Source organism: Ruegeria sp. AD5, from assembly GCF_056542345.1.
Window position 1 is genome coordinate 56,044 of the sequence record NZ_JBQFZR010000001.1, and the last position, 56,529, is coordinate 112,572.

General features: G+C 57.0%; 54 protein-coding genes and 1 tRNA gene (2 of these 55 cut by a window edge). 32 read left to right on the forward strand and 23 right to left on the reverse strand.

The annotated features are described in order from the left end of the window. The 5 genes in view from ACR0JG_RS00270 to selD are tightly spaced (at most 7 nt apart) and all read left to right on the forward strand, a layout consistent with a single transcriptional unit that may run on beyond the window. A protein-coding gene (locus tag ACR0JG_RS00270) for a monovalent cation/H+ antiporter subunit D (protein WP_480567163.1) crosses the window boundary here: on the forward strand, nt 1-176 show its final stretch. It extends 1,363 nt beyond the left edge of the window; only the last 176 of its 1,539 coding nucleotides appear in the window; its start codon lies off the left edge, out of view; its stop codon occupies nt 174-176. After that, nucleotides 176-673, forward strand: a complete 498-nt coding sequence (locus tag ACR0JG_RS00275; RefSeq protein ID WP_170392908.1) for a Na+/H+ antiporter subunit E — start codon at nt 176-178, stop codon at nt 671-673. Before ACR0JG_RS00270 ends, ACR0JG_RS00275 begins: the two co-directional genes overlap by 1 nt. Continuing rightward, nucleotides 670-939 (forward strand): K+/H+ antiporter subunit F, encoded by a 270-nt coding sequence (locus ACR0JG_RS00280; protein ID WP_170391889.1) that lies wholly within the window; start codon nt 670-672, stop codon nt 937-939. The genes ACR0JG_RS00275 and ACR0JG_RS00280 overlap by 4 nt, the downstream gene beginning before the upstream one ends. A gap of 7 nt (nt 940-946) precedes the next feature. Beyond that, nucleotides 947-1,333, forward strand: coding sequence for a Na+/H+ antiporter subunit G (locus ACR0JG_RS00285; protein ID WP_170401276.1), 387 nt, complete (start codon nt 947-949; stop codon nt 1,331-1,333). Nucleotides 1,334-1,338: 5 nt separating this feature from the next. Next, nucleotides 1,339-3,498, forward strand: coding sequence for a selenide, water dikinase SelD (selD, locus tag ACR0JG_RS00290; RefSeq protein ID WP_480567164.1), 2,160 nt, complete (start codon nt 1,339-1,341; stop codon nt 3,496-3,498). Here the strand turns inward: selD and mnmH are convergent. Beyond that, nucleotides 3,489-4,541 carry a tRNA 2-selenouridine(34) synthase MnmH gene (mnmH, locus tag ACR0JG_RS00295; protein WP_480567165.1) on the reverse strand — a complete coding sequence of 351 codons (1,053 nt, stop codon included), beginning with the start codon at nt 4,539-4,541 and terminating at the stop codon, nt 3,489-3,491. The two genes, selD and mnmH, sit on opposite strands and share 10 nt — an antisense overlap. Nucleotides 4,542-4,692: 151 nt before the next feature. Between mnmH and ACR0JG_RS00300 the strand changes: the two genes are divergently transcribed. Beyond that, a complete protein-coding gene (locus ACR0JG_RS00300; protein ID WP_480567166.1) occupies nt 4,693-6,345 on the forward strand; it encodes a tetratricopeptide repeat-containing sulfotransferase family protein in 1,653 nt (550 codons plus the stop codon). A gap of 52 nt (nt 6,346-6,397) precedes the next feature. Here ACR0JG_RS00300 and ACR0JG_RS00305 read toward each other — a convergent pair whose 3' ends face one another. Then, a complete protein-coding gene (locus ACR0JG_RS00305) occupies nt 6,398-7,975 on the reverse strand; it encodes a bifunctional metallophosphatase/5'-nucleotidase (RefSeq protein ID WP_480567167.1) in 1,578 nt (525 codons plus the stop codon). Between the two features lie 108 nt (nt 7,976-8,083). Here ACR0JG_RS00305 and ACR0JG_RS00310 point away from each other — a divergent pair, with 108 nt between their 5' ends. The 4 genes from ACR0JG_RS00310 to arsC are packed head-to-tail and all read left to right on the forward strand — an operon-like array spanning nt 8,084 to nt 10,243. After that, complete coding sequence (locus ACR0JG_RS00310; RefSeq protein WP_170401286.1) at nt 8,084-8,422, forward strand: DUF952 domain-containing protein; 339 nt, start codon at nt 8,084-8,086, stop codon at nt 8,420-8,422. Next, entirely contained in the window at nt 8,419-8,850 is a 432-nt protein-coding gene (locus ACR0JG_RS00315; protein ID WP_170420906.1) for a DUF1330 domain-containing protein, read from the forward strand. The genes ACR0JG_RS00310 and ACR0JG_RS00315 overlap by 4 nt, the downstream gene beginning before the upstream one ends. Then, nucleotides 8,847-9,905 carry a quinone-dependent dihydroorotate dehydrogenase gene (locus tag ACR0JG_RS00320; RefSeq protein ID WP_480567168.1) on the forward strand — a complete coding sequence of 353 codons (1,059 nt, stop codon included), beginning with the start codon at nt 8,847-8,849 and terminating at the stop codon, nt 9,903-9,905. Before ACR0JG_RS00315 ends, ACR0JG_RS00320 begins: the two co-directional genes overlap by 4 nt. Further along, nucleotides 9,902-10,243: an arsenate reductase (glutaredoxin) gene (arsC, locus tag ACR0JG_RS00325; RefSeq protein ID WP_170609363.1), complete on the forward strand. Its 342-nt coding sequence runs from the start codon at nt 9,902-9,904 to the stop codon at nt 10,241-10,243. Before ACR0JG_RS00320 ends, arsC begins: the two co-directional genes overlap by 4 nt. On the opposite strand, the gene ACR0JG_RS00330 is transcribed toward arsC, so the two are convergent. The 3 genes from ACR0JG_RS00330 to ACR0JG_RS00340 are packed head-to-tail and all read right to left on the reverse strand — an operon-like array spanning nt 10,240 to nt 12,498. Next, complete coding sequence (locus ACR0JG_RS00330; RefSeq protein ID WP_170391909.1) at nt 10,240-11,556, reverse strand: MATE family efflux transporter; 1,317 nt, start codon at nt 11,554-11,556, stop codon at nt 10,240-10,242. The genes arsC and ACR0JG_RS00330 overlap by 4 nt on opposite strands. Before the next feature lie 2 nt (nt 11,557-11,558). Next, nucleotides 11,559-12,077: a PaaI family thioesterase gene (locus tag ACR0JG_RS00335; RefSeq protein WP_170391910.1), complete on the reverse strand. Its 519-nt coding sequence runs from the start codon at nt 12,075-12,077 to the stop codon at nt 11,559-11,561. Between the two features lies 1 nt (nt 12,078). Further along, the gene (locus tag ACR0JG_RS00340; RefSeq protein WP_010438901.1) at nt 12,079-12,498 is read right to left on the reverse strand and encodes a PaaI family thioesterase; all 420 of its coding nucleotides are present in this window, start codon (nt 12,496-12,498) and stop codon (nt 12,079-12,081) included. 117 nt (nt 12,499-12,615) lie between these two features. Between ACR0JG_RS00340 and ACR0JG_RS00345 the strand changes: the two genes are divergently transcribed. The 8 genes from ACR0JG_RS00345 to ACR0JG_RS00380 all read left to right on the forward strand — a co-directional run bounded on the left by ACR0JG_RS00345 (nt 12,616) and on the right by ACR0JG_RS00380 (nt 20,220). Continuing rightward, nucleotides 12,616-12,984, forward strand: a complete 369-nt coding sequence (locus ACR0JG_RS00345; protein WP_170391912.1) for a MerR family transcriptional regulator — start codon at nt 12,616-12,618, stop codon at nt 12,982-12,984. Between the two features lie 172 nt (nt 12,985-13,156). Beyond that, the gene (locus ACR0JG_RS00350) at nt 13,157-13,558 is read left to right on the forward strand and encodes a MerR family transcriptional regulator (RefSeq protein ID WP_039536426.1); all 402 of its coding nucleotides are present in this window, start codon (nt 13,157-13,159) and stop codon (nt 13,556-13,558) included. A gap of 38 nt (nt 13,559-13,596) precedes the next feature. Next, on the forward strand, nt 13,597-15,378 hold the full coding sequence (locus tag ACR0JG_RS00355) for an acyl-CoA dehydrogenase C-terminal domain-containing protein (protein WP_480567169.1): 1,782 nt from the start codon (nt 13,597-13,599) through the stop codon (nt 15,376-15,378). A gap of 53 nt (nt 15,379-15,431) precedes the next feature. After that, a complete protein-coding gene (locus ACR0JG_RS00360) occupies nt 15,432-15,644 on the forward strand; it encodes a hypothetical protein (RefSeq protein ID WP_170391916.1) in 213 nt (70 codons plus the stop codon). Between the two features lie 31 nt (nt 15,645-15,675). Beyond that, entirely contained in the window at nt 15,676-16,314 is a 639-nt protein-coding gene (locus ACR0JG_RS00365) for a glutathione S-transferase family protein (protein WP_480567171.1), read from the forward strand. A 12-nt stretch (nt 16,315-16,326) separates the two neighbouring features. After that, complete coding sequence (locus tag ACR0JG_RS00370) at nt 16,327-17,538, forward strand: acetyl-CoA C-acetyltransferase (RefSeq protein WP_170420896.1); 1,212 nt, start codon at nt 16,327-16,329, stop codon at nt 17,536-17,538. Continuing rightward, a complete protein-coding gene (locus ACR0JG_RS00375) occupies nt 17,538-18,026 on the forward strand; it encodes a cupin domain-containing protein (protein WP_480567172.1) in 489 nt (162 codons plus the stop codon). Before ACR0JG_RS00370 ends, ACR0JG_RS00375 begins: the two co-directional genes overlap by 1 nt. Beyond that, nucleotides 18,019-20,220: a 3-hydroxyacyl-CoA dehydrogenase NAD-binding domain-containing protein gene (locus tag ACR0JG_RS00380; protein ID WP_480562359.1), complete on the forward strand. Its 2,202-nt coding sequence runs from the start codon at nt 18,019-18,021 to the stop codon at nt 20,218-20,220. The genes ACR0JG_RS00375 and ACR0JG_RS00380 overlap by 8 nt, the downstream gene beginning before the upstream one ends. Before the next feature lie 53 nt (nt 20,221-20,273). On the opposite strand, the gene ACR0JG_RS00385 is transcribed toward ACR0JG_RS00380, so the two are convergent. Continuing rightward, nucleotides 20,274-21,050, reverse strand: coding sequence for a Hint domain-containing protein (locus ACR0JG_RS00385; protein ID WP_480439192.1), 777 nt, complete (start codon nt 21,048-21,050; stop codon nt 20,274-20,276). A gap of 209 nt (nt 21,051-21,259) precedes the next feature. Then, entirely contained in the window at nt 21,260-22,198 is a 939-nt protein-coding gene (locus ACR0JG_RS00390; protein WP_170391926.1) for a DMT family transporter, read from the reverse strand. A 147-nt stretch (nt 22,199-22,345) separates the two neighbouring features. Between ACR0JG_RS00390 and ACR0JG_RS00395 the strand changes: the two genes are divergently transcribed. Continuing rightward, a complete protein-coding gene (locus tag ACR0JG_RS00395) occupies nt 22,346-23,359 on the forward strand; it encodes a hypothetical protein (protein WP_170420887.1) in 1,014 nt (337 codons plus the stop codon). Between the two features lie 3 nt (nt 23,360-23,362). On the opposite strand, the gene upp is transcribed toward ACR0JG_RS00395, so the two are convergent. The 7 genes from upp to ACR0JG_RS00430 form a co-directional block, all read right to left on the reverse strand. Beyond that, the gene (upp, locus tag ACR0JG_RS00400; protein ID WP_170391930.1) at nt 23,363-23,995 is read right to left on the reverse strand and encodes a uracil phosphoribosyltransferase; all 633 of its coding nucleotides are present in this window, start codon (nt 23,993-23,995) and stop codon (nt 23,363-23,365) included. Beyond that, on the reverse strand, nt 23,992-24,978 hold the full coding sequence (locus ACR0JG_RS00405; RefSeq protein WP_480567173.1) for an adenosine deaminase: 987 nt from the start codon (nt 24,976-24,978) through the stop codon (nt 23,992-23,994). Before ACR0JG_RS00405 ends, upp begins: the two co-directional genes overlap by 4 nt. Continuing rightward, nucleotides 24,975-26,186 (reverse strand): phosphopentomutase, encoded by a 1,212-nt coding sequence (locus ACR0JG_RS00410; RefSeq protein WP_480567174.1) that lies wholly within the window; start codon nt 26,184-26,186, stop codon nt 24,975-24,977. The genes ACR0JG_RS00405 and ACR0JG_RS00410 overlap by 4 nt, the downstream gene beginning before the upstream one ends. Then, the gene (locus tag ACR0JG_RS00415) at nt 26,183-27,490 is read right to left on the reverse strand and encodes a thymidine phosphorylase (RefSeq protein ID WP_480568979.1); all 1,308 of its coding nucleotides are present in this window, start codon (nt 27,488-27,490) and stop codon (nt 26,183-26,185) included. Before ACR0JG_RS00415 ends, ACR0JG_RS00410 begins: the two co-directional genes overlap by 4 nt. Nucleotides 27,491-27,494: 4 nt before the next feature. After that, entirely contained in the window at nt 27,495-27,887 is a 393-nt protein-coding gene (locus ACR0JG_RS00420) for a cytidine deaminase (protein ID WP_170391936.1), read from the reverse strand. A gap of 104 nt (nt 27,888-27,991) precedes the next feature. Next, a complete protein-coding gene (locus tag ACR0JG_RS00425; protein ID WP_480567175.1) occupies nt 27,992-29,095 on the reverse strand; it encodes a cupin domain-containing protein in 1,104 nt (367 codons plus the stop codon). Continuing rightward, nucleotides 29,058-29,762 (reverse strand): hypothetical protein, encoded by a 705-nt coding sequence (locus ACR0JG_RS00430; protein ID WP_480567176.1) that lies wholly within the window; start codon nt 29,760-29,762, stop codon nt 29,058-29,060. The genes ACR0JG_RS00425 and ACR0JG_RS00430 overlap by 38 nt, the downstream gene beginning before the upstream one ends. 196 nt (nt 29,763-29,958) lie before the next feature. On the opposite strand from ACR0JG_RS00430, the gene ACR0JG_RS00435 reads away from it, so the two are divergent. The 3 genes from ACR0JG_RS00435 to ACR0JG_RS00445 all read left to right on the forward strand — a co-directional run bounded on the left by ACR0JG_RS00435 (nt 29,959) and on the right by ACR0JG_RS00445 (nt 36,029). Then, nucleotides 29,959-32,232, forward strand: coding sequence for an NADP-dependent malic enzyme (locus ACR0JG_RS00435; protein ID WP_480567177.1), 2,274 nt, complete (start codon nt 29,959-29,961; stop codon nt 32,230-32,232). Nucleotides 32,233-32,519: 287 nt separating this feature from the next. Further along, complete coding sequence (gene prpE / locus ACR0JG_RS00440; RefSeq protein WP_170512222.1) at nt 32,520-34,409, forward strand: propionate-CoA ligase PrpE; 1,890 nt, start codon at nt 32,520-32,522, stop codon at nt 34,407-34,409. 180 nt (nt 34,410-34,589) lie between these two features. Then, nucleotides 34,590-36,029, forward strand: coding sequence for an amidase family protein (locus ACR0JG_RS00445; protein ID WP_480567178.1), 1,440 nt, complete (start codon nt 34,590-34,592; stop codon nt 36,027-36,029). A gap of 271 nt (nt 36,030-36,300) precedes the next feature. Here the strand turns inward: ACR0JG_RS00445 and ACR0JG_RS00450 are convergent, their stop codons facing one another. Then, nucleotides 36,301-37,062 (reverse strand): NAD kinase, encoded by a 762-nt coding sequence (locus ACR0JG_RS00450; protein ID WP_480567179.1) that lies wholly within the window; start codon nt 37,060-37,062, stop codon nt 36,301-36,303. A 168-nt stretch (nt 37,063-37,230) separates the two neighbouring features. Here ACR0JG_RS00450 and glyA point away from each other — a divergent pair, with 168 nt between their 5' ends. After that, nucleotides 37,231-38,526, forward strand: a complete 1,296-nt coding sequence (gene glyA / locus ACR0JG_RS00455) for a serine hydroxymethyltransferase (RefSeq protein WP_170648058.1) — start codon at nt 37,231-37,233, stop codon at nt 38,524-38,526. A gap of 69 nt (nt 38,527-38,595) precedes the next feature. On the opposite strand, the gene ACR0JG_RS00460 is transcribed toward glyA, so the two are convergent. After that, nucleotides 38,596-38,970: a hypothetical protein gene (locus ACR0JG_RS00460; protein ID WP_170391953.1), complete on the reverse strand. Its 375-nt coding sequence runs from the start codon at nt 38,968-38,970 to the stop codon at nt 38,596-38,598. 89 nt (nt 38,971-39,059) lie between these two features. Between ACR0JG_RS00460 and ACR0JG_RS00465 the strand changes: the two genes are divergently transcribed. After that, nucleotides 39,060-39,818, forward strand: coding sequence for an alpha/beta fold hydrolase (locus ACR0JG_RS00465; RefSeq protein WP_480567180.1), 759 nt, complete (start codon nt 39,060-39,062; stop codon nt 39,816-39,818). On the opposite strand, the gene ACR0JG_RS00470 is transcribed toward ACR0JG_RS00465, so the two are convergent. The 6 genes from ACR0JG_RS00470 to ACR0JG_RS00495 form a co-directional block, all read right to left on the reverse strand. Beyond that, on the reverse strand, nt 39,819-40,004 hold the full coding sequence (locus tag ACR0JG_RS00470) for a hypothetical protein (RefSeq protein WP_170391965.1): 186 nt from the start codon (nt 40,002-40,004) through the stop codon (nt 39,819-39,821). It abuts the gene before it with no gap. 83 nt (nt 40,005-40,087) lie between these two features. Beyond that, a complete protein-coding gene (locus ACR0JG_RS00475; RefSeq protein WP_170420870.1) occupies nt 40,088-40,480 on the reverse strand; it encodes a rhodanese-like domain-containing protein in 393 nt (130 codons plus the stop codon). Nucleotides 40,481-40,552: 72 nt separating this feature from the next. Then, the gene (locus ACR0JG_RS00480; protein WP_170391969.1) at nt 40,553-41,893 is read right to left on the reverse strand and encodes an HlyD family type I secretion periplasmic adaptor subunit; all 1,341 of its coding nucleotides are present in this window, start codon (nt 41,891-41,893) and stop codon (nt 40,553-40,555) included. 3 nt (nt 41,894-41,896) lie between these two features. Further along, on the reverse strand, nt 41,897-44,203 hold the full coding sequence (locus tag ACR0JG_RS00485; RefSeq protein WP_480567181.1) for a type I secretion system permease/ATPase: 2,307 nt from the start codon (nt 44,201-44,203) through the stop codon (nt 41,897-41,899). A 36-nt stretch (nt 44,204-44,239) separates the two neighbouring features. Next, entirely contained in the window at nt 44,240-46,186 is a 1,947-nt protein-coding gene (locus ACR0JG_RS00490; protein ID WP_480567183.1) for a type I secretion protein, read from the reverse strand. A 128-nt stretch (nt 46,187-46,314) separates the two neighbouring features. Then, entirely contained in the window at nt 46,315-48,753 is a 2,439-nt protein-coding gene (locus tag ACR0JG_RS00495) for a hypothetical protein (protein ID WP_480567184.1), read from the reverse strand. A gap of 613 nt (nt 48,754-49,366) precedes the next feature. Here ACR0JG_RS00495 and ACR0JG_RS00500 point away from each other — a divergent pair. Beyond that, the gene (locus ACR0JG_RS00500) at nt 49,367-50,128 is read left to right on the forward strand and encodes a helix-turn-helix transcriptional regulator (protein WP_480567185.1); all 762 of its coding nucleotides are present in this window, start codon (nt 49,367-49,369) and stop codon (nt 50,126-50,128) included. After that, nucleotides 50,121-50,618, forward strand: a complete 498-nt coding sequence (locus ACR0JG_RS00505; RefSeq protein ID WP_170391988.1) for a hypothetical protein — start codon at nt 50,121-50,123, stop codon at nt 50,616-50,618. The genes ACR0JG_RS00500 and ACR0JG_RS00505 overlap by 8 nt, the downstream gene beginning before the upstream one ends. An 8-nt stretch (nt 50,619-50,626) precedes the next feature. Here ACR0JG_RS00505 and ACR0JG_RS00510 read toward each other — a convergent pair. After that, a tRNA-Leu gene (locus tag ACR0JG_RS00510) sits at nt 50,627-50,712 on the reverse strand. A 203-nt stretch (nt 50,713-50,915) separates the two neighbouring features. Here ACR0JG_RS00510 and ACR0JG_RS00515 point away from each other — a divergent pair. The 6 genes from ACR0JG_RS00515 to ACR0JG_RS00540 form a co-directional block, all read left to right on the forward strand. Beyond that, nucleotides 50,916-51,959 (forward strand): pyridoxal-phosphate dependent enzyme, encoded by a 1,044-nt coding sequence (locus ACR0JG_RS00515; RefSeq protein ID WP_480567186.1) that lies wholly within the window; start codon nt 50,916-50,918, stop codon nt 51,957-51,959. After that, nucleotides 51,956-53,101, forward strand: coding sequence for a M24 family metallopeptidase (locus tag ACR0JG_RS00520; protein WP_480567187.1), 1,146 nt, complete (start codon nt 51,956-51,958; stop codon nt 53,099-53,101). Before ACR0JG_RS00515 ends, ACR0JG_RS00520 begins: the two co-directional genes overlap by 4 nt. Beyond that, a complete protein-coding gene (locus ACR0JG_RS00525) occupies nt 53,098-53,811 on the forward strand; it encodes a maleate cis-trans isomerase family protein (RefSeq protein ID WP_480567188.1) in 714 nt (237 codons plus the stop codon). The genes ACR0JG_RS00520 and ACR0JG_RS00525 overlap by 4 nt, the downstream gene beginning before the upstream one ends. 132 nt (nt 53,812-53,943) lie before the next feature. Then, a complete protein-coding gene (locus ACR0JG_RS00530; RefSeq protein WP_170391997.1) occupies nt 53,944-55,044 on the forward strand; it encodes an ABC transporter ATP-binding protein in 1,101 nt (366 codons plus the stop codon). Between the two features lie 101 nt (nt 55,045-55,145). Beyond that, nucleotides 55,146-56,237, forward strand: a complete 1,092-nt coding sequence (locus ACR0JG_RS00535) for an extracellular solute-binding protein (protein ID WP_170391999.1) — start codon at nt 55,146-55,148, stop codon at nt 56,235-56,237. Nucleotides 56,238-56,307: 70 nt separating this feature from the next. Continuing rightward, on the forward strand, nt 56,308-56,529 hold the 5' portion of the coding sequence (locus tag ACR0JG_RS00540; RefSeq protein WP_480567189.1) for an ABC transporter permease. It continues 1,053 nt past the right edge of the window; only the first 222 of its 1,275 coding nucleotides appear in the window; it begins with the start codon at nt 56,308-56,310; the stop codon falls past the right edge of the window.

Here is a 56,529-nt window from a genome sequence, read left to right on the forward strand (position 1 = left end):
CAACCGCGCCCGAGCCCTATCCGGGCCTCGCCTTTACTTCGGTGTTCGGGGCGGTTCTGGGACTTGTGCTGCTGACACTGTTTGCAGGTCCGGCGCTGCAATATGCCAGCAACACGGCCGTGCAACTGTTCGCGCCGGAAGATTACATTTCGGCCGTGCTGGGAGGGGAAGAATGATGAAGCTTCTGCACCGTATATTTCCGCATCCCCATCTGACCGCACTACTTACACTGGTGTGGGTGTTTCTGGCAAACACCGGGTCTTTGAACTCGGTGGTCTTTGGCCTGCTACTGGGCATCATCATTCCGTTTATCACTCAGCCCTATTGGCCGGATCGCCCGAAACTGCGCAATTGGCCGATGGTGGCGGAATACATGTTGGTTGTCTTATGGGATATCGTGATGGCCAATATCGCGGTGGCCCGGATCATCCTGTTCAAACGCGACGCAGACCGCCAGCCAAGCTTTGTCAGCGTCCCGCTGGAACTGCGCACGCCCGAGGCCATCACAGTTCTGGCCGGAACCATCACCATGACCCCCGGCACCGTCAGCTGCGATTTGTCCGCACAAGGGCACTACCTGCTGGTTCATTGTCTGGATGCACCGAACCCCGAAGAGGTGCGCGACCAGATCAAACAACGCTATGAGCGCCGCCTGAAGGAGATTTTCGAATGATCACCTATGCGATCTACTTTGCTTTTGCCTGCTTCGGCGCTGCGATCATGATGTGCTTGTGGCGTATCATTACTGCCGACGGTGTCGGTACCCGTGTTCTGGCCCTAGATACAATGGTGATCAACACCATCGCTCTGCTTATCCTTTACGGCTTGAGTATCGAGACCGAAATCTTCTTTGAATCCGCCATGATCATCGCCATGCTCGGCTTTGTCTCAACCGTGGCTTATGCGCGCTTTATGCTGCGTGGCAATATCATCGAATGAGCGTGGCATGACCTTTATCTTCGAACTGCTCATCGCATTCTTCCTGATCGTATCGGGCATTTTCGGCTTTGTCGGATCATTCGGCATGATCAAGCTGAAAGACCCCATGTCCCGCCTGCACGCACCCACCAAGGCAACTACGCTGGGCGTGGGCGGCGTCCTACTGGCCTCGATCGCGCATTCGGTTTTGCTTGAGGGCAAACTGTCGATGCACGAGTTGTTGATCACGCTCTTTCTGTTCCTGACGGCCCCGATCACGGCCCTGTTCATTGCCAAATGGCACATTCATCGCCATGAAAAACCCAGTGATCTACCAGACGCAGGCGAGGATGAGCTTTGGGCCACCCACGCGGTCGAACAGGTCGAGGACGTCCCGGACCACAGTACGAACTGAGACCTATGCACAAACCTCTGCTGCCCCTAACCCGCGATCTGGTTCTGATAGGCGGAGGACACACGCACGCGCTACTGCTGCGCAAATGGGGTATGAAACCACTGTCCGGCGCGCGGGTTACGGTGATAAACCCCGGTCCCACCGCACCCTATTCGGGCATGTTGCCAGGATTTGTCGCTGGTCACTATCAGCGGTGGGAGCTTGATATTGATTTGGTGCGTCTGGCCCGCTTTGCCGGTGCGCGGGTGATACTGGGCGCAGTTGAAGGTATCGACCCGGACACACGCCAAATCCATGTGCCCGGACGCCCGCCGGTGGCGTTTGATGTGGCCTCGGTCAATGTCGGGATCACCTCGGATATGCCAGCATTGCCGGGATTCGCCGAGCATGCCGTTCCGGCCAAGCCGCTCGGCCTCTTCGCCGCGCAATGGCAAAGCTATCTTTCAGGGACGGGCCGCGCCTCGGTCGCCGTGATCGGTGGTGGCGTTGCGGGAGTAGAGCTAGTCATGGCGATGGCCCATGCACTGCGTTCCAAAGGACGTGAAGCGCAGGTTACTTTGATCGACAGTGCAACGGCCCTGACAGCGACTGTCCCGAAGGCATCCGCCACCATCCGGCAGGCGATGGCGCACCTGGGGATCGAAGTTCTGGAAAACACATCAATCCAGAAGATTTCTGCGGGCGAAATCGAGCTAACGGACGGTCGCCAGATACCAGCCGATTTCATCACCGGTGCTGCAGGCGCGCGGCCCTATGAGTGGATATCCAATACCGGCCTCGCGCTGCATGACGGTTTCATCAAAGTGAACGCGTCCCTGCAATCCAGCGATCCGGCGATTTTCGCCGCGGGAGATTGCGCCCATCTGTCCGAGAACCCGCGCCCCAAGGCAGGGGTCTACGCAGTGCGCGAGGCACCAATATTGTATGACAATTTGCGCGCCGCGCTAGGGTCTGGGAATATGCGGCGTTACGTGCCGCAGAAGGATTACCTGAAACTCATCTCTCTGGGTGGAAAATCCGCACTGGCCGAGCGATTGGGAACATCATTCAGCGGGCCGCTCATGTGGCAATGGAAAAACCATATCGATCAGAAGTTCATGTACCGGTTCCGTGAACTGCCCCAAATGCCCACCACCGCATTGCCCCGTCATCACGCAGCAGGGCTGCAAGAGGCGTTGGGAGAAAAACCAATGTGCGGCGGGTGTGGTGCAAAGGTGGGTCGAGGCGCTTTGCAGGCCGCATTGCAGGAGTTGCCGCAGCTCGACAGGCCCGACATTACACCCCTGCCCGGTGACGATGCGGCGGTGCTGCTAACCGGTGGCACGCGACAGGTTATGACATCGGATCACTTACGCAGCTTCACCAACGATCCCGCCTTGATGACGCGTATCGCCGCTGTCCACGCGCTTGGTGATATCTGGGCAATGGGCGCTCGTCCGCAGGCTGCGACAGCAACGATCATCCTGCCGCGCATGTCAGCTGAGTTGCAGCAGCGCACAATGGCTGAGATCATGCATATTGCCAGCGACGTCGTGCACCAAGCCGGGGCTAAGATCGTCGGCGGCCATAGCTCAATGGGTGACGAAATGACCATCGGGTTCACTCTGACCGGGCTCTGTGATGCTGAACCGATCACGCTGGGTGGCGCAAAACCTAATGACGCTTTGATCCTGACAAAGCCGTTGGGCAGCGGTGTTTTGATGGCGGCCGAAATGGCGGGCAAGGCGGAAGGCGCCTGGGTCGTGGCAGCTTTCGCGCAAATGATACAGCCGCAGGGTGAGGCGTCCCGCATCCTGAAAAATGCCCATGCGATGACGGATGTCACCGGTTTTGGTCTGGCGGGTCATTTGCATGGGATATGTGAAGCGTCAGGCTGCGGGGCAACGCTGTCTTTGGACGCGATTCCAGCTCTGGAAGGTGCGGCAGAGCTCAGTGATCAGGGCATTCGATCTACAATCTACACCGACAACCGTGCCATCGCCCCAGGCCTTCCGACCGGCGGCAAGGCGGATTTGTTATTCGATCCTCAGACTGCGGGAGGTCTCTTGGCGGCCGTCGATGCCAACGAAGCCGAGCAAGTATTCTCGGAACTACGCGCCGCCGGTTACCCTGCCACCCTGATTGGTTACATCGACGCGACAACGGGCCTGCGTGTTCAAAGCTGATGCAGAACATTCTTAATCCGAGCCACCGTCGCCGACAGCCCGGTATCATCAAGTGACGGTGCCTCAATCTGCGCGATCACTTCGGCACGCTGCGCCTTACGCGATTTGGCATAGGCCGGGTCGTAATGCTGTTCCATCAATGCCTGTGTCAGTCCACGCTTGTCGCCGGCATTGATCAATTCCAGCCAACCATCCACAACCTCATGACCGCGATGAATGCGCAGTGGAGACAATCGATCACGTAGCCGTTCGCTATCCGACAGGATGTCATCGTAGGCAGACACCAGATACGCGGTGCGCGCAGCAATCGGTGCTGTGATCTGGATGCGAGGTGCAGAACACAAGGCCGACCACAGGCTGGGCGGGAGGATCAGGTTTCCGATCTTGGATGATTCTGCTTCAACAACCACCGGACGCGCTGCATCCAGCTCGCCCAAGGAAGCGGCGAGCGCGGATTCGAAGGCTTTCTGACTGGGTTGCCCACCCGGCATTTCGCCCAACAATGAGCCTCGGTGATTGGCCAACCCTTCAAGGTCCAGCACTTGCGCGCCTTGCGCCTTTAGATGGCCCAACAGGTCTGTCTTGGCCGTCCCGGTATAACCATCCAGCGCGACTAATCGATATGGCAACACTTCATCATAGAGGAACTGCTTTACCAGTCGGCGATAGCTGCGATAGCCGCCTTCAACCACCTCGGCGCGCCAGCCGATTTGTTGCAACATCCAGGTAAATGATCCTGATCGCTGCCCGCCACGCCAGCAATAGACCAGCGGTTTCCAGTCGCCCTCATGATGGCTCAGGTGATCCTCGATATGGCCTGCCGCGTTGCGAAACACCAGCGCAGCACCCAGCTTGCGGGCCAGAAACGGGCTTTGCTGGACGTAGATAGTACCGACCCGTGCCCGTTCTTCATTGTTCAGAACCGGCAGATTGATAGCGCCCGGCATATGGTCTTCGGCGAACTCAGCCGGGCTACGCACGTCGATAACCGTATCAAACGTGTGGTTGTAGAATTGCTGCAGGCTGGAGACTTTCAAAACCATATCAACGGTCTATCCCGCATGGTGCCGGAAGAAAACCCAAGCCGCTGTTGAAGGTACCAGACCATAATACGGAACAGCCATTGCAAACCATCTTCGCTTGGGTAATGAACCATCGATACTGGTTTCTTATTGGCATGGGACGTGCGCACAAATGGCACAGCAGACCGCAAATTCCCTCAAGAGCAAAGCATTGGCCGATCTGGAGACAGGGAAGTTGCCGCAGGCCTTGAAAAAAGCGCAGCTTGGCATCAAGAAACACCCCAAGGATGCCGATTACCAAGCAATCGCAGGCTTTGTCCTGACCGAGATGAAGCGGTACAAGCAGTCCATTCCACACTTCGCTGAAGCATCGCGAATGAAACCGGACGATGCTCAATTTGTCGAAAACCTCGCCAACGCGTTAATGCAGACAGGTCAAATTCCGCGTGCGCTGTCTTATGCCGAGCAGAAACTTGAACGCTTCCCGAATAACAAAGAACTGGTCCGCGTCATTGATGAAATTCAGCTCAAGGGACAGAATTGGCGCCTGATCATCGACCATACGACGAACAAACTGGAAAAAGACCCTAACAATGCAGATTTGCTTTGGTTGCGGGCCCGCGCCTACGGAGAGGTCGGGTTCTCCGATCACAGCTCTCAGGACATTGCCCGCGCTTATGGGATCGCACCTGAAAATGAAAAAATCGCATTGTCGAAAGCCGTAGACTTGTATCAAACGGGCGACAAAGAGGGCTCAAAAACCATTTTGCGCGCTGTACTCGAGAGAAACAAGTTTTGCGCGGCGGCACTCTACCAAATGTCTCTAATGGTGGACAATGACCATGCCGAGAGCCTTGCGCGTGCTGTCGACACCGCAATTTCAGAAAGTGATCACGCCAACTCGGTGCTTGAATTCGCAAAGGCGCACTTGATCTCCAAACGTGATGGGCTGTTTTCGGCGCTCCCCCACTTTGCGCGGGCCAATGCCATTCAACACAACGTGAATCCCTATGACAGTACGCAAGAAGAGAAACGGTTCAAAGAAATCAGCACGTTTTTTCCCCTGAATGCACCCCCTGCGACTGCAGGCGTAAGCGATGGGCCCAAGCCGATATTCGTGGTCGGACAGCCACGATCAGGCACAACACTGATGGAAATGATGCTTAGTTCGGCACCGGATATCGCCGGCTGCGGAGAGCTGACGATTGCAGGTGAATTATCCCAGAAGGTCAGAGAGAGCGGCAAACCATTTGACGCAGACGCAGCTGCTGAATGTGCAGCAGAGTTTCGCAGGCTGATGCCACCCTTACCCGAAAGTTCGACTGCATTCGTTGACAAGATGCCACATAACTATCAGCGGCTCGGCTTCATAATGTCAGCGTTCCCGAATGCCCGCGTGATCAACATGTTGCGCGATCCAAGGGATGTGGGGCTATCAAAATGGATCAGGCGTTTTCACTCACCGGGTATGCGCTATGCATCCAATCTTGAATCGATTGCCCACTCAGCCAACCTGTACCGGCGCTATCTTTCTCATTGGGAAAAGCTGTTCGGTGATCGTATTCTAACGGTTCGATATGAGGACCTGGTAGTCGACCCCAAAACCTGTATCCAGCAAGTCGCCGCCTTCTGCGGTATCGACTGGGATGAGCGGATGATGACCCCTGAGAAAAATACCAGGAAAGTCCGCACCGCCAGCACCGATCAGGTGCGCAAGAAAATCTCAACCGGGTCAATTGGTGGCTGGCAAGAGGTTGCGGATCAAATTCAGCCGATGTTGGATGGGCTGGATCAGGCGTTGTGGCCCGAATACAGGTTCGATTGACCAAAAAAAGGCCGCCCCGAGAGACGGCCTTTTTTTTGCTTCTCCGGTCACATCACTTCTGTTTGATACGCCCGTCCAGATAAGGCTGATACGGGGCGTTCTCGGCCAGATATTCCGCCGTAACATCCGCCAGATCAGGCCCGAAATCATAGGCGTTCTTGTCATCACCCGAGAACACAGAATAACCATCGCCGCCATTGCGGACATAGTTGTTTGTCACCACCAGATATGTCGCCGCGGGATCGATAGCTTCGAAACCGCCATCCTTGGCGACCATGACCTCAACAATCCGGCCCTCATTCGGGGCAACCGATGGATCCCAGGTAAATGTCATTCCTGCCACCTGAGGGAAGCGGCCTTTGACCTCTTCAACTTGGCTCACCCCATTTTCAAGCGCATCGATCACGCCCTGACCGCTGATCTCGAAGGTCGAGAGCGTGTTCTGGAACGGCAGTACTGTCAGCACCTCACCCATGGTCACCTCACCCGGATCGATCGAGGCGCGCAGCCCACCCGAGTTCGCAATCGCAATCTGGGCGCCCTGATCGGCAACCCGCGCCAACATGGCATCCGCAACAAGATTGCCCATTTCACATTCCTGCACGCGACAAACGGAACGGTCGCCTTCAATCGAAGCTGACGCTTCCGCGACAACCTTGTTGCGAATTTCATCCAGCGGAACGGCCAGCTCGGCGATGCGGTCCAGCGCGGCCTGATCCTCGGTCACCGCATTGTCCATGATCAGCGGTTCACCCTCAGCGGATACAACATTTCCGTCATCATCGAATGTCACATTCAATTCACCCAGAAACTTGCCATAGGCATAGGCCTGAACGATCTGCACCCCGTTTATGACGGTCGGGTACGGCCCGGCGGCCTTGTCGGATGTGTTCGAAAGATATGTGTTCGAATGCCCACCCACGATCACGTCAACGCCCGTGGTCTCCTGCGCCACGCGCTGATCGACGCCATAGCCTGAGTGGCTGAGAACGATGATCTTGTTCACACCTTCGCCGGTCAGCTTGTCGACCTCAGCCTGAACGGCAGGAACTGGATCAGAGAAGGTGATGTTTGGACCGGGTGACGCGATATCGTGCGTGTCTTCCGGTGTCAGTCCGATCAGACCGATCTTTTCGCCGCCCACTTCGATCACAGCCGATTTCTTGATCTTGTCGGTCAGCAGTTCCTCATCCGCATAATCGGCGTTGGACATCAGCACCGGGAAATCGACCGAGTCGATGAAGCCGCGCAGCACCTCAGGGCCATCGTCGAATTCATGGTTGCCCACAGTCATGGCGTCATAGCCCAGCTTGTTCATGAACTCAGCCGCAACCTTACCCTTGTAGTAGGTATAGAACAGCGAGCCCTGGAACTGGTCGCCCCCATCAACGAGGATCGAGTTATCGGCCCGTCCGCGGGCCTCTTCGACTGCCGTCACAAGGCGCGCCGATCCACCAAAGCACTTGCCTTCGGCATTGTCTTCGTCGCCACAGGCGCTGTCGTACTTGTTGATCGGCTCAAAGCGCGAGTGGAAATCGTTTGTATGCAGAATCGTAAGCTTGTATTCGGCAGCCGCCATACCGGCGCTTAGCCCCAATACCGCAGCCGAAGCCAGAAAACGGGTGAACATCGTGAAACTCCCTATGATTGTTTTGCGCGATGGTGCGCGTTGCGTGGCGAAGAGTCAAAGGGGGAAATCCGGCTTGATTCTACCCGTCGTGCGGGGCATCAGGACTTCATGCTGATTTACAAGATCTTCCGCGCCGATGAATGGGCAAACCTGCAAGCACAAGGGGCTTCGGATGGTGCACCGATTGATGTTTCGGATGGATATGTTCATTTCTCAACCGCAGAACAGGCCGCTGAAACCGCTGCCAAGCACTTTGCCGGGATCGAGGGCCTGACCCTCTTGGCCTGTGATAGCCAAGCAATGGGCGATGATCTGAAATGGGAGGTTTCGCGTGGTGGCGCATTGTTCCCCCATCTCTACCGCCAGATTAAAATGTCGGATGTGGTCTGGTCACGCGATCTGCCCTTTGACGGTCAGGCGCACCAGTTCCCGCAGGAGATGGAATGACCCGCTTCATCGATCCCGAACGCGAACAGTTCGAGGCGTTTAAGGCCCTCGATCGAGACCATCCTATCGAGATGCTCAATCTGGTGAAGTTTCGCGAAACAGCTCAGTATCCGTCCGATCACGCACTGGCCGGCGCACATCTGACCGGCGCACAGGCCTATGGCAAATACGGGTCTGAAACCGCGCCTATCGTCGCCCGCATAGGAGCGTCGATCCTTTGGCGCGGCGCATTTCAGACTATGCTGATCGGTCCACAAAATGAGGCTTGGGATGCTGTGTTCATCGCCCGCTACCCCACCGCCCACGCATTTCTTGAGATGGTGACCGACCCTGCCTATCGCGCCGCGGTGATACACCGGCAGGCCGCCGTTGAAACCTCGCGCCTGATACGTTGCGCGCCGACAGAGGGTGGAGATTCCTTCGGATGAAACTGACCGAAAAACTTGGGCTCGCTGCGCTGCACCGTCTTGACCCGGAAACCGCGCATGGGCTTTCGATCAAGGCCCTGACCTCGGGGCTTGCACCGACGCCTGGGCCGGTCACATCGGACCGGCTGAAGACCCGAGTCGCGGGTCTGGATTTGCCCAACCCGGTCGGACTGGCCGCAGGGTTTGACAAAAATGGTGAAGCACTGTTGCCGCTTTCGCGTGCCGGGTTCGGGTTTATCGAAGTCGGGGCGGTGACACCCCGTCCGCAGCCCGGCAATCCTAAGCCGCGCTTGTTCCGCCTGACCGAAGATCGCGCCGCCATCAACCGCTTTGGCTTCAACAACGAGGGAATGGAGGTCATGGCCGCGCGTCTGGCGCAGCGTCCAAAGGACGCGATGATCGGTTTGAACCTGGGGGCCAACAAAGACAGTGATGATCGGCCCGGAGACTTCGCAAAAGTGCTTGCCCATTGCGCTGCGCATTTGGACTTTGCCACCGTCAACGTGTCCTCGCCTAATACCGAAAAGCTGCGGGACCTGCAGGGCAAAGCGGCGCTGAGCGCGTTGCTGAGCGGTGTGATCGAAACCCGAAACGCCCTGTCCCGCCCGATCCCGATATTCCTGAAGATCGCCCCGGATCTAACTGAGCACGAATTGCAGGATATCGCCGCTGTCGCCCGTGAAACCGGCGTGGACGCGGTGATCGCCACCAACACCACGCTGTCGCGCGATGGCCTGCGCAGTGCGCACAAGGATCAGGCCGGAGGCCTGTCCGGCGCGCCGTTATTCGAGAAATCGACGCGGGTGCTGGCGCAGCTCAGCCAGTTGACGGGCGCAGATATCCCGCTGATCGGGGTCGGTGGCATCAGCACGGCAGAACAGGCCTATGCCAAGATCTGCGCCGGAGCGTCCGCAGTGCAGTTCTACACGGCGATGGTCTATGGCGGGATTTCCCTGGCCGCTGACATCGCACAGGGGTTGGACACGCTGCTGCAGCGCGACGGCTTCGATTCGGTCGCGCAAGCGGTGGGCAGTAAACGAGAGGACTGGCTATGATTGAATATTGGCACAATCCGCGCTGTTCCAAATCCCGCGCTGGATTGGCGTTGCTGCAGGAAAACGGCGCAGATCCTGAGGTGCGCAAATACCTCGAAGACGCGCCCTCGGCCGATGAAATCCGGACGGTTCTGGCCAAGCTGAATATCCCGGCGATCAGCATGATGCGCACCGGAGAGAAAACGTTCAAAGAGCTTGGTCTGGCCAAGACCTCGCCCGATGAGGAGCTTGTTCAGGCCATGGCCAACCACCCGATCCTGATCGAGCGTCCGCTGGCCATCGCGGGCGACAAAGCCGCTATCGGACGCCCGCCCGAGAACCTGCTGGACTTGCTTTAGGCGATCTGTGCCTCAAGTCGCGGATAGCGCCAACCAAGTGTAAGGCCCCGTGCGATGTTCAACACCATCAGCGCGGCCCAAAGCCCATGATTGCCCATCGTTGGCACCAGCACGAACAACGCAACCACGTACAGCGCGACTGACTGGATCATCGCGTTGCGCATATCGCGGGTCCAGGTGGCGCCGATATAGATACCGTCGAACATCCAGCTTGCCACTCCGATGATCGGTGCCAGAGCAGCCCAGAGCAGATACTCGCGTGCCGTCATACGAACTTCAGGCGATGTCGACATCAGATCGATCAGCGCGGGCCCTGCCAGGTAAAACACCAGCCCAAGCCCGATGGCCCCGCCAACGCCCCATTGAGACGCCATAACCGACGCGCGCCGGACCTTCCGGCGGTCGCGAGCACCGACGGCTCCTCCGACAAGAGCTTCAGCCGAGAAAGCAAATCCGTCCAAAGCGAACGCGGTGATTTCGAGAAACTGCAATAACACCTGATTGGCCGCCAAATTCACGTCGCCCAGATCGGAACCGACAAACAAAAACGTGGTGAAAGCCCCGGTCAATAGAACCGAGCGCACCATGATATCGCCATTCACCTGCATCATCCGGCGCAGCCGTGCGGCATCAAAAATACGCGGCCAATCCCGCCACTGCTTGCCGCCAAACGCATCACCACAAAGCCACAAACCCAGGGCAAGACCCGTCCACTCGGCAATCAATGTCGCGATGGCAACGCCCTCGACACCCCAGCCCAGGCCAAGCACAAACCATAGATCCAGCGCTATATTCAGCCCATTCATCCATATCTGCAGGATGAATACACCTCGCGTGCGTTCGACTGCGATCAGCCAGCCTGTCACCGCATAAAGGGCAATTGTGGCCGGAGCGCCCCAGATGCGAATCTCCAGATAGGCGCGCGTCAGAGACTCGACTTCGGCGCTGGCGGGCGACAGTGCAAAAGCTCCAAGGAATACCCAAACCTGCGCGGCAATGAAGACCAATCCTGCTGTTCCGCCCAGCAGCAAGCCTCGCATGAGCAACGCTCCGGTTTCTGCAGTGTCACCTGCACCACGCGCCTGTGCCGCCAGCCCGGTGGTGCCCATCCGCAGAAAGCCGAATATCCAGTAGATCGCCGACAAGATCACCGCGCCCATACCCACAGCCCCGATGGGGGCGGCCTGCCCCATCTGACCGACAACGCCGGTATCCACTGCCCCGAGGATCGGTACGGTCGCGTTCGACAGCACGATCGGCAACGCGATTTTCAACACGCGCCGATGGGTAATGGGCGCTGAGGCGTCCTCCATCCTTAGTCTTTCGATGTCGGAGATTGCGGCATCAGGAAGTGCCCCGTACCTTGCGCAAAGAGTTTGGCGTGATTGTCTTGCCAGGCTTCGACCCGGACAGAGGCATAACGTCGACCCGAGCGGTTGATGAAAGCGCGCGCATAGGCGTCTCGCGGCAGGCCCGACCGCAGGTAATCGACCGTGAAGTCGATGGTTTTGGGAAAGCGGATATTCACGTCAGTCAAGATGTCTTCCGCACCGATCTCACCGCTTTCAATCCTGGGAAACATATGTTCCCAACTCAGCGTGATAACGGCAGTGACTTCCAGAAACGCCGCTGTCACCCCACCGTGGATAGCGGGTAGAAAAGGATTACCGATCAACTTCTCATCGAAATTCAGAACGCCTGTCAGTTCGTCCCCCCGCCGGTCGAATGTTATATTAAGGAACCGAATATACGGCACACCTTCGACCAGCGCGGTCAATGCGGCATCACGGCGTTGCTTGACCACCTGCATAGGTTCTGGGCGAGGTCTTGCCATCTTAGCGACCCTCCACGGTGAAGGCACCTGAAGCGGTGGCAACGGGACGGTCGCTGTCATCATCCGTCGCCGTAGCCCGCACAAAAGCCACGTTGCGCGTGATGTGATAGCAGGTCGCGCGGGTCCGGATACTTTGACCCGGCGTTGCGGCCCGCATGTAATCAATACGCAGATCGATGGTGGCGGTTCCTCCCGGGGCCGAGGGGTGGCTCATCACTGCCGCACCGCAACAGGTATCCAGCATGGCCGACACAGCCCCGCCATGGATCACGCCAGTCCGAGGGTCGCCGATCAGTTGCTCGTTATAGGGCATCGAGATTTCAGCCTCACCCTCTCCGATGTGGGTCAGATCAAGCCCCAAGGCCTTGGCGTGCGGAATCGCCTCGATGAATTGCCGCGCTAAAACTGTCTTATCGACCATGGGGTTGGGTCCTGTCCTTGTACCTGCCCCTTTATGGGCCTGCGTTTACACCAAGGGCAAGCCCACCTGTTGCGCTTGCCGCAGCGACGCCCTAGGTTGCTGCCAAGGAGACCCGGAATGTCCGACACCCGTTTGTCATTCAAAGAAATGTGCGCCGAGTTCGACGTGACCCCACGCACCCTGCGCTACTATGAGTACATCGAATTGCTGCAGCCTGACCGTGAAGGCAGGTCGCGGTTTTACGGGCCTCGTGAATGCGCCCGGATGAAACTGATCATGCGTGGTCGAAAGTTTGGATTTCCTTTGGAAGAGATTCGCCAGTGGCTGCTGATCTACGAAGATCAGGGCAATCAGGCGCAAATGGCGACCTTTATCGAGATGGCCGATCGTCAAATGGAAGAGCTGCGCCAGCAGCGCGCGCAGTTGGATGAAGCAATGGATGCGCTTCAGCAATTGCGCGATCAGACCGTCGGCCTGCTGAAATAGCTCCTTCCCCTACGGCAAGAAAATTGCCGAAACCCCTGCTTACGCGACTGGATGTTACGTCAACTATTTTGTGACGCAGCGTCCGCATTACGTAAACGTCACTTGTGTGTTGTAAAACGCTCATCGACTGCGCAACTCAGATTGCATGACGCCAGTGATGAGAGTTTGAACCATGACCGAAGATCTGCTGACCATCCGCGAAATGTGCGAGACCTATGATGTCACGCCCCGCACATTGCGGTTCTACGAGGCCAAAGAGCTTTTGTTTCCGATCCGCGAGGGCCAAAAGCGCTTGTTCACCAAACGGGATCGTGCACGCCTGAAACTGATCCTGCGCGGCAAGCGCTTTGGCTTCAGCCTCGAAGAGATCCGCCAGCTTCTGGACCTGTACCACGTGGGTGACCAGCAGCTGACCCAGATGTCCCGCACTTATGAAATCGCGTGCGAACGCCTTGCTGACATGGAATCGCGCCGCGAAGAGCTGACGCAGGCCATTGACGAACTGAAAGAGCAGTTGCGCTGGGGCGAAAAGGTTATCGCCTCGATGAAACAGGAAAAGAAGGCCGCCGAATAAGCCCGGCCTTTCGGACATATGAATTAAGGGAGCTTCACATGCCCGTCTATAACGCGCCAACCAAAGATACGCAGTTCATCCTGCACGATGTTCTGAAAGTCTCGCAGTCGGATATCCCCGGCTATGATGAACTGGAGGCCGAGTTTACCGGTGCGGTTCTGGAAGAAGCGGGCAAAGTTGCCACCAATGTGTTGCACCCGCTGAACGTGGTTGGGGACATCGAAGGGTGCCGGTTGGAAAACGGGATTGTGTACACCCCAACAGGTTTCAAAGATGCCTTCGAGCAGATGAAAGAAGGCGGCTGGACTGGCCTCGACATGCCGGAAGAGTATGGCGGCCAGAACATGCCTTATGTGATGGGTACTGCGGTAGGCGAAATGTTCTCGGGCGCGAACCAGGCGTTTGTGATGTATCAGGGCCTGACCCACGGCGCAGCCTCGGCAATCCTCGCGCATGGTTCGGATGAGCAAAAGAACACGTACCTGCCCAACATGGTCAGCTGCGAATGGACCGGCACCATGAACCTGACCGAACCGCATTGCGGTACCGATCTGGGCCTGATGCGCACCAAGGCGGTACCTCAGGGCGACGGTAGCTACAAGATTTCCGGTCAGAAAATCTTTATCTCGGCGGGCGATCACGACATGGCCGACAACATCATTCACCTGGTGCTGGCCAAAATTCCAGGCGGACCCGAGGGCATCAAAGGTGTGTCGCTGTTTATTGTCCCGAAGTTTATCGTGAACGAAGACGGTACTCCTGGCGAGCGTAATGGTGTTTCGGTCGGCAAGATCGAGGAAAAGATGGGCATCCACGGCAATTCGACCTGCGTCATGAACTATGACGAGGCCACCGGCTGGCTGCTGGGCGACGAACACAAAGGCATGCGCGCCATGTTCACGATGATGAACGAAGCGCGTCTGGGTGTGGGCATGCAAGGCCTGTCTCAGGCCGAGGCAGCGTATCAAAACGCCGTCGAATACGCCAAAGACCGCCTGCAGGGCCGCGACGTAACAGGTGTGAAGAACCCGGATGGCCCGGCCGATCCGCTGATCGTGCACCCTGACATCCGTCGCAACCTGATGGATCAGAAAAGCTTCACCGAGGGCGCACGTGCGTTCATCCTGTGGGGCGCGACCATGATCGACAAGGCGCACCGCTCGGGTGACAAGGATGCCGACGGGCTGATCTCGCTGCTGACACCGGTCATCAAGGGCTTCCTGACGGATGAAGGTTACGACATGACCGTTCAGGCGCAGCAGGTCTATGGCGGCCATGGCTACATCGAAGAATGGGGCATGTCGCAATACACCCGCGACGCCCGCATCGCGATGATCTACGAAGGGGCAAACGGCGTTCAGGCGTTGGATCTTGTTGGCCGGAAGCTGGCGCAGGATGGCGGCAAGCATGTCATGGCGTTCTTTGAGATGGTTAAAACCTTCTGCAAGGAAAATGCCGGCAAGGATGAAGCTTATGACAAAGCGTTCATCGAACCGCTGAAGGCCGCGTCCAAGGACCTGCAGGCCGCTGGCATGTATTTCATGCAGGAAGGCATGAAGAACCCTAACAACGCGCTGTCCGGTTCGTATGACTTCATGCACATGTTTGGTCATGTTTGCCTGGGCCTGATGTGGGCTCAGATGGCGAAAGCCGCTCGCGAAGCGCTGGATGGTGGCGCCTCGGACAAAGAGTTCTACGAGACCAAGATCAATACCGGTCGCTTCTACATGGCCCGTCGCTTGCCCGCGACAGCCATGCATTTGGCGCGCATCCAAACCGGAGCGGACACGGTAATGGCGCTGGACGCAGCGAACTTCTGATCTCAGTGTGGGCTTGGGCGTCGTAGCCCGAACCCACCCTTGGAGGAGACAAGATGCCAAAACGCTTTCGCCTGACCCGCCGCTTTCCCGTCGCCATGACCGAGGATGGCTATCGCAAACTCCGCGGTTTCGCGCGAGAGGCGGGATTGGATGAAGGTGAGGCTTTGTCGTTCCTGTTCGAGAATTTCAATAGCGTGATTGATCACGAGAACCTGACGCACAGATTGCGCATCTTCAACTCCGAACTGGACGCAAGAAAGCGCTGAACGCGCAATATGCCTTGGGAGGGGCGCCCAAATGACCATCAAACTGCATTGCTTCGGTGAAAGCGGAAACAGCTACAAAGCCGCTCTGGCGCTTGAGATGTCAGGTCTGGAGTGGGAAGCGGTCTTTGTCGACTTTTTCAACGGCGCAACGCGCACCCCTGAATTCCGGGCCGAAGTGAACGAAATGGGCGAAGCACCCGTACTGGTCGATGGCGATTTTCGCACCAGTCAGTCTGGGGCAATCCAGGCCTATGTCACCGAGAAGTCCGGCAAATTCGGCGGCAAGGATCGTGATCAGAACTACGAGATTTTCCGATGGGTTCTGTGGGACAATCACAAGCTTAGCTCGATGGCCGGGCTGACCCGTTTCCTGATTAACTTCCTGCCCGAAAAGCACCGCAACCCGGATGTGATCGCGTTCAATCAGGGTCGCCTCAAGGCTGCTTATCAGACACTGAACGCCCATCTTGAAGGCCGCGACTGGATCGTTGATGACGGCGTGACCAATGCTGATATCAGCTGCTGCGGCTACCTCTATTATCCCGAACCATTTGGCTTTGATCGCGCCGACTGGCCCAACATCGATGCCTGGCTGACGCGCCTTAGCGAACAGCCCGGTTGGAAACACCCCTACGACCTGATGCCCGGCAACCCGTCGGATCGAGCTTAAGGAGAAGACCCCATGACCGAAGCTTATATCTATGATGCCCTGCGCACGCCGCGCGGCAAGGGCCGCAAGGATGGCAGCCTGCACGAGGTAACCTCGGTGCGCCTGTCCGCCCTGACCCTGAACGCAATGAAAGAGCGCAATAATCTGGAAGGTCACGCCGTCGAGGATGTGATCTGGGGCAACGTCACGCAGGTGATGGAGCAAGGTGGCTGTCTGGCGCGCTCGGCAGTTCTGGCTTCGGATCTAGATGAATCGATCCCCGGTCTGGCGATCAACCGTTTCTGCGCCTCGGGCATGGAAGCCGTGAACTTGGCTGCAAACCAGGTCAAAGGCGGCGCTGGAGAAGCCTATATCGCTGGCGGTGTCGAGATGATGGGCCGCGTGGCCATGGGTAGCGACGGTGCGGCGATTGCCGTTGACCCGTCTTTGGCGATGGAAACCTATTTTGTGCCGCAGGGTATCTCGGCAGATATTATCGCGACCGAATATGGTTTCAGCCGCGATGACGCGGATGCGCTGGCCGTTGAATCTCAGAAACGCGCTGCAGCGGCGTGGGAGGACAACCGGTTCGAGAAATCGGTCATCACAATCAAAGATCAAAACGGCCTGACCATTCTGGACCGCGACGAATATATGCGCCCCGGAACAGATATGCAGAGCCTCGGCGCGCTGAACCCGTCCTTTGCCATGATGGGTGAACAAATGCCGGGCTTCGACAAGGTTGCGATGATCAAATACCCGCATCTTGAGCGGATCAACCACATCCACCACGCGGGCAACAGCTCGGGCATCGTCGACGGTGCGGCGGCTGTGCTGATCGGCAATAAGGAGTTCGGCGAGAAATACGGCCTGAAGCCGCGCGCGCGCATCAAAGCAACTGCCAAGATCGGCACTGATCCGACCATAATGCTGACCGGTCCGGTTCCGGTGACTGAGAAAATTCTGGCCGACAACGGAATGAAAATCGGCGATCTTGACCTTTTCGAAGTGAACGAAGCCTTCGCCTCGGTCGTGCTGCGCTTCCAGCAGGCGTTCGACGTCGATCCGGCGCTGGTGAACGTGAACGGCGGCTCGATCGCGATGGGTCACCCGCTGGGTGCAACCGGCGCGATGATTATCGGCACGCTGCTGGACGAGCTGGAGCGTCAGGACAAGGAAACCGGTCTGGCCACACTCTGCATCGCATCCGGTATGGGTGCGGCAACAATTATCGAGCGCGTCTGATGCCCAAACTGGATCTTTCTCAGATACCGTTCAAAGGCGGTTCATCTTATCCCGGCAAGTTAGCCGAGGCCACCGCGGGTCGTTTTGTCCAGCGCGTCGGAGATGCAGGCGGGCTGACCCAATACGGGGTCAACATCGTACGTTTGGAACCCTCGGGGCTATCCTCGCTGCGCCATTACCACATGGAGCAGGACGAGTTTGCCATCATGCTCAGCGGCAAATGCATGCTGATCGATGATGATGGCGAGCATGAGATGCTGCCCGGTGACTGTGCCGCTTGGCCTGCAGGTGAGGCCAATGGCCATCACCTTGTGAACAAAACCGACGCGCCCGTAACCTTTCTGGTGGTGGGCACCCGGACCCCGACCGAGACCGGCTATTACAGCGATATAGACATGATGGTGAAAGATGATGAGAACGGATTCTCTTTCACTCGCAAGGATGGCAGCCCGCTGACGGCTGACCAAATTGGAGATGACAATGACTGATTTCACCCTCAGCAAAGACGCCGATGGCGTCGCCTTCATCACCTGGGACGTTCCCGGCAAATCCATGAACGTCCTGTCGCGCGAGGCCTTCACTCTGGTCGGTGATCTGATCGATCAGGCGCTGGCGGATGATGAGATCAAGGGCATCGTTATCACCAGTGGAAAAGAAGGGTCGTTTGCAGGCGGCATGGACTTGAGCACGCTCGCCACGATCCGACAGGAGGCCGGCGACGAACCCGCGCAGGCACTGTTCGATTTCGTCATGAGTGGCCATAACATCCTGCGTCGGCTGGAACTGGCAGGCATGGACCCCAAGTCCAAAAAAGGCGGCAAGCCGGTCGCCTGTGCCATCAACGGCACCTGCGCAGGGATCGGGACCGAGATCGCATTGGCCTGTCATCACCGTGTGATGACCAGCAATCCGAAATCCAAGATCGGCCTGCCTGAGATTCTGTTGGGTATCTTCCCCGGTGGAGGCGGCACCATGCGCTACAGCCGTATGGTCGGCGCAATGGCAGCGGCACCCGTCTTGCTTGAAGGCAAGATGATGGACCCGAAGAAGGCCAAAGGCGCACAACTGATCGACGCGGTGGCGGATGATCCGGTTGCGGCGGCCAAGGAATGGGTACTGAACGCCAAGGAAGCTGATCTGGTAAAGCCGTGGGATGCCAAGGGCTACAAGATGCCCGGCGGCGCACCCTACCACCCCGCAGGTTTCATGACCTTCGTCGGCGCAAGCGCCATGGTGAACGGCAAGACTCAAGGTGCCTTCCCAGCGGCCAAGGCTCTGTTGAGTTCAATCTACGAAGGCGCATTGGTTGACTTTGACACCGCCTTGAAGATTGAGGCGCGCTGGTTCACCAACGTGCTCATGAACCCGTCTTCGTCAGCGATGATCCGGTCGCTGTTTCTGAACAAGGAGGCGCTGGAGAAAGGCGCAGTGCGGCCCAAGGACGTGCCCGATCAGCGGGTCAAGAAGATCGGCGTTCTGGGTGCCGGCATGATGGGGGCTGGTATCGCGCTAGTCTCGGCACAGGCCGGGATGGAGGTCGTTCTGATCGACCGCGATCAGGCGGCTGCCGACAAGGGCAAAGCCTATAGCGAAAGCTACATGGATAAAGGGATCAAGCGCGGCAAAGCGACGGCTGAGAAGAAAGAAGCCCTGTTGGACCGCATTACCGCCACGCCCGATCTGGAGCACCTGAAAGGCTGCGACCTGATCATCGAAGCCGTGTTCGAAGACCCCGGCGTCAAGGCTGAAATGACCAAGAAGGTCGAGGCGATCATCCCCAAGGATTGCATCTTTGCGTCGAACACCTCGACCCTACCGATCACAGATCTGGCCAGGGCCAGCGTACGGCCCGAGCAATTCATTGGCATCCACTTCTTCTCACCGGTCGAGAAGATGTTCTTGGTCGAGATCATCAAAGGCAAGGAGACCGGCGATCGTGCTGTCGCCAAGGCGCTGGACTATGTGCGCCAAATCCGCAAGACACCGATCGTGGTCAATGACGCGCGCTTCTTCTACGCCAACCGCTGCATTATTCCGTACATCAACGAAGGTCTGCGGATGATCACCGAAGGCGTCAGCCCTGTTCTGATCGACAATGCGGCGCGTCAGTTGGGCTTCCCCGTAGGACCCATTCAGCTGAACGACGAAACCTCGATTGACCTGGGGGCCAAGATCGCCCGCGCTACTAAGGCAGCTATGGGCAACGCTTACCCGGAAAATCCGGGCGATGATCTGATCTTTTGGATGGAAGAACAAGGTCGTCTGGGTCGCAAGGCCAATGCAGGATTCTTCGACTATGACGACAAGGGCAAACGCGTCGAGTATTGGAAGGGCCTGCAGGACAAATACCCACATGCCGCAAACCAGCCCGACCTGATCGAAGTGCAGGAACGTCTGATGTTCGCGCAGGTTCTGGAAGCCGTCCGTGCGCTGGAAGAAGGTGTTCTGGAAGATATCCGCGAGGGCGACGTGGGTGCGATACTTGGCTGGGGCTTTGCGCCGTGGTCCGGTGGCCCGCTCAGCTGGTTGGACATCATTGGTACGCCCTACGCCGCCGAACGCTGCGATCAACTTACCGAAGCCTATGGTGAGCGCTTTACCTGCCCGCCGCTGCTGCGCGAGATGGCGGAAAAAGGTCAGAGCTTCTATGGCCGCTTCAACCCCGAAGCACAGGCCGCCTGAACAGACAAAGCAGGCGCATGAACCCATGCGCCTGCTTTATTCTTATACACGTACTATTGCAGCTGCCATTCAGGCCGCAAGAACAGCGCAGGCATATTGGGCCGCCCCGGTCGCCCGGGTCGACGTACGCCCAACGCAGGCCGAATCGGGAAAATCGGTTCTTGCGGAATGGGTGCAGGTAACGCGGCCAACGGGTTGGTCAAAGCCGAAAGGTTCCCTTTGCCGGTCACGGCCTCGATCAGAAGATCGGCGTGTTCAGCATCCGCGACTTCATAGGCCTCAGGGTTTCGACTTGACCCGGTATTCATGCGACCGGACGGGCAATAAGCCTGAAATCCGCCCTCGATAAAAACCAGCTCATCCTCGTCAAAGAATAATGACGTGACATCGAATGACTGCGCAGGCGTGCTGGATTCAAGACGCCCCACCCCGCTGAGCATTCGAGCTGGAATGATCGAGACCCCCTCGATTCCAACACCAAGCTTGCCTTGATCCAATGCCATACCCTGTTCCGGCATCAGCCAGACTGGGCGCCCATTATAAGCTGCTCGGGATGGCACAAGGATCGGCAGATGCTCGGGCCGACGCTCGTCTCCAGCCACAACAATGCGGTCGACGCAAACGCGCCTCAGTTCTTTGAACCCATGGTCCCGTGTCCGCACCAGATCACCTGCAACCAGTCTTTCGACCCGTTTCCAGCCCCCTGTTGTGGACACTTTGGTTCCGTGCAGCAATCCCCCACGACGCGCTGATGCGGCCTGTCCCACAAAGGCCTGTCGGCCTTTAACTTCACGTTTCGAATACCCCGAAACACTCACTAACTCTAACACGTGCCGTCCCCCTGTTGGCACCTTCAAACAACTCAGAAGGTCTTAGAGTTGTGCCTCAATTGGACTTAGTTTTGCCACATTTGAGGCCAAATTAGGTCAGTTTCGCCGCAATTTACTGGTTTTGAATAAACAAATCAGTATTCCGAACGGGCTTTGATCTGCAAATCGAAACGATACTATGACGGATACAAGCCGATTCTATTCCGTTCTTACTGCGCCGCCTGCTGTAGCGAGGATATCCGCCGCTCCCGCCACCCAAGCAGCACTCCGGCAGAGGCGATCATGCCAATACCGATAATTTGCATCTGCCCGACGGACTGCCCAAACGCCACCCAGGCAAAGAGCGGGCCAAATATCATGACCGAGTATTCAAAGACTGCGACATATGATGGCTCACCCAGTTGATAGGCTTTGATCAGCATAAAAACGGCAATTGTTGAGCCCACGGCCTGAACCACTACCCAAGGCAACGCGTCTTGCATCGGCCAAACCCAACCGCGCATCGCGAAGCCATCCGGCCCGACTGGCACGCCAACCGGATACAGGGCAAGCCAGATCAGTCCGACTGCCCCTGCAAGCCCCAGCGTGACAACCATCGCCGCAAGCAGCGCAACAGTGCTTTCGTCCGAACAGTGGGTACGCGTTACAACAGCGCTGAGTGCGTAAAAGAAGCCACCAGCGACTGGCAGTAGCGTCTTTACGTCAAATGATGTCGGGTCCGGCTGCAATACGCACAGAATTCCCGAAAACCCCAATAAAACAGCCACGATCCGCCAGGGACCTATGCGCTGCTTCAACAAAAGGGCCGAAATCAACAGCACGAATATCGGCGATGTGAATAACCCGGCAAGCGCCTGAGCGATGGGCATCAATGCCAGCGCGCTGAAATAGAAAAGCATTGCCAGCGTGATCAACACGCTGCGCACCGCGACGACACCAATCCGCCGGGGCCTCAAGGTGCCCATACCCAATATCGACAACACCGCGATCAGCGGCAGCATCAGTAAGGCGCGACTTAGGTGAAACTGCCATAGCCCCACGCTCTCGGCCACGCGGATCACGAAATTGTCGATCACGCCGATAATGGACATGGCCGCAACCATCAGCAACGACGCCATGATTGAATGGGTTTGTTGTTGTGACTGCATCCGCGCCTCTGCCCTTAATCAGCCCGTTCTGGCCGAAACTTACCCGGCACACTCAGCACATTTCACAAACACTGCGCAACAGGTTTGCGCCGCTGGTTTTCGCCATGCTAAGCTTGGCGCAAAATAATATTCGAGCAGCATTACCCGATGACCGCACTCAAACAGTACCAGCGGATCGAAGCCACCGGTCTGTGGCGTCCCTCGCCCGATGAGCAACGGCGCGAAGTAGTCGTATCGATTGGTGAAGCCACTCTGACGATTTCTGACTTCAATGACAGCGCGCTGACCCATTGGTCGCTGGCGGCGCTAGAGCGACAAAACCCCGGAACCTACCCTGCAATATTCAATCCCGACGGCGATCCCGGCGAAACACTGGAACTTGCAGAATCTGAAACCACAATGATCGAAGCAATTGACCGGCTGCAGCGCGCCATCGACCGTGCCAGACCACATCCCGGACGGCTGCGTTGGCTCAGCGTTGCAGGGGTTGTGCTGGCGGTTTTGGCGGTGCTTTTGTTCTGGCTACCCAGTGCATTGCAGCGCCATGTTGTTTCGGTAGTGCCAGAGGTCAAGCAACAAGAAATCGGCGATGCAATCCTGCAGCGGATCGAAAGGGTATCAGGCAAGGCTTGCTCTTCGCCTGATGCGCAAGCGTCGCTGGATCAGCTGGCGCGCCGCACCGGTGTCCGCCAAATCGTGATCCTACCAGCAGGTCTGCCTGACAGCCTGAGCCTGCCGGGTGGAACCGTACTGCTAAACCGGGCACTGGTCGAAGATCACGAAGACCCAGCCGTTGCCGCCGGATACATCATAGCCGCGCGCGCGCGGGCAACTCAGCAGGAACCGCTGGACGATCTGTTGGACCGTACTGGCCCGAGTGCCGCATTTCGGTTGCTGACCACCGGCGAATTGACGCCCGAGATCGTGGACACCTACACCGAGCAGGTTCTATCCGGTCCACAGCCGCAGCTAAGCGATGACGTGCTGCTCGCGGTTTTTGCACAGACCGCACTGCCCTCGACCCCATACGCCTATGCGCTTGATATCACAGGCGAGTCCGTTCTTGGATTGATAGAAGCCGATCCGATGGCGGGTCGTACTTTGGAACAGGTACTGCCCGACCGCGATTGGGTCCGGCTACAGAATATCTGCGGGCAATAGCACCTATTTGGTCCCGAACATCCGATCCCCGGCGTCACCTAGTCCAGGCATAATGTAACCCTTTGAGTTCAGTTCACGATCCAGCGCGGCCGTGACGATTTTGACATCCGGGTGCGCCTCTTTCATGCGCGCGACGCCCTCGGGGGCAGCCAGCAGGCACAGAAAGCGGATATCTTTTGCCCCCTGCTCTTTCAGCAAATCAATGGCCGCAGCCGAGCTGTTGCCGGTTGCCAGCATCGGATCAACAGCAATGACCAAACGGTCCGTCAAACCCTCGGGAGCTTTGAAATAGTATTGGACTGGCTTCAGCGTCTCTTCATCCCGATAAAGCCCCACGAACCCCACTCGGGCAGAGGGGATCAGCTCCAGCACGCCGTCCAACATCCCGTTTCCGGCCCGCAGGATCGATACCAGCGCCAATTTCTTGCCCGCCAGAATGGGTGCGTCCATTTCTTCCATCGGGGTTTCGATATGGCGGGTGGTCAGCGGCATCTCGCGGGTGACCTCATAAGCCAGCAAAAGCGTGATCTCGCGCAGCAACTGCCGGAACACAGCGGTTGAGGTGCCTTTGTCCCGCATGAGCGTCAATTTGTGCTGCACCAATGGGTGGTCGACGACGGTCAGGTGATCGCTCATGATGTCTCCAGTCTTTTCTTGACCCGCGCGCGGGTCTCTTCATCGCAAAAGGCCGCGTTCAGGGCTGTTTCATTCAAGGCAGCAAAATCTTCGGCTTGCCAGCCGAACGCTGCATTCAGCATCTCATATTCGCGCCGCATCGTGGTATGAAAAAACGGCGGATCGTCAGTGGATACCGTGACGTTGACGCCTGCATCACGCAATTTCGCGATGGGATGGGCGGCAAAATCAGGAAATAGGCCCAGTACCACGTTTGAACCCGGGCAGACCTCAAGCGTTATGCCCCGGTCAACTAACTCGTAAACAAGATCCGGGTCTTCGATGGCGCGGACGCCATGGCCTACGCGCTCGACCCCCAGATCACGGACGGCATCCCGAACACTCTCAGGACCGCCAAATTCACCGGCATGGGTCGTCAATCGCAACCCAGCCTCGCGCGCGCAATCAAAGGCCCATTTGAAATCGCCCTGCATTCCGACGGATTCGTTGCCGCCCATACCAAATCCGGTAATCCAGTCACCTGCAGTTTCAGCCGCACAATGGGCGCTGGCCTTGGCTTGCTCGGGTCCAAAATGGCGCACGCAAGTGATGACACCACGCAGGGTGATCCCGAATTTGCGCTCGGCCTCGTCTGCGGCGTCCTGAATCGCAGTCAGGTAATCCTTCCATGCATGCAAATCGCCACCGCCGCAGAAATCCGGGCTAAGGAATGTTTCGGAATACACCACACCATTCGCGGCGCTCTCTTCCAGAATGGCCAGTGTCAGGCGGCGGAAATCTTCGGGCGTTTTCAGCACCTCGCACGCAGCCTCATAAACGCTAAGGAAATGGGCAAAGTCGCGGAAATCATAAGAGCCGTCGGGTTTGAATATCCCGCTCAGGTCCACTCGTTTCTCATGGGCCAGTTGGCGTATGAAGCTAGGCGGAGCGGCGCCTTCATGGTGCAAATGTAATTCGATCTTAGGCAGGTCAGCGACTGTCATATAAAAGTCCTTCCCGGCCCTTGCGCCGGTATGTTCAGGTGGTGCGCGATACTGGCGGCGATATCGGCAAAGTTCACGGGACCGATCTCGCCCGTGCCCTGCCCTGCGATCAGCACGGGCACTTGTTCACGGGTGTGGTCAGTGCCGCTCCAACTGGGGTCGTTGCCGTGGTCTGCGGTCAATAGCATCAGATCACCGGGGCGCAGTTTTTGTAGGATCGCGCCAATTTCACGATCGAACCATTCCAGCGCACGGGCATAGCCGCTGATATCGCGCCGATGGCCATACAGACTGTCGAACTCGACAAAGTTTGCAAAGGTCAGGCTGCCCTCTTCCGCCTCATCAACGAGGTCCGACAGGTGACGCATCAACTCTGCGTCCGAACCCTTTCGCAGCGTGTCGATCCCCTGCATTGAGAATATATCGCCAATCTTGCCCACCGCATGCACACGGCGACCGGCATCCTGTGCCCAATTCGTCAGAACGGGTTCTGGCGGAACGATGGCAAAATCCTTGCGGTTGGTTGTCCGGGTGAACCCCTTTTCGGGCGTTCCGACAAACGGTCGGGCGATAACGCGGCCCACTTTCATCTCGTGCAATCGAGGCGCCAGTGAGCGGCACATATCCAGCAGTCGGTCGAGCCCAAAGCTGTCTTCATGCGCGGCAATCTGGAATACGCTATCGGCAGACGTGTAGCAGATCGGCCAGCCGGTACGTATATGCTCGGCCCCCAGTTCTGAGATGATCGTCGTCCCCGAGGCATGGCAGTCGCCTAATATTCCGTCGGTCCCCGCTACCTCGGCGGCAGCCTTGCTTAGCGTTTCGGGAAACGCTGGCTGGCGATCCGGGAAATAACGCCAGTCCCATGGCACAGGTAAACCCGCCAGTTCCCAATGCCCTGATGGCGTATCCTTTCCCGGAGAATATTCACGTGCGCAACCCCACAAGCCCGTCGGCGCGGCCTCAAGGCCCGGCGTCGGTGCGCCCGAGGCCAGACGGGTCGCCGCCCCAAGCCCCATGGCATCCAGGTTGGGCAGTTGCAACGGTCCGCTCCGCCCTTCTTCCGCACGCCCCTCGGCACAAGCTTGTGCTATGTGGGCCAATGTATTCGCGCCTGTATCGGGTTTGGTGCCGTTGTAAAACTGATCGGCATCCGGCGCGCCGCCGATACCAACCGAGTCCATTACCACAAGGAAAGCGCGGCTCATGCGCTGATCCTTTCATGGATTTGAGGCGGCTGTGCTACCGGTTCGTCACTCAGCGCGATGGCATCTAGCACCACCGCGGCAGCCCGTTGCGCTGCATCTTCGCGCCCCGCATGAACAACCGCCAACGGAGCGCCTTTGGTCACCTTATCTCCGACCCTCAGAATGCCCGACAGGCCAACCGCCGGATCAATCTCATCGCTCTCGATCTGGCGCCCACCGCCTAGGGCCACGACTGCGAGGCCCAGCGCCTCGCCATCAATAGACGAGATATATCCGCCATGCGGAGCGTGAACTTCCCGGATCACATTGGCCTCCGGCAAAAACCGATCCCATGTGTCAACGAAATGCACCGGTCCACCCACGGCAGCCATCATGCGTCCGAACCGTTCGGCTGCACGGCCGTCGCGGATCACTTGGGTTATTCTGGCGCTCCCTTCCTCTGCCGAAGCGCACATACCTGCATCCGCCATGAGAACGCCCCCCAACTCGGCCGAGATTTCCGCCAAAGGTGATCCCTGCCCGCTGGTCAAAGCTTTCATCACCTCGGCCACTTCCAGCGCATTGCCCAGCGCGGACGCAAGGGGCTGACTCATGTCGGTGATCACTGCGGATGTACGGCAACCAGCGGCATTAGCCGTTTCGGTCAAGGCCTGTGCCAAATTGCGTGCCTCATCCAGCGTCTTCATGAACGCGCCGCTGCCCACCTTAACGTCCAGAACCAACGCATCCGGGCTCGCCGCCAGCTTCTTGGACAGTATTGATGCCGTAATCAGGTCAAGGCTCTCCACCGTCGCCGTCACATCGCGCACCGCATACAGCCGCTTGTCCGCAGGGGCGATCTGGCCCGTTGCCCCCACGATGGCTGCCCCTGTGTCTTTCAGCACTTGCGTCAGTCGCGCCTGACCGATCTGAGTGGTCACTCCCGGTATGGCCTCGAGCTTGTCCAGAGTGCCCCCGGTATGGCCCAGACCACGCCCCGAGATCATCGGCACATACGCCCCGCATTCCGCCAAAGCCGGGGCAAGCAGCAGGCTGACGCAATCGCCGATCCCACCGGTCGAATGCTTATCGACCACCGGCCCGTCCAAATCCCACGTCAGCACCTCGCCGCTGTCGCGCATGGCAACAGTCAGATCAGCCCGCCCATTGGCCCCCAGACCGCCCATACAGACAGCCATCGCAAAGGCCCCGGCCTGCGCGTCACTGACGCCACCATCGGCCAGGCCTTGCGCGAACCACATTAGTTCGTCACCAGATGGCACCTCCTGACGGCGAAGTTTGGCGATGATCGAGCGCGCATCCATGAAGTCAGACATCCTCCATATGCGACGCGTCGAACGCACCGGGCAATAGATCGGCAATCGTGGTTTTGGTTTCCAGACCATCAACCGTCGCCATTGTAACGACCACATCCCCATTGCCGAATTCGGCCAGTTTCTGACGGCATCCACCACATGGGGGCACCGGCTGCGGGCTGCTGGCGACCACGTAGACCTCGGTCAGTTCTTTTTCACCAGCGGCGACCATTGCCGCGATTGCCCCGGCCTCGGCGCACGTACCTTCGGGGTAAGCAATATTTTCGACATTGCAGCCAAAATAGATCACACCTGAACTGGACCGGATCGCCGCCCCGACCTTGAAATTCGAATAAGGCGCGTGGGCATTTTCCCGAACGGCCAAAGCTGCATCTTTCAAAGACATGGCGAATCCCAATTTTTGATCATCTGGTCAGAATATCATACCCTACTGGAAAGCGACGGGGGAATTGAAGCCCCCTTGACGCCATTTTCCACTTCTTCATGGCCCTAACCCAACGTCGTGTTGAAGGTCCCCGGCAAAGTCACCTCAAGCAGTTCCACATCCTGCGAGGGCTCCGACAGCCGCGTTCGCATTCCCGGCGGGATGACGAAGGCATCGCCCTGTTCCAACGGATAGGGCTCGCGCCCTTCACCCTCAAGTGTCACCTTGCCGGTTATCACGAAGGTAAAGTGTATGTCGGTGTCGTGGCTGGCCCATTGAGGGTTACCCTCGCCCCGGCGCACGACCTGAACGCCTGCCACGCCTTTGGTATTCTCGGCAATCGTCGTGTCACGGCAGATGTAACCGGGCAAACGGAATGGCACCCAGTCGGCATCATTGGCCTGATTGTAAACGAACCGCTGCCCATCCCATTCCCGATCCGGACGGAAATGCGGGGTGGGCAGTTCCATCTCATGATCAATTTCAGTGACATGCTCAGCCGGGACACCAATCTCGATCACTTGCACGTTGTCCGAGGCTTCAAGCACACGGTGGCGGATTTCGGGCGGCTGGATAAAGCAATCGCCCGCCGTCAGGCGCATCTTTTCGCCCTGATCTTCGTAGACCACATCGACCCAGCCGTGGATGCAGAAGATCAGCTGAAACCCGACTTTGTGAAAATGCACCATATCCGGCACAGGGCCGCCATCGGGAATGCGGATATGGCTGGCGATGATCGACCCGCCCAGCCGATCCGGCACGAGATCGCGATAGTGCATCCCTGCCCGCCCTATGATCCACGGCGCCTGATCCTTGAGCCTGCGGACAACAAATGAGTGGACCGTGTCCGGCATGACCAGCGGCGGGTTCAACTCATCAATCTCGATCCGGGTGCCGTTCGGCGCAACAAGGCTGCGTTGCCCCTCGGCAAAACCATCTGGATCGTGTGTCAGGATGCGCAGCGTTCCCGCCGCTTCGGGTGCGTCTTTCTCGACCCGCAGACGCAGACCGTGGCCGGAGAACACAGCAACCCGAGGGTCATCTGCCGGATAGATCATATCCATCCGCATCCCCAACACCTTGGTATAGAACGGGATATCGTTGCGCAGTTCCTGTGTTGGCAGGCGGATTTCAGCGCGCGTGAGGGAGTCGCCGGTATTGCTGGTCATTCTGTTTCTCTTCGGATTTGGATTTTGGCCATCCGATCAGAACAGCAGCCAAAATGCCAATCGAAAAGTACATCTCCAGCGTTTCTTCCATCACAAACAGGCGTGTAACCATCGCCACCGTAATGTATCCGCCGAACAATCCGCTGATTTCTTCAAGAAGCTGAGCCAGCACTGCAACACCTCCGGCCAAGACGAAAACCATCAAAAAGGGCGCGCGCATCTTAAGTGCCCTAATTCCGTTCGGAACCCCATGCCAAAGCAAACCACCAATGACGATCGCAGCCAAAACGATCCTTACTGCGGTCACATCAAGCACTAAATCGATCCAGCTTAGCACCACGAACGGCGCGCTGCCTTCTGTGTATACCTCCGCTTCCAATTCGCGCTCGGCCAACAGCAGGCAGACTAGCGCAATGTACAGTCGCGAGATACCTCGGTAACGCACTAACGCGACCAGCCCGGAAACCAGTAACGCAGTGGCTGATGTCGTCTCAATCAACCCACCTTCCTGGTTGAAAGCTGCTGCCGCTTGGGGCCAAATCATAACCACACAAAGAAATGAAACCGCCGAAACAAGCGTAGCAAAGATGACAACCTGATTGGCACCAAACCGGATTGAAGGGTTCGCAATATGCACATCTGCAGAAGTTTTGTCTTCATTGCTCATGATGAGGTTCGCCGCTTCCGGTTTAGGTCAAGTTTCCTAGAATTGGCCGTACATAAAAACGATGCAGCAAATCTCAACCGGCATCTCGTTAACATATCCGCGAGGTCTGAATTCGACCGCATACCGAGGCGACATAGCCAAGCGCTGCGAAATGGTTTAACCATCAAACAAATTCTGGAACGGAGTAGAATTGCCGATGTCTGACACACCGAACCTGAGACAGGCCGCGCTTGACTATCATGCCTATCCAAAGCCCGGAAAGCTTGAAATCAAGGCCATCAAACCGATGGCAAATGGTCGTGACCTTGCGCGGGCTTACTCGCCGGGCGTCGCCGAAGCCAGCCTTGAGATCAAAGACAACGCCGCCAATGCCGAGAAATACACAGCACGCGGCAACCTTGTTGCGGTTGTCTCAAACGGCACGGCAGTCCTGGGTCTTGGCAATATCGGTGCGTTGGCCTCGAAGCCGGTGATGGAGGGCAAGGCTGTCCTGTTCAAAAAGTTCGCAGGCATCGATTGCTTTGATATCGAAGTAGATCAGCCCGACCCCGAAAAGTTGGCGGATATCGTCTGCGCCTTAGAACCCACCTTTGGCGCGATTAACCTTGAAGACATCAAGGCACCTGATTGTTTTATTGTCGAAAAACTGTGCCGTGAACGAATGAACATCCCGGTTTTTCACGACGATCAGCACGGCACCGCCATCGTCGTTGGTGCCGCAGCCAAGAACGCACTGCATGTGGCGCGGAAAAGTTTCGAGGATATCAAAGTTGTTTCGACCGGCGGTGGCGCTGCCGGTATCGCCTGCCTCAGCATGTTGGTTAAGCTCGGCGTCAAACGCGAGAATATCTGGCTGTGCGACATTCACGGGCTGGTCTATGAAGGCCGCGCCGAAGATATGAATCCGCACAAAGACCAATTTGCACAGAAAACCGATCTACGCACTCTGGATGATGTGATCGGGGATGCCGATCTGTTTTTGGGGCTGAGCGGGCCAAATGTCCTTAAGCCCGAGATGGTCGAGAAGATGGCCAAGGCTCCGATCATCTTTGCGCTGGCCAACCCGACCCCTGAAATCCTGCCGCAGGCGGCGCGCGAGGTTGCCCCCGACGCGATCATCGCGACCGGTCGCAGCGATTTCCCCAACCAGGTGAACAACGTCTTGTGCTTCCCATTCATCTTCCGGGGTGCTCTGGACGTCGGCGCGACTGAAATCAATGACGAGATGCAGATCGCATGCGTCGACGGCATCGCCGACATGGCGCGCGCGACGACCAGTGCCGAAGCCGCAGCGGCCTACAAGGGTGAGCAACTGACATTTGGGCCAGATTACCTGATCCCAAAACCCTTCGACCCGCGCCTCGTGGGGGTCGTTTCCTCATCGGTAGCACAGGCGGCTATGAAGAGCGGGGTCGCAAAACGACCCATTGATGACCTCGAAGCCTATAAAGAACGCCTGAACCAGACCGTGTTCAAATCTGCGCTGCTGATGCGGCCAGTGTTCGAAGCCGCAGCCGTTGCATCGCGTAGAATTGTCTTCGCAGAAGGCGAAGACGAACGTGTTTTAAGGGCTGCGCAAGCGATATTGGAAGAAACCACGGAAACCCCGATCCTGATCGGGCGACCGGACGTGATCAGCGCACGGTGCGAAAGGCTAGGCCTGACAGTACGACCGGGGCAGGATTTTCAAATCGTGAACCCTCAGGACGATCCCCGTTACTACGATTATTGGAATTCGTACCATCAAATAATGCAGCGTCGGGGGGTCACTCCGGATCTGGCCAAGGCCATCATGCGCACCAACAACACCGCCATTGCAGCAATCATGGTGCATCGCGGCGAGGCGGACAGCATGATCTGTGGCACTTTTGGTGAGTATCGCTGGCATCTTAACTATGTCGAACAGGTTCTGGATGATGGCGATTTGCGCCCGCATGGCGCGCTTTCGCTGATGATTCTGGAAGATGGCCCTCTGTTCATTGCAGACACGCATGTAAGACAATTGCCGACACCAGAAGAACTTGCCGAATCCACCATTGGAGCTGCTCGTCACGTGCGGCGGTTCGGGTTGGAACCCAAGATCGCATTTTGTTCGCAATCGCAATTCGGCAATCAGGCCGAGGGATCAGGCAAGCGGCTGCGGGCTGCGCTTGAGATTCTCGATTCCGAGCCACGCGACTTCAGCTATGAAGGCGAGATGAACCTTGATCTGGCTTTGGATCCTGAATTGCGTGCACGTATCTTCCCGAACTCGCGTTTGGAAGGCTCTGCAAATGTCCTGATCTTCGCCCATGCGGATGCGGCAAGCGGTGTGCGCAATATCCTGAAGATGAAAGCGGACGGGCTTGAGGTAGGTCCAATCCTCATGGGAATGGGAAACAAGGCGCATATCGTAACGCCCTCGATTACGGCCAGGGGACTGCTGAACATGGCGGCCATCGCAGGTACGCCAGTCGCGCACTACGGATAAGCCCAGCGCCTATATCATTACGTATACATGACCGGGCACCAGATTAGGTGTCCGGTTTGATTCTGTTAGCGCCAGAACATTTGCAGCAATAAATTTGCAGATTTGCAAATCTTTGCGTGTGACACTCAGAAATCTGCTCAGATCAGAGGATTTGCAAAAATTTGCAAGCCAAACTGCAAGGTTCTGCAAAGATTTTGCGATAAACTGACGCGCCGTTATGCGCATCGCTTGCTCGAAACATCCACGATGCCTAACACATAGCTCAAGGAATTTGGGAGGAGGCCATCATGGCATATCAGGACGTCTACGAGAGCTGGAAGAACGACCCCGAAGCATTCTGGATGGATGCAGCCAAGGGGATCGATTGGGTTCAAGCGCCCAGCAAAGCTCTGTTTGACGACAATGCGCCTCTTTACGAATGGTTCAGTGATGCCAAGGTGAATACGTGCTGGAACGCCGTTGATCGCCATGTGGAAAATGGTCGTGGTGAGCAAACCGCGATCATCTATGACAGCCCCATTACTCATACCAAACGCGAAATCTCATACGTCGAGTTACGCAATCGGGTTGCTAATCTGGCTGGCGCGCTCCGTGCAAAAGGTATTGAGAAAGGTGACCGCGTCATCATCTACATGCCTATGATCCCTGAAGCGCTGGAGGCAATGCTGGCTTGCGCCCGGCTAGGAGCAGTGCATTCAGTGGTATTCGGCGGCTTTGCCAGCAACGAACTGGCCGTACGTATCGACGATGCGAAACCCAAGGCGATCATCGCTGCCTCATGCGGGATGGAGCCGGGACGCGTTGTGCACTACAAACCTCTGCTGGATGGCGCGATCGATCTGGCCGCCCACAAACCCGAATTTTGCGTAATATTCCAGCGCGAGCAGGAAGTCGCACAACTAATCGATGGGCGCGACGTCAACTGGCACGGTTTCCAATACGGTACCGAGCCCGCAGAATGTGTACCAGTCAGCGGCAATGATCCAGCCTATATCCTCTATACATCCGGCACCACTGGTGCGCCCAAAGGCGTCGTGCGCCCGACTGCCGGCCATCTGGTCGCACTGAACTGGACGATGAAAAACATCTACAATGTCGATCCTGGAGATGTGTTCTGGGCGGCTTCGGATGTCGGCTGGGTCGTTGGCCATTCCTATATCTGTTATGCCCCGCTGATCCACGGCAACACGACGATTGTTTTTGAAGGCAAGCCCGTCGGAACACCTGACGCCGGAACTTTCTGGCGCGTGATATCCGAACACAAGGTCAAAAGCTTCTTCACCGCCCCAACCGCCATTCGTGCCGTAAAACGCGAAGACCCAAGCGCAGAATTGATGGCGAATTACGATCTATCCTGCCTTAAGGCTCTGTATCTTGCAGGAGAGAGGGCTGATCCAGATACGATCATCTGGGCGCAGGATGCGCTGAAAGTTCCGGTCATCGATCATTGGTGGCAAACCGAAACTGGCTGGACCATCGCTGGCAACCCGCTCGGAATCGAAGAGCTTCCGGTCAAGCTGGGATCACCTGCCAAGCCTATGCCGGGCTATGACGTTCAGATTCTGGACGAGGGCGGCCATCCTATGAAACCGGGCGAGTTGGGCGCGATCGCAGTCAAGCTCCCGCTTCCGCCAGGCACATTGCCAAACCTGTGGAATGCCGAGGCGCGCTTCAGAAAATCCTACCTTGAGCATTTTCCCGGCTATTACGAAACCGGTGATGCGGGCATGATCGACGAAGATGGGTATCTCTATATCATGGCCCGTACCGATGACGTGATCAACGTCGCCGGGCACCGACTTTCGACGGGCGGGATGGAAGAGGTGTTGGCCGCTCACCCCGATGTGGCAGAATGCGCTGTCATTGGGGTATCTGATCAACTGAAAGGCCAGATGCCTGTCGGTTTCCTGTGTCTGAATGCCGGTTCCGATCGGAATCACGCGGAGGTGGTAACCGATGTGGTCCAGATGGTTCGTGACAAAATCGGCCCAGTCGCTGCGTTCAAGAAAGCAGTGGTGGTGGATCGTCTGCCCAAGACACGCTCGGGCAAGATCCTGCGTGGTACGATGGTGTCGATCGCGGATGGCAAGGCGTATAAAATGCCTGCCACAATCGATGACCCAGCAATTCTGGACGAGATCACGGTGGCCCTGCAAACTATCGGCTACGCGCAGTAATTTCACGGTACGATCAAGCGGAGCGCCTTACGGCGCAACCGATTTGCGCTGTCGCGCGTGTGCGAGGCTCTGCCTCGCGCTCCGAGATATTTTTGGCCAGATGAAGGTTGGATCCGTTTTGCGATTGCGGGGCTTGTCATTGGGTCCTCCTCACCTCAGTTTGAGGTGAGGAGGACGAGCATGACACAGGGCGATATCTGGCGTTTTGATGCAACAGAATTGGCTGCGCTGACCCAAGCTGGCGAGTTGAGCGCAGAAGAGGTGATCAGTGATGCATTGGAGCGGATGCATCAGGTAAATCCCTCGCTGAATGCTGTCGTGGACGATCTGGGCACAGAAGCGTTAGAGCGTGCATCTGCGCTTGATCAGGCGCGCCGCAAAGGTGCCTCGGTTGGGCCGCTGCACGGCGTACCGGTGACCATCAAAGTGAATGTCGACCAGAAGAACCATGCCACAACAAATGGTGTGGTTGCCTTGAAGGATGTCATTGCCCCTGATGACGCCCCGGTGGTTTCAAACTTGCACAATGCGGGGGCCATTGTCATCGGGCGGACCAACACGCCCGAATTCTCGTTCCGCGCTGACACGGATAATCCACTTCATGGGCGCACGCACAATCCTTGGGGCCGCCATATCTCGCCCGGTGGGTCGTCCGGGGGCGCGGGGGCTGCGGTCATGGCGGGCATCGGCGCACTGGCTCATGGCAACGATATCGGAGGTAGCTTGCGGTTCCCTGCTGCAGCCAATGGTGCGGTTACAGTGAAACCGGGGCTGGGCCGCGTACCGGCCTGGAACCCCAGCCAGAATGCAGAACGCGGGATGCTGGCACAATCGATGTCGGTACAGGGCTTGATCACAAGAAGCGCAAAGGACTTGCACCTTTCGATGCCCATCCTGATCGCCCCGGACGCCCGCGACCCCTTCCATGTGCCAATGCCTTGGCGCGGCGCGGGGCCGGACGTCCCAATCAAAGTTGCGTTCACCAAAAATACGTTCGAATACGCTTTGCACCCCGAAGTGGACAAAGCGCTAAGTACTGCTCGGGAGGCGCTGGTAGATGCCGGATATATAGTTGAAGACATTGATCCGCCGGATGTGTTCGAATGCGGGCGCATCGGCTATCGCGCGCTGATGGGTGAAGTGCTGACGTTGATGAAAAACGATATCGAGGCAGCCGGGTCTCAAACCATTCGTGATATTTTCGAGGTTTATTTTCAGGAGTTTCCTCCTATCATAGGCGACGAACTGATTCAGGCGTTGGCGCAACGCAGCCATTATGCGCGCCAATGGTCGCTATTCATGCAGAAATATCCTTTGGTCCTGTCTCCATTCCTGCCGCAGCCGTTCTTTAAACCTGATCGCGATACCGAAGGTGCGGAAGGCGTTCATGAGGTGTTAGGATGCGCGGTCTATTCTTATGCGATGAATTTCCTCGGGCTGCCCGCCGCCAGCGTTCCCGCACGCTTGGCCGAATTGCCGAATGGGCCGCAACCGATCAATGTTCAGATTGCTGCTCGACGCTGGTGTGAGGATATGGCGGTGGATGCAGCGGTCGCGATCGAAGCGCGTGTGGGGCAGATGGCTCCGATTCTGTGGGATCGAATGAGCGCGCAAACCTGAGACATCGTCACTCAGGCCTCACAAATGAAATAGACCCCGGGATTTTGTCCCGGGGTCCGCATACTAAAATATGCCCGGATTAAGATGACGAGCGTAGCACCACCCACCCTCGCCAGCGCGAAAACTGCGCAACCATTCGAAAACACCTTTAGATGGCCACTCACTTCCACCTCGGCGTGTTCTCCGGGCATCTTGAAGTTAGCAAACCCTTATCGCGTTGCATGTGAACTGGTTCACACAAGCGGTGGAAAAATGATCAACACGCTGAGATTTAAGTAAATTGTTCAGAGATCAACCGTTCTTCCAGGCCGTGGCCAGGGTCAAATAAAATACGATGCTGGATCGCAATCTCAGACCTGATCTCGACCCAATCGATATCCGGAAACGATATGGAGTCGGCCGCAACGATAACCGGGCGTTTGTCAGCCTCGATCACATCGAATCTGACTTTCGCAACTTTCGGCAGCAAGGCGCCACGCCACCGCCGGGGGCGAAACGCGGCGATTGGCGTCAATGCCAGAACGTCCGCGCCAATGGGTACAATGGGTCCGTGAGCGGAATAGTTATATGCGGTTGAACCCGCCGGCGTGGCAAGCAATGCACCATCACACACGAGTTCGGCCATACGTACCCGCCCATCCACGCTGATCCGCAGCCGCGCTGCCTGCGGCCCCGCGCGAAGCAGCGAAATCTCGTTGATTGCAAGTGCTTGGTGCTTTTGGCCCGCCTGGTCAATTGCAGTCATCGCCAGTGGATTGATGACTTCTTCCTCTGCCTCTGCTAGCCGGGCCATCAGATCAACTTCGGCATATTCGTTCATCAGAAACCCGATGGTACCGCGATTCATTCCGTAAACCGGCTTGTCCAAGTGCTGGACGCCCTGCAACGTCTGAAGCATGAAGCCATCACCACCCAGCGCCACCACAACATCTGCGTCTCTCGGCGCTGCATTTCCGTAGCGCGCGACAAGCGCATCCCGGGCGGTCTGCGCAACCTTGGCATCGCTGGCCAGAAAGGCGATTCTCTTTGTCATGTTTTATAGTTTCCAGTGCTGCACATTTGGTTCCGAAACAAACATACCTTTCCGCAATAGGCCAGAGTTGACGCCATAGAGGGCCATTTCGTCGCTTTACAACCTTTCTGACACACGTCGTTTCCGATAGGAAATCCGCCAGATACACCCCAGCCATGCGGAGCGCACATGAACGCCAATCTTCGTGACAACGGATTTTTCACCCAGTCCCTCGCGGATCGTGACCCCGAGCTGTTCGGCTCGATCACATCTGAATTGGGCCGCCAGCGCGACGAGATCGAACTGATCGCCTCGGAGAACATCGTCTCTGCCGCCGTGATGGAGGCGCAGGGCTCGGTCATGACCAACAAATATGCCGAAGGTTATCCGGGCCGCCGGTACTATGGCGGTTGTCAGTTCGTCGACATTGCCGAGAACCTGGCTATCGACCGTGCCAAGCAGTTGTTTGGGTGTGAGTTTGCCAACGTCCAACCGAATTCGGGATCGCAGGCGAACCAAGGTGTATTTCAGGCGCTGATCAAGCCCGGTGACACCATTCTAGGAATGTCGCTGGATGCAGGTGGTCACCTGACCCATGGTGCGGCGCCGAACCAGTCGGGCAAGTGGTTCAACGCGGTACATTATGGCGTGCGCAAGCAGGACAACCTGATCGACTATGATCAGATCGAAGTGCTGGCAAAGGAACATAACCCCAAGCTGATCATCGCCGGAGGCTCGGCCATCCCGCGCGTCATCGATTTTGCCCGCATGCGTGAAATCGCCGATATGGTCGGCGCCTATCTGCATGTGGACATGGCCCATATCGCCGGTCTGGTTGCCGCAGGCGCGCACCCTTCGCCCTTCCCGCATGCGCATGTGGCCACCACCACCACGCATAAAACCCTGCGCGGCCCGCGCGGCGGCATGATCCTGACCAATGATGAAGCGATTGCCAAAAAGGTAAACTCGGCCATCTTCCCGGGCATTCAGGGTGGCCCACTGATGCATGTGATTGCTGGCAAGGCCGTTGCCTTTGGCGAGGCACTGCGTCCTGAGTTCAAGGACTATATCAAGCAGGTCGTTGTGAATGCGCAGGCCCTTTCAGATCAGCTGATCAAGGGTGGCCTGGACACTGTGACCCACGGCACCGATACCCATGTGGTTCTTGTCGACCTGCGCCCCAAAGGCGTTAAAGGCAACGCAACCGAGAAAGCTTTGGGGCGGGCACATATCACCTGCAACAAGAACGGTGTGCCGTTCGACCCCGAAAAGCCGACGATCACCAGCGGTATCCGTCTCGGCTCGCCCGCCGGAACCACCCGCGGTTTTGGTGAGGCCGAGTTCCGCCAGATCGCAGACTGGATCATCGAAGTGGTCGACGGTCTGGCCGCAAATGGCGAAGACGGAAACGGTGCGGTCGAAGCCAAAGTTAAAGCCGAAGTCGCCGAACTTTGCGCGCGCTACCCGCTTTATCCGAATCTCTGATCCAATACGGGTCTTAGAACAGAAAACGGCGCCCTCATCGGCGCCGTTTTTCTTTGAGGCGTGCAGCGGTCAGATATACCCGCGCCATCGTAGTACGAACACAGCCAACGCCGCCAACACGATCAGGCCCAACGCAAGCGAACCAAGAAAGCTCAGGAACCATCCCCAACGTCGATCTGCCAGATTGATCGCGTTCAGGTGGCCTTGCACCTCGTCCGACGCTTTTTCGAGCCGGGGCATATCCAAAACCATCCGCAGTTTGGGATGCTCGGCCATCTGCTCGGCCTCTGCCAGAACCAAGGCCTGTTTATAGACCTTGCGCGGCAAACGCCGCTTTGCGCGCCGGACCGAGGCAATCAGGGTCTTGTCTTTCACGCCAAGCTTTTTACGCAGCAACCGAATGGTCTCTGCGATCCGGGTCTGGATATCGATTTCCTGTGTCATTGGCGCCTCCTGACGGGACAATGTAGCCGCGCGTCACACCGGCGACAATGGGGCTGGTTGTTCCGCGCGGTGACGCGTATCACAGAAGCATGCTGAATACGATCATCCATGGCGACCCGACCGATCATCCGCCCCTGCTGATAGCGCATGGCCTCTATGGTTCGGCGCGCAACTGGGGAGTCATTGCGCGGCGACTGTCGGACGAAAGACAGGTGATCGCCGTCGATATGCGCAATCACGCCTACAGCTTTTGGGATGCTCAGCATGGCTACCCGGAATTGGCGCATGATCTGGCAAAGGTCATCGACAGCGTTGGCGGCATCGCCGATATCGTCGGGCATTCCATGGGTGGAAAAGCTTCGATGGTGCTGGCGCTGGAATATGGCGAGCTGGTGCGCAAGCTGGTCGTCGCAGACATCGCACCAGTGGCATACAGCCACAGCCAGATTCAATTCATCGAGGCAATGCGGGCGGTCGATATGTCCCGCGTTCAGCGTCGTTCAGATGTCGAAGCACAGCTGGCCGATCTGGGCGTCGAAAAGGCGCTGCAGAGCTTTTTTACGCAGTCTTTGGATGTTGAGGGAGGCCGCTGGCGGCTGAACCTAGATGTACTGGCCAGCGAAATGCCAAAGATCATGGGCTTCCCCGAGATTTCGACCCATTGGGACGGCCCTGCTCTGTTCCTGTCCGGCGCAGCATCAGATTATGTGCAGCCCGAACACCGAGAGCAGATTCGCACCCTGTTTCCTGCAGCTCGCTTCGCCAAAATTCCCGGTGCGGGGCACTGGCTGCACGCCGAGAAACCCCGCGAATTCGAAGCTGCAGTCAGGACCTTCTTTAACGCTTAATCAAGCGCCTTGATACAGGCGTTTTGCCACCAGCCACGACACCGGCGCGGCAACAACCGCCCCTGCTGCTGCGGCGGAAACGATGGCCATCCAGGTCACCATTCCAACCGCTAGGACCGCAATCACGGCAGAACCCGCGATGGCTGTGGCGATCAAAGAATAAAGCGTGGCTGCTAGGCGTATCATGGCCAGTATCCTGTGTTTAAGCTTCTGGCCTTTACATTACAGCAACGGAATATGTGTGACTTTGATTTGGGTCAGATATGTAGCTACATCCCGCGATCCATTGGCCCGGTCGCCTCGCCGCCGCCATTCACCCAATCCGCAAACCCGCCCAGATTGTAGACGTGTAAATACCCCATATCCTTAAGCAGTTTCCCAGCCAGCGCCGCCCTGCCACCCGATGCACAATGCAGGATGATCACCCGGTCCTTGCGCAGTTCCGCGTCATGGGAAGGCAGCTCGGGATCGGCTCGAAACTCCAACATCCCGCGCGGGATATGATGCGAGCCGACCGCGCGCCCTGTCCTTTCAAGTTCAGGCGCATCGCGAATATCCAACAACAAGGCACCCTGCCCGATCAGTTCTTTGGCCCGGCTGGCATCGATACGCTCAACCACCGCGTTTGCAGCTTGCATCATGTCTTTGACCGTCAATGGCATTTGCGCCCCTCCAGGAAATGAATCCGTGAAAGGCTAACATGCAGAAAATTGAAGGTGTAGACACTCAGGCGCTTAATGTTCGCGGAAAGCACGCGACATACTGTCAACCACCGGCTTGGCGATATAGGCCGCAAAGGTGCGTTCCTCGGTCTGGATCATGATCTCGGCGGGCATTCCGGGTGTCGGCACGAAGCCCCGCACGCGACCCATCTCTTCCGTGGTCAGAGAAATGCGCGCCAGATAGACCTCTTGCGGCATACCGGCAGAATCCTCGACAAGCGAGTCAGCCGAGACGTAATAGACCTCGCCCTCAAGCACTGGGGTTGTCCGTTGATTGAGCGCGACTAGGCGCACCGTCGCGATCTGCCCGGTGACCACGCTGTCGATCTCGGTACGCGGGATCTGCGCTTCGATGATCAATGGCGCATCGGCGGGCAGAATCTCAGCAATCTGTTCGCCAGTTTCGATCACCCCGCCCGGCGTGTGGTGATGAAGTCGCACCACTGTGCCTGTCACCGGAGCACGCACAACGGCACGGGCCAGAACGCTACGGGCCTGACGGGCTTTTTCACGCACACTTTCAAGATCGGCTTCAATAACGCCCAACTCGTCCAGCGCAGCCTCGCGGTAGGCTGAGCGGGTGCGCAGAATCTGCTCTTCATACTTCAGCAGCATCTGGTTTACCTCAGCCGTTTCTGCGCGCAAACGCGCCAGTTGACCTTCGGCTTCGGCCTGCACCCGGCGGATCGTGTTCAGATCACCTTTGCGCACTAATCCTTTTTCAAACAACGAATATTTGGTCTCGTATTCTTCCTCGAGAATCTCTGATCGCCTTTCCATGCTGACCAATTGTGCTTCAAATCCTGACGCACGAATTTTCAACGCCTCCATGTTGCGCTGCAGCAAAGCAATATCGTTCAGCAGTGTCTTGCGCGATACATCAAAGCTGAGTTTCTGATTGTCGAGGATCGTCATGACCTCGACGTCGTCCGATGCTTCGATCAATCCGGGCGAAAACACGAGGGTTTCCTGTTCGCTATGCTCAGCCAGCAACCGTTCGGTCATGGCTTGAAGGCGAAGTTTGCGAATGAATAATTCGCGTTCACTCGCCTCGGCCGAGGTCTGATCCAAAGTCATCATGATCTGTCCGGCTTGAACAGATTCACCTTCCGAGACCAGAATGTTCTCGATGATACCGCCTTCCAAATGCTGCACGATCTTGTTGCGGCCGGTCGCGACAAAGCTGCCTTGCGCGATGACTGCAGCGGCCAGAGGTGCACGGAAGGACCAGACGCCAAAGCCGCCAAAACAGACAATAAGCATGATAAAGCCAATCACGATGAATTTGGTGATCGAGCGCGGAACCTCAGAGTACCAAAGACCGCCTTCATCGGTGCGTGCCACGTCGTTCATCGCTTAATCCCCCTTGCCCTGTATTTCGGGCGGTTGCTGGCGCGGCCCGTTGAGCTGTTCCAGCACCTGTTCGCGCTGCCCGAACAGCGCCACGCGCCCATCGGTCAGCAGCATGATCTTGTCGACAACATTCAACAGAGTCGGCTTTTGCGTAATCACTACAACGGTGATCTTGCTTTCCTTTGCTTGCTGAATTGCGCGCGCAAGCGCCTTGTCACCTGCCACGTCGAGGTTCGAGTTCGGCTCATCCAGAACAACCAAACGCGGGTTGCCGAAGAAGGCACGCGCCAAAGCAATACGCTGCTTCTGGCCACCTGAGAGAGGTGAGCCGTCGGCGGCCACAACAGTCTCATACCCCTGCGGCAGCGTTGCGATCATGTTGTGCACGTCGGCCAAAACGGCGGCATCGTGGATCTGCTCATCCGTGGCATCGGCACGCATCCGGCCAATATTGTCTTTGATGCTGCCGGGGAACAGCTGTACGTCTTGCGGCAGATAGCCAATATTTTCGCCAAACTGGCGGGGATCCCAGTTGCGGATATCCATCAGGTCCAGCCGCACACTGCCCGAGGTCGGCAGGATCGAACCCACCAGCGTTTTACCAAGTGTCGTTTTGCCTGCGCCTGAATTCCCGATGATCGCCAGAGTTTCACCAGGGTTCAGCGCAAAGGTGATTCCGTTCAGAACCACCCGCTTGGTGCCGCCGGGGACATATAGCAGGCGTTCGACATCCAAGCGCCCCTCAGGCCGCGGTAGGCGCAGTTTTTCATATTGCAGGGCCGAGTTCGACAGCAGAGCCTTGATCCGCCCAAAAGCGCCGCGCGTCAGCAGGAAGGTATTCCAACCCTCAATCGAGCCTTCGATCGGCGCAAAAGCCCGCCCTGCGATGATCGAGGCGGCGATGACCATACCGCCGGTAATTTCACCTTGAAGGGCCAGAAAGGCGCCCCAGCCCAGAATGCCGATCTGCGTCAAAAGACGGACGGCACGCGAAATGGCCGCGAAGATCACGTTGCGATCCTGCGCCTTGACCTGCCATGTCAGCGATTGTGCGGTGTCACGCCCCCAGATGCGCACTGCCTCGGGGATCATCGCCAAAGCGTTGATGATCTGACTGTTGCGCGACATTGAATCCAGATGCTGGTTCGCCAGGGATTGCGCCTGGTTGGCCTTGGCGAAGGGCTTGGCAGTCATTTTCTGGTTGATCAGCGCGATAATCATCAGGATCACAGCGGTCGTCACCACAATCATCCCAAGTTGCGGATGCACCAGAAAGATCATCAGAATGAACAGCGGTGCAAATGGTACATCCAGAAATGAGATCAGAGTGCCCGAGACCAGAAAGCCCCGCACCTGTTGCAGATCCCCAAGTGTCTGATATTCGCGTCCGTTGCCGTGCAGCGAGGCATGGGCCGCAGCGCTAAGAACCGGGGCCCCAAGACGGGCGGCGACCTCGACCGCTGTACGCATCAGCATGAACCGACGAACGGCATCAAATGCGGCTTGAAAAATGACTGCTCCGGCAACGATTGCCGTCAGCATGATCAACGTATCCAGCGAGCGACTAGTCAGAACGCGGTCACTGATCTGAAACAGGTAGATCGGGATCGCTAGGATCAGGACGTTGGTCGCGCAGGTCAGCACCAGCACAAAAGCCAGATTGCGCCAGATGGCGCGCAGTGAGGTACGCAGCGTCTTCTGGAAATCCTCAGGCGGCGTGCGTTTGTGGAATGTTTGGGGTGGCCCCTTGCCATCGCCACCACCCGTCCCCGGGCGCAGCAAGGGTTGGTTGGCCTTGGCCTCGATCGTGGTGCCCATGCGGTCTTTACCATCCGACGGCGCAGAGGGGGTCATGCGTGCAGTCGATTGGTCGGCGGTTTCACAATCGGGGGCTTCGGTATCGGCCACCCCAGTGTCGCCACCCGCAGGATCCTTATCTTGCGCGGGCCGCGACGACGCGCGCCGAAGGGGAGAACCAGCGCGCGGTTGTGATGTTTGATCCAACTGCTCTGCCTGGGTCTGCCTCGGATCATCCGGTTGTGTCGTCGCCTGAGGCGCTTCTAATTGCCGCGATCGTTTCGCGGGCCCGGCAACCGGGGTGTCACTTGCTTCCGGGGTCTCTGGTTTGGTTTCGGGTTCTGCCAGTTGCATATCACTTGTCAAACGCAGGCGGGACGCTGTTTTTGCAAGTTTACTTTCATTTGGTTTTGCTACCCGATTTCGGGGTTCCAGGGTCAATGGGCCTCCGCCTCCGTGCCGGTCCAATGGACTTGCAAAACGGGTGCGGCGCGACGAAAAAACGATCGACATAAACTAACCTTCCGGTCACTCGTAAATCAGGAAATATTAGGCCAGCATGGTCTGCAGGCCATCAGAGGAATTCGCCATTTCGCTTGGCGTGAGATCGTTACCGTTAGGTCCAATGCCATTGTCGTGACCTGGCATACCCGCCTCTTCCATGATGGCGGCGATTGCCTCGTTGGTCATCTCGGCGATGTCTTCATTCGTGGGCATGTCAAGCAGGCTTGCCTGATGCAGTAGCAGGTCAGAAAATGCCCCATCCTGAGCCATAACAACCGAATCCACGCCGGCCTTGGTTACATTGGCGGCGTTCAGCATCGCATTGCTGCCTGCCAGAACCTCGGTCTCGTCCGCGTGGGGACCATTCAGATATACGTCATCCTGATCGGCAAGCATCGTCGATTGCTCGGCCACGTTGACCTGAACCAGCGATCCATCGATCTTGAGGACCCGCATCTGCTCCATGCCAGCAAACATCGGATCGTTCATTAGCGCCTCTTCCAGCGCTGCCATGTCGTCCTCGCCCATGGTCATGGCGTCGGCCATGGAGTCGTGCATCGCCTGATACGTATCTTCGCCTTCTTTCTTGAGAGAAACCTCGTTCATAACCAGGTTCTCGTCCGATCCATCGATGGGTCCGGGCAATCCGCCCATCACCACATCGTCATCCAATAATACGTGCGTCTGGACAAACGCATCGACCGATATCATGTCACCTTCGATCATGATCAGGTCATAATAACTGCCAAGTTGAAGAATATTGGTGACATCAATCAACTCGTTGTCGCCCAATGCGTACAGCGTGGTCGTCGCGTTAATCTCGGTATCAATATGATCGATATCCGTTGCGTCGATGTCCTGCTTGACAAAATTAGCAACGATCAGGTCGGTCGTAATCCAATCAACATGCACATATGCCGGGGCATCGTCTTCACTTGAACCTGTCTTAAGCCAAGGGGCTGAGTTGCCTTCGACCTCGATCGTCGACGAGTGCACCACATTGGTGCCCGAGCCGCCATTCGTGCCCTTGTCTGTGTCAGATACAACGGCGACCTGGCTCACCATGGCCAGTTCGATTGCTTTTCCACCGACCGCAATATAAGGCGCATCGACCCAGGCCACAGTTGCGTTCATCTCGTTGATCGCAAGGTTGCCGCCTGCGATCACCGTGTGACCTTCGGCAAATTCGTCTTCCTCGTCCTGAGCCCATTCTGCGGGCATCATATCGGGTGTTTCGTCGTCCTCTTCCTCGTCCGGTCTATGATGCGCAGGCAGAAGATCTTCCCATTCCGGGGCTTCGTCCACATACTCACCATTGACGATCACGCCCATCGCGTCTTCGCTGTGGAACTGATAAACAACCGCGCCTTCAACTTCGACATTGATCGGGGCCAACATCGCTTCGGCCAAAGACTCGACGTATTCAACCGACAAGTAGTCCGAGATCGAGAACGAGGGCACGGCAAACGCGTGCATCGATGCTGCGACCTGCGCAGCCGCCTCGGCCAATGCGATCAACTGATCGACATCGCGGAAATCTCCCTCGCCGACAACGTCATTGTCGCGTAGGAAAATCGTCTGGAACGTGTAGGTCACAGCAGACCCGATAAGCTCTGTCACAATCTCCAGCTGCTGCTCGATCACAAACGTTGCACCTAGGCCGGTTGTCGCTTCGGGTAACGGCGGACCGTCTGAGAGTGGTGGTTCAAGTACAACGACCGTTTCAAATTCAGGGCCGTCGGTTGGGGGTGGAAGTTCAGGAGTGGCGGGGGGGGTGTCAAACCGATAGGAAAGCGGACCATATTTGCCTGGGTCCAATTCAAGATCTGCCTTGATCCGGATCTTTGCGGGTTCTTCCAGTTCGTCCAGTTCCGCCTTGCGCCGCATGGCGGTGAACTCTTCGTACTGATCCCTCAACCGGGCTTTTTCAATCGTAAGATCAAAAGATCCAATAAAGTGTGCAATCTTTTCGGTAACACTATCGAATGACATTTCGATGATCCCTTACCCCCTTGCCGACTAAAATTTCCGGTTCGGGATTTGCTGGGCCGAGGCCACATTACGCGGCCCCGGCGATTTCATTGAACGGGGGCCGATAATGCGGCTCCCGCGAATTGGTCTTAGACCTCGGTGTCGTCGCTCGAATAAGTCGAGGTCATCGAACCGCCAACCATGGTCGTATCGACCGAGTTACCAAGCACGTTGGCACCCTGTACGATCGATTGGTTGAACGCGTTCGTATCGACGACTGCCGCTGCGGATGCATAAGACTCGCCGTTGACGATACCATCGCCACCATTATCCGAGCCCCAGGTACCGCCATTACCGCCAGCACCACCGGCACCCGAATATGCACCGGATGCTTCACCACCGGTGTTCATTGCACCTGTGGTTGCACCACCAGTAGACGAGCCCATGACGTCGCCGCTGGTACCGCCAGTCGATGCCGCTGCACCACCGGCACCGCCGTCACCTGACATCGCAGTACCTGTTGCATCACCTGAAGCCATCGAGTCCGCATCATTATCGGACGAAGCATCTCCACCGTATCCGGCGATCGCTTCGGCAAGGCTTTCGGCATAACCATCGTTGGCTGAATCGGCCCATGCTTCTGAGTCACCGCCGTTTCCGGCTTCGTTGGTTGCGTCAGCTGAACCAGCACCGCTTCCGGCCGAGCTTGCCTCGGGGTTGGCCGTACCGCCAGCGCCACCAGTACCTTCGGCCGATGCCATTCCATCGCCGCTGGCGTCTGCTGATCCATTACTTGTGTTGGTACCACCATTACCACCAGAACCATCAACGTCTTGATCATTGTCGGCAGAGCCATCGATATCACCAGGTGACTGCGTGATTACAGGGCCGGCAGCATCTTGGTCACCAACACCTTGCGCATCCGCATCCGTGTCAACGTAGCCGCCGCCTGCGCCACCGGTTCCTGTACCGCCAGCACCCGGTCCGCCAGTACCTGTGCCACCAGTACCAGTACCTCCAGTACCCGTACCACCAGTACCTGTACCGCCAGTACCCGTACCGCCGGTACCTGCACCACCAGTACCACCGTCTCCGCCGGTACCGTTCGAGTTACCAGCTGCTGCAGCTTCTTCGTCTCCGTCAGGATCTTCCTCTTCCACAAGGAGTACCGGGAATGGGAAGGCTTCTTCTACCGAGCCGGAATCTCCGCCGGTGCCGTCGCCACCGTTGGCATTGCCACCGGAGCCTTCGCCACCAGTGCCTTCACCGCCTGAGCCTTCACCGCCTGAGCCTTCGCCCCCGGAGCCTTCGCCACCGGAGCCTTCGCCGCCGGAGCCTTCGCCGCCGGAACCGCTACCGCCATCGGCATCATTCCAGCCCATCGCGCCAGCGCCAGCCAGACCCAAACCAATATTGCCTCCAGAGGAAGACTCGTTGGCTTCGTTGGTTCCGTCGCTAGAGTTGTCTGCCGAACCATCGTTATCGGCATCACCAGCGCCACCATCGGCACCGTCGTTGGAAGCATCGGTGCCTGCCAGACCAAGGCCAGCAGCTAATGCCCCAGATGTATTGTCACCACCGTCTGCATCGCCATCGGCGTTCGCTCCGGACAAACCAAGACCAAGACCAAGGCCAATCGATCCGGCATTACCACCGTTACCACCAGTCGAGTCACTATCGGAACTCGCTTCGCCGTGGTTGTCGGCATTAGACTCGCTGTCTGCTGCGCCGCCTTCGCCGCCGGTGCTGTCACCGTCTGCGCTGGCACTCGAATGACCAAGACCCAGGCTTGCGTTATAGGTATCACCCGAAGATGCGCCATCTCCACCTGTCGCAGCGCTATCAGCATTTCCTGAATGACCACCAAAGGCCAGCGAATGGCTGCCATTGGTGTCGCCATAGGCTTCACCACCATAGCTCATGCCGCCATCGCCAGAGGAGCCACCGTCGTTATTTACGTCGATTCCGTCTTCGGCATTGGCTTCGCCACCATTGGCGTCGCCATTTTGCTGGAAGTCACCATAGTTTCCGACTTCAGCATTCGAAAGGGTGTCATTGTCCTCCAGGCTTGCAAACTGCTGGTTGATTGATGAGAAGTCGTTTCCGGGCCCATCCAGCGCGATATCGATATTTACGTCATCGCCGGGGTCGTAATTTACATCATCGCCAGCGGTAATAATGTCACCGACATCACCATCAATGTCCCGAACATCCACATCAACCTTGTCATCATCGCGCGGGATCCACTCACCACCACCGAAGTCGATATTTACTTCGTTGTGGTTCGAGTTGTCGTTGTCGTTGTTGTCTTCGCCGCCATTGGTGTTTTGCTGTTGTTGATTTTGGTTCTGGTTCTGATCCTGGTCATTGTCGTTGCGTGAACGCTGTGACTGATCTTGGTCCTGTGAATCTGAATTGTTCGCAGAATTTTCGACATCTTGCTCTTGCTGCTGTTGCTGAGCGTTGATGTCCGCTTCGATATACGCTTCGTCTACTGCGATATCGGTATCAAAATCAGCGTCCAGATTGTCGATTTGAACTTCGTCGACTGTCGTCACTGTGGTCGTCTGATTAGGTTGACGTCTCATAATAAATTCCACTTTTACTGAAGCACCGGACCGCCATTCATCTACAAAGCGGTAACAGGCGCGGTTGAAACAGATTTCGCGCACAGGGTGTCAAACTGGACACTCGCGCGGCAGTGAAGGTCTTCTGTTTGGTTTGCCCCCCTTTCTCGGCTAAGCCGATTCCGTGACCACGGGGATTTCGCTGAAATACGCGGACCGCAGGCACGTCAGGTTCAAGTTCACTTCACAAATTGAAGCTTGAGCATGGTCGCAGCGATAGCAGGGTGTGCATAGCTGGTCGAAAGCATTGGTTTCCGTAACAAACTGTTTCCGATGTATTTTTTTAGAAATCTGACCTAATTCACGCCAAAAATTGCATGGAAACAATCATGCACAAAAAAAATAGGATTATTAACGCTTTTATTTCATCAAGTTACGCTAAAAGCAGATGTGCAAAACCTGATCAAAGGTTCTAGTACGCGGTATTGCGGAACCCGCCTTTGGTTGCTGAAACACGTACTTTCAGCTATGATAAGGTACTATTTGAGTTCAAAGTTAATGTTTCGCGCCACCCAGTTCTGTGCCCGATTTAAAGTTTCAGAGGGCGGCGTTTGTATTAGTGGGGGGAAGATCAATGAATATTTCATTGCAAGAAGACGCCCGTGATCAGATTGAATATCCCGAAGAGCTGTCGATCATTTTTATCGGCAAGGAATTGTTCTACTCGAACCAAACCCTGAGAAGTGTTCAAAGCGAATTCGGCGTTCGTGCGTCAAGATATGAGAGCCTTGACGACCTGCTTTCCGAGAGTGGGAACCCTATTCCCTCCGAGCGCATCATTGTCGTGGATCAGATGATGCTCGAAGATCTGTTGGCGCGGCCCGCTGATTACTCCCGGCTCGCCGAGACAGGATGTCTGGCCTTCGCCTATCGCAAGAAAAGTCCGGCCCGGGTTCTGTTCGAACGCTGGGATCGTACCCGTTTCGGCAGTGTCGGGTATTTGCCAATGAACGTGGCGCCGGATGTTTGGCGCGCAATACTGCGCCTTCTGATGCACGAAGAGCTACACCTGCCCTGCTTTCTGGCCGACAGCATGACCGCAACACAAAGTGCGCCAGGCACACCTATCGAAAAACAGCCTGCAACCAGAACCCGGTCGCCTGACAAACTGTTGCGATACTCAAAGCTAACGCGCCGCGAAAAGCAAGTCCTGAGGCTGGTATCGCAAGGCAAGAGCAACAAGACCATTGCGTCGAATCTGGGCATCACCGAACACACCGTCAAACTGCATATGCACAATGTCTCGGGCAAGATCGATGTGAGCAACCGGACTGAAGCTGCGCATTTCTACTTTGAGGTCGCGCCGAACGAAGCGCGCAACGCGCCCGTTGGATGAGGCATTCGAAACCCGGTTCGACCGGCTCATTCTGTTGGTGGGTCGGCTCAACTATATGTGGACGAACACGGAAAGCCTGCTGATCCACCTGATCGCAGGTCTGACCGGGGCCAACAAAGATGTTGCGGTCATCATATTCCTGACGCTTAACACCACACGTGCCCGTATCGATCTGGTCGAACGTCTCGCCAAGATGGAGGGTCGCCCCCCTGAAATCCGCGATCCGATTCTCGAACACACCCAGCGGTTGTCGCGCCTGTCCTCTATTCGAAACAAGTACAATCACTGCATCTATTCTTTCGATCAGGAAAGCGGAAATCCAAAGACCATCCTGATGCGCATTGCTGATCGCAAGACCGACATCAAACTTGGTCGTGAAGACACAGTTGACGACAAAGCAATGAAAGAAATCGAGGATGTTGTCACTCAGCTCTCGAATGCCAACAGGGATATCTGGAAATTGATCACCCAGCTGGGTTTCCCTGTCTGAGATGGTACTGGTGCGGGCGGTGGGACTCGAACCCACACGGCACTAAGGCCTTCGGATTTTAAGTCCGATATGTCTACCATTCCATCACGCCCGCACATCATCGTCGAAGTTTTGTCTCACCGCGCCGATGTCGTGTGCAGACACTTACAACCAACCAAAACGATTGAAAAGATACTCATTCATCAGATCCAGGGATGCATGCAGAACACCAACACAATCCTGCTGAATCAAGGCCGAGCTTGACAGCCTTTGGCCAATTCGTTCACGTCGGCGCAACACAAGATCAGGGAGCGAGCGATGAAACTAGTCAGTAACCCGTTTCGAGGTGGTTCTAAGCTTTCGGATCAGGCCCCTTATCCCTCCGTAGAGACAGATGGGTTGGGCCGGCATCGATTCTTCTGCCCTGACTTTGTCGAAACGCCCCTTGCGGATGCATCGGCGCTGGCACCCGTTGCGAATCTTTGGGTTAAAGATGAGCGGAGCCGCATGGGCCTGGGGTCGTTCAAAGCACTGGGTGCGGCTTATGTGATCGCCTGCCAAGCAAATGACATCTCGGTAACGCCAGATGGTAACACGCTCAAAGGGCGCACCTATGTTACGGCAAGCGCGGGCAATCACGGGATGAGCATGGCCGCGGGCGCGCGCGCCTTCGGAGCTGATTCAGTTGTCTACATCGCAGAAACAGTGCCAGAGAGCTTTGCAGATCGCCTGCGCGCTCAAAACGCACAAGTGGTCCGGGCGGGTGCGGATTACGCCGCCAGCATGGAAGCAGCCAGTCAGGCGGCTCAGGACAATGGCTGGACTTTGCTCTCGGACAGTTCCTGGGAGGGGTATACTGAACTACCGTACTTGCTGATGGAAGGGTATCTGCAAATGGCGGTCGAAGCCGCCGAGCAATGTACTGAGGCACCAACGCACGTTCTTTTGCAAGCCGGTGTTGGCGGCATGGCCGGAGCCGTCGCTGCCTATGCGCGGGTCGTTTGGGGAGATGCTCCGCAGATCATTGTTGTCGAGCCAACCTCTGCCCCGGCGCTGCAGGCCAGTATCGAAGCGGGGTATTGTGTGTTTGCTGACGGGCCCGACAGCATCATGGGGCGACTGGATTGCAAAGAGCCCTCGCTGATCGCCTTGAACGGCTTGGCCCGAGATGCCGATCTGTTTGTGACAATCGAGGATGACACTGTCGAAGCACAGCTTCCGGCCATGGCGAAGGCCGGGTTGGAAACCAGCGCCTCGGGCGGTGCTGGCATTGCGGCCGTTCTGAACGACGCGATCCGTATTGAACTGGGTATTGGACCGAATTCCAAAGTGCTCTGCATCTTGAGCGAGCAACCTGCATGAGAGGTTTCGCAACAGAGGAATTCGCGACCCGCGTTGCGCGCGCCCAGCATCGGATGCAAGAAACCGGTCTATCGGCCCTGTTGCTTACGACTGAGCCCCAGCTTCGCTATTTCACCGGTTATCTCACCCGTTTCTGGGAAAGCCCAACGCGGCCTTGGTTTCTGATCGTTCCGATTTCTGGCAAGCCGGTTGCAGTAATCCCATCCATCGGTGCTGCATTGATGGCACAGACATGGATCGACGACATTCGAACCTGGAGTGCACCCGACCTTGAAGATGATGGGGTATCCCTGCTGGCCGATACACTGAGAGAGTTGACGCCTGAAAACGCCTCAATCGGCTGCCCCGACGGGCATGAGACCCATGTAAGGATGCCACTGGCCGATCTAAGGCATCTCGAATCCGCAATTGGAGCGCGCCAAATTACGGGTGACCATGGCATCCTGCGGGCGCTGCGGATGGTGAAATCTGACGCCGAGATCGCAAAGATTCGAACTGCCTGTCAGATTGGTGCCCACGCCTTTGCACGAGTGCCCGAGATTGCCTCAGCAGGGACACCGCTGGATCAGATATTTCGAAACTTTCAGAGACTCTGCCTTGAAGAGGGTGCCGACTGGGTGCCCTATCTGGCCGGAGGGGCCGAGCAAGGCGGGTACTCGGATGTAATCTCACCCGCGACACAGACCCCGCTTCGTATAGGCGATGTGCTGATGCTCGACACCGGCCTCGTCCACGATGGCTATTTTTGCGACTATGATCGCAATTGGTCCGTCGGCCCAGCGAGCAAGACGGTACGCGATGCACATGCCAGATTGGTCGAGGCTTCGGATGCAGTGTTTGATCAAGCCCGTCCAGGCGTGACGGCTTCTCAGCTTTTTCATACGATGAACACCATACTCACCGATGGAAGCGCGGGAACCGATGCAGGGCGTCTGGGCCACGGGTTAGGAATGTCGTTGACCGAATGGCCTTCGCTTATTCCGGATGATCATACTGAACTGCAACCAGGAATGGTTTTGACGCTTGAACCGGGTATTGCGGTCGATGGCAAAATTCTCGTGCACGAAGAAAACATCCTGATAACCGAAGGCGCGCCCGAATTCCTCAGCCCCCGGATAGGACCGGAGATTGCCGAGATATGAGCACGTTGCCGTACACACTGGATCCTGACGATCCCTCGGCCGTACCAATGGGGCTGATCGTTTTACAGACTGACGAGACAATCGAACCTGAGTTTCGTAGCCTTTTTATCGATGACAAAAGCCCGCTTTATGTCAGCCGCATTCCCAGCGGGGCCGAGGTTAACACCGACACTCTGGCGCAAATGGAAGCCGACTTGCCCGCCGCGGCTGATCTGCTGCCAAAGGCGCGGCCCTATCGAGTTGTTGGCTATGGATGCACATCAGCCAGTTCGGTAATCGGATCGGATCGGGTTGAGCAGATGGTCATGCAGACCTGTAATACAGCGACCGTCACCAACCCGTTGCGGGCAGCCTCTGCCTGCGCGAGACATTTGGGCGTCTCAAAATTTGCACTGCTGTCGCCCTACATTGAAGAAGTAAACACTCCGTTGCGACGCGCGTTTGCAGAACAAGGCATCTCGATGGATGTGTTTGGCACTTTCGGCGAATCCGAAGAAGCCAAAGTTGTGCGGATTTCAACCGATTCCGTGGTCGATGCCGCCGTGCGACTGGGAAGAGATTCAACAGTCGACGCCTTATTCCTTAGTTGTACGAACCTTCGGACACTGACGGCTATCCCAAGGATCGAAGCGCAGATCGGCAAGCCTGTCCTGTCAAGCAACCAGAGTTTGGCCTGGCATATGAAACAACTGAACGTGTCGCAAAATTAGGCAAATGCGGCGTTTACGCGACTCCAATTGCTTTACGGGCTTGCGACCATTTGTTAGCCTCGTCATCAATGCACGAGAAGATCAATGAGGCCCGGACCAACCGGGTAATCATTTGACGCAACAGGGGGTCTTGTGACCGACACAAATAGCGACGCCGCGTTTGTTGAATTTCAACGCGTTCAAAAGTCTTATGATGGCGAGAACCTCGTCGTCAAAGATCTCAACCTGGCAATGCCAAAGGGCGAATTCCTGACCATGCTCGGGCCGTCCGGATCAGGTAAGACGACCTGCCTGATGATGCTTGCCGGATTCGAAACCGCCACACATGGCGAGATTCTTCTGGATGGAAAACCGATCAATAATATCCCTCCGCACAAACGTGGCATCGGGATGGTGTTCCAGAACTACGCTCTGTTCCCGCATATGACTGTGGCCGAGAATCTTTCATTCCCGCTGGAAGTCCGCAAATTGGGCAAGTCCGAGCGCGAGGAGAAAGTCAAACGCGCGCTGGACATGGTGCAAATGGGTGCCTTCGGCAATCGTCGCCCCGCACAGTTGTCGGGTGGTCAGCAGCAACGGATCGCACTGGCACGTGCGCTGGTTTTCGAGCCCGAACTGGTGTTGATGGACGAACCGCTGGGTGCGTTGGACAAACAACTACGCGAGCATATGCAGTTCGAAATCACCCGTCTGGCGCATGAACTGGGCATCACCACCGTTTACGTGACCCACGATCAGACCGAAGCTCTGACGATGTCCGACCGCGTGGCAGTGTTTGACGATGGTCGCATTCAGCAATTGGCCCCGCCGGATCAACTTTATGAAGAGCCCGAAAACAGCTTCGTCGCGCAATTTATAGGTGAAAACAATACGCTAGAAGGCGTTGTTAAATCGATAGACGGTGACACTTGCCTTGTACAGCTGGATGACGGTTCGGAAATTGATGCAGTTCCGATCAACGTGCACAATCCGGGTGAGCGCACCAAGGTCTCGATCCGGCCCGAGCGTGTGGAATTCAACAAGGACCGTCTGCATGCCGATGCGCATACGCTGAAAGCCACGGTCAAGGAATTCATCTATATGGGCGACGTGTTCCGCTTCCGCATGTCGGTGGCGGGCAATGACGAATTCATTGTCAAAACACGGAATGCCCCCGACGCCATTCGCCTGCAACCGGGGCAGGAAATCGAAATCGGATGGTTGGCACAGGATTGTCGTGCGCTCGACGCATAGACCAAGCCGCGCGATACAAACGTGGTTTACCGAGGGACCAGCTGGCGAAAACCCGTGCGTCAGCTGACCAAACAACAAACGGGAAGTACTGGGAGTAACACATGAAAACTACCAAAACACTGCTGACAGCAGCTGCTATTGCGACAGCGGCTGGCGGCGTTTCCGCCGAAGAGATGACCATCGTCTCGTGGGGCGGCGCCTATTCCAAATCACAGCTCAAGGCTTATCACGAGCCCTATTCGGAGAAGACCGGCGTTACCATCCTGAACGATGACAGCTCGAACGAGGCCGTCGCCAAACTGCGCGCGATGAACGAAGCGGGCAACATCACATGGGACGTGGTTGATGTGGTTGCGGCGGACGCGATCCGCCTCTGCGACGAAGGTCTGGCACTTGAGATCGATTTCGACACTCAACTGGCCCCTGCCCCCGATGGCACGCCTGCCTCCGAAGATTTCGGTGACCTTCTGGTCAGCGACTGCTTTATCCCGCAGATCGTCTATTCAACCACTTTCGGTTATCGCACAGATCTGGTCGGTGATACTCCGCCAACCGACATCTGCGCAGTATTCGATCTTGAAGCCTATCCCGGCAAGCGCTCGCTGGAAAAGCGCCCGATCAACAACATGGAATGGGCGCTGCTGTGTGACGGCGTCGCAAAAGACGACGTCTACGACGTTCTGGCCACTGCTGAAGGTCAGGACCAGGCCTTGGCCAAATTGGATACCATCAAGGACAGTGTCGTCTGGTGGTCTGCCGGTGCCGACACGCCACAATTGCTAGCCGATGGTGAAGTTGTCATGGGTTCGACCTATAACGGCCGCCTGTTCAGCGTGATCGAAGAACAAAAGCAGCCGGTAGCGATGCTGTGGGATGCTCAGGTATTCGATCTTGATGGCTGGATCATTCCGGCTGGCCTGAGCGAAGAGCGTCAACAGCGCGCGCTGGACTACATCATGTTCGCAACTGACACGCAGCGTCTGGCAGATCAGGCCAAGTACATCTCGTACGGCCCGGCTCGTGCCTCCTCTGCACCGCTGGTAGGTCAGCACGCCGATCTGGGCATCGACATGGCACCACACATGCCGACCGATCCGGAAAACGCCAAGAACACGTTCCTGTACAACTACGAGTTCTGGGCGGATTACCGCGACGATATCGACGCCAAATTCCAGGCTTGGCTGGCGCAATAAGCGTCTGATTTCCTGAGATTGTCGGGGGCGGCCTATCGCCCCCGACCCCAAAAATACCCAAGGGGTAACGATGACTGACGCCACCCAAAATACTGGTCCCATGCTGGCCGCGGACGGCACGCCACTCAAGCAATCGCTGGCCCGGTCTCTGCGACGGCAAAAGCTGCGGGCCCTGATGCTGGTCGCCCCACTGCTGCTGTTCGTTATGTTCTCGTTCATCGTGCCTATTGCGGCGATGCTGTTCCGATCTGTGGAAAACAGCATCGTACAAGAGACACTGCCCCTGACGGTT

What these genes read in the sequence shown, in the direction of transcription:
- ACR0JG_RS00415 (WP_480568979.1), bottom strand. Translation starts at nt 27,490, where the DNA reads ATGGATGCGCGCTCGATCATCGCCAAACTTCGCCGTCAGGAGGTGCCA.
- ACR0JG_RS00460 (WP_170391953.1), bottom strand. Translation starts at nt 38,970, where the DNA reads ATGACACAGGAAATCGATATCCAGACCCGGATCGCAGAGACCATTCGG.
- ACR0JG_RS00490 (WP_480567183.1), bottom strand. Translation starts at nt 46,186, where the DNA reads ATGTCATTCGATAGTGTTACCGAAAAGATTGCACACTTTATTGGATCT.
- ACR0JG_RS00285 (WP_170401276.1), top strand. Translation starts at nt 947, where the DNA reads ATGACCTTTATCTTCGAACTGCTCATCGCATTCTTCCTGATCGTATCG.
- ACR0JG_RS00525 (WP_480567188.1), top strand. Translation starts at nt 53,098, where the DNA reads ATGAGCACGTTGCCGTACACACTGGATCCTGACGATCCCTCGGCCGTA.
- ACR0JG_RS00320 (WP_480567168.1), top strand. Translation starts at nt 8,847, where the DNA reads ATGAAACTGACCGAAAAACTTGGGCTCGCTGCGCTGCACCGTCTTGAC.
- ACR0JG_RS00435 (WP_480567177.1), top strand. Translation starts at nt 29,959, where the DNA reads ATGTCTGACACACCGAACCTGAGACAGGCCGCGCTTGACTATCATGCC.
- ACR0JG_RS00445 (WP_480567178.1), top strand. Translation starts at nt 34,590, where the DNA reads ATGACACAGGGCGATATCTGGCGTTTTGATGCAACAGAATTGGCTGCG.
- ACR0JG_RS00450 (WP_480567179.1), bottom strand. Translation starts at nt 37,062, where the DNA reads ATGACAAAGAGAATCGCCTTTCTGGCCAGCGATGCCAAGGTTGCGCAG.
- ACR0JG_RS00360 (WP_170391916.1), top strand. Translation starts at nt 15,432, where the DNA reads ATGCCAAAACGCTTTCGCCTGACCCGCCGCTTTCCCGTCGCCATGACC.
- ACR0JG_RS00520 (WP_480567187.1), top strand. Translation starts at nt 51,956, where the DNA reads ATGAGAGGTTTCGCAACAGAGGAATTCGCGACCCGCGTTGCGCGCGCC.
- ACR0JG_RS00300 (WP_480567166.1), top strand. Translation starts at nt 4,693, where the DNA reads ATGGCACAGCAGACCGCAAATTCCCTCAAGAGCAAAGCATTGGCCGAT.
- ACR0JG_RS00345 (WP_170391912.1), top strand. Translation starts at nt 12,616, where the DNA reads ATGTCCGACACCCGTTTGTCATTCAAAGAAATGTGCGCCGAGTTCGAC.
- mnmH (WP_480567165.1), bottom strand. Translation starts at nt 4,541, where the DNA reads ATGGTTTTGAAAGTCTCCAGCCTGCAGCAATTCTACAACCACACGTTT.
- ACR0JG_RS00485 (WP_480567181.1), bottom strand. Translation starts at nt 44,203, where the DNA reads ATGTCGATCGTTTTTTCGTCGCGCCGCACCCGTTTTGCAAGTCCATTG.
- selD (WP_480567164.1), top strand. Translation starts at nt 1,339, where the DNA reads ATGCACAAACCTCTGCTGCCCCTAACCCGCGATCTGGTTCTGATAGGC.
- ACR0JG_RS00275 (WP_170392908.1), top strand. Translation starts at nt 176, where the DNA reads ATGAAGCTTCTGCACCGTATATTTCCGCATCCCCATCTGACCGCACTA.
- ACR0JG_RS00370 (WP_170420896.1), top strand. Translation starts at nt 16,327, where the DNA reads ATGACCGAAGCTTATATCTATGATGCCCTGCGCACGCCGCGCGGCAAG.
- ACR0JG_RS00350 (WP_039536426.1), top strand. Translation starts at nt 13,157, where the DNA reads ATGACCGAAGATCTGCTGACCATCCGCGAAATGTGCGAGACCTATGAT.
- ACR0JG_RS00380 (WP_480562359.1), top strand. Translation starts at nt 18,019, where the DNA reads ATGACTGATTTCACCCTCAGCAAAGACGCCGATGGCGTCGCCTTCATC.
- ACR0JG_RS00335 (WP_170391910.1), bottom strand. Translation starts at nt 12,077, where the DNA reads ATGGCAAGACCTCGCCCAGAACCTATGCAGGTGGTCAAGCAACGCCGT.
- ACR0JG_RS00310 (WP_170401286.1), top strand. Translation starts at nt 8,084, where the DNA reads ATGCTGATTTACAAGATCTTCCGCGCCGATGAATGGGCAAACCTGCAA.
- ACR0JG_RS00390 (WP_170391926.1), bottom strand. Translation starts at nt 22,198, where the DNA reads ATGCAGTCACAACAACAAACCCATTCAATCATGGCGTCGTTGCTGATG.
- ACR0JG_RS00330 (WP_170391909.1), bottom strand. Translation starts at nt 11,556, where the DNA reads ATGGAGGACGCCTCAGCGCCCATTACCCATCGGCGCGTGTTGAAAATC.
- ACR0JG_RS00315 (WP_170420906.1), top strand. Translation starts at nt 8,419, where the DNA reads ATGACCCGCTTCATCGATCCCGAACGCGAACAGTTCGAGGCGTTTAAG.
- ACR0JG_RS00410 (WP_480567174.1), bottom strand. Translation starts at nt 26,186, where the DNA reads ATGAGCCGCGCTTTCCTTGTGGTAATGGACTCGGTTGGTATCGGCGGC.
- ACR0JG_RS00470 (WP_170391965.1), bottom strand. Translation starts at nt 40,004, where the DNA reads ATGATACGCCTAGCAGCCACGCTTTATTCTTTGATCGCCACAGCCATC.
- ACR0JG_RS00465 (WP_480567180.1), top strand. Translation starts at nt 39,060, where the DNA reads ATGCTGAATACGATCATCCATGGCGACCCGACCGATCATCCGCCCCTG.
- ACR0JG_RS00535 (WP_170391999.1), top strand. Translation starts at nt 55,146, where the DNA reads ATGAAAACTACCAAAACACTGCTGACAGCAGCTGCTATTGCGACAGCG.
- ACR0JG_RS00395 (WP_170420887.1), top strand. Translation starts at nt 22,346, where the DNA reads ATGACCGCACTCAAACAGTACCAGCGGATCGAAGCCACCGGTCTGTGG.
- prpE (WP_170512222.1), top strand. Translation starts at nt 32,520, where the DNA reads ATGGCATATCAGGACGTCTACGAGAGCTGGAAGAACGACCCCGAAGCA.
- ACR0JG_RS00480 (WP_170391969.1), bottom strand. Translation starts at nt 41,893, where the DNA reads ATGAACGACGTGGCACGCACCGATGAAGGCGGTCTTTGGTACTCTGAG.
- ACR0JG_RS00340 (WP_010438901.1), bottom strand. Translation starts at nt 12,498, where the DNA reads ATGGTCGATAAGACAGTTTTAGCGCGGCAATTCATCGAGGCGATTCCG.
- ACR0JG_RS00425 (WP_480567175.1), bottom strand. Translation starts at nt 29,095, where the DNA reads ATGACCAGCAATACCGGCGACTCCCTCACGCGCGCTGAAATCCGCCTG.
- upp (WP_170391930.1), bottom strand. Translation starts at nt 23,995, where the DNA reads ATGAGCGATCACCTGACCGTCGTCGACCACCCATTGGTGCAGCACAAA.
- ACR0JG_RS00365 (WP_480567171.1), top strand. Translation starts at nt 15,676, where the DNA reads ATGACCATCAAACTGCATTGCTTCGGTGAAAGCGGAAACAGCTACAAA.
- ACR0JG_RS00280 (WP_170391889.1), top strand. Translation starts at nt 670, where the DNA reads ATGATCACCTATGCGATCTACTTTGCTTTTGCCTGCTTCGGCGCTGCG.
- ACR0JG_RS00500 (WP_480567185.1), top strand. Translation starts at nt 49,367, where the DNA reads ATGAATATTTCATTGCAAGAAGACGCCCGTGATCAGATTGAATATCCC.
- ACR0JG_RS00355 (WP_480567169.1), top strand. Translation starts at nt 13,597, where the DNA reads ATGCCCGTCTATAACGCGCCAACCAAAGATACGCAGTTCATCCTGCAC.
- ACR0JG_RS00375 (WP_480567172.1), top strand. Translation starts at nt 17,538, where the DNA reads ATGCCCAAACTGGATCTTTCTCAGATACCGTTCAAAGGCGGTTCATCT.
- glyA (WP_170648058.1), top strand. Translation starts at nt 37,231, where the DNA reads ATGAACGCCAATCTTCGTGACAACGGATTTTTCACCCAGTCCCTCGCG.
- ACR0JG_RS00430 (WP_480567176.1), bottom strand. Translation starts at nt 29,762, where the DNA reads ATGAGCAATGAAGACAAAACTTCTGCAGATGTGCATATTGCGAACCCT.
- ACR0JG_RS00305 (WP_480567167.1), bottom strand. Translation starts at nt 7,975, where the DNA reads ATGTTCACCCGTTTTCTGGCTTCGGCTGCGGTATTGGGGCTAAGCGCC.
- ACR0JG_RS00495 (WP_480567184.1), bottom strand. Translation starts at nt 48,753, where the DNA reads ATGAGACGTCAACCTAATCAGACGACCACAGTGACGACAGTCGACGAA.
- ACR0JG_RS00515 (WP_480567186.1), top strand. Translation starts at nt 50,916, where the DNA reads ATGAAACTAGTCAGTAACCCGTTTCGAGGTGGTTCTAAGCTTTCGGAT.
- ACR0JG_RS00420 (WP_170391936.1), bottom strand. Translation starts at nt 27,887, where the DNA reads ATGTCTTTGAAAGATGCAGCTTTGGCCGTTCGGGAAAATGCCCACGCG.
- ACR0JG_RS00475 (WP_170420870.1), bottom strand. Translation starts at nt 40,480, where the DNA reads ATGCCATTGACGGTCAAAGACATGATGCAAGCTGCAAACGCGGTGGTT.
- arsC (WP_170609363.1), top strand. Translation starts at nt 9,902, where the DNA reads ATGATTGAATATTGGCACAATCCGCGCTGTTCCAAATCCCGCGCTGGA.
- ACR0JG_RS00405 (WP_480567173.1), bottom strand. Translation starts at nt 24,978, where the DNA reads ATGACAGTCGCTGACCTGCCTAAGATCGAATTACATTTGCACCATGAA.